This window comes from Microbacterium sp. NPDC008134 (assembly GCF_042957055.1).
Lineage (GTDB): Bacteria > Actinomycetota > Actinomycetes > Actinomycetales > Microbacteriaceae > Microbacterium.
The window spans coordinates 114,793-171,281 of sequence record NZ_JBIBHO010000003.1 but is presented as its reverse complement, the minus strand read 5'-3'; the positions used below and the strand labels follow the sequence as shown (position 1 = coordinate 171,281).

At 68.8% G+C, this 56,489-nt stretch carries 52 protein-coding genes (2 of these 52 only partly in view); 37 read left to right on the top strand and 15 right to left on the bottom strand.

Annotated elements, in window-relative coordinates:
• Together ACFY9N_RS14285 and ACFY9N_RS14280 are read left to right on the top strand one after the other, a co-directional pair.
• Positions 1-1,096: the 3' portion of an Ig-like domain-containing protein gene (locus tag ACFY9N_RS14285; protein WP_391479441.1), read on the top strand. It extends 239 nt beyond the left edge of the window; the window shows 1,096 of its 1,335 coding nt (coding positions 240-1,335); its start codon lies off the left edge, out of view; it ends in the stop codon at positions 1,094-1,096.
• Between the two features lies 1 nt (position 1,097).
• On the top strand, positions 1,098-1,829 hold the full coding sequence (locus ACFY9N_RS14280) for a DNA-3-methyladenine glycosylase (protein WP_391479440.1): 732 nt from the start codon (positions 1,098-1,100) through the stop codon (positions 1,827-1,829).
• A gap of 55 nt (positions 1,830-1,884) precedes the next feature.
• Here the strand turns inward: ACFY9N_RS14280 and ACFY9N_RS14275 are convergent, their stop codons facing one another.
• A complete protein-coding gene (locus tag ACFY9N_RS14275; RefSeq protein ID WP_391479438.1) occupies positions 1,885-2,898 on the bottom strand; it encodes a LacI family DNA-binding transcriptional regulator in 1,014 nt (337 codons plus the stop codon).
• Positions 2,899-3,041: 143 nt separating this feature from the next.
• Between ACFY9N_RS14275 and ACFY9N_RS14270 the strand changes: the two genes are divergently transcribed.
• From ACFY9N_RS14270 to rpsN, 7 genes are all read left to right on the top strand, one after another.
• Positions 3,042-5,060, top strand: a complete 2,019-nt coding sequence (locus tag ACFY9N_RS14270) for a beta-galactosidase (protein WP_391479437.1) — start codon at positions 3,042-3,044, stop codon at positions 5,058-5,060.
• Positions 5,057-5,983 carry a carbohydrate ABC transporter permease gene (locus ACFY9N_RS14265; RefSeq protein WP_391479436.1) on the top strand — a complete coding sequence of 309 codons (927 nt, stop codon included), beginning with the start codon at positions 5,057-5,059 and terminating at the stop codon, positions 5,981-5,983. The genes ACFY9N_RS14270 and ACFY9N_RS14265 overlap by 4 nt, the downstream gene beginning before the upstream one ends.
• Positions 5,980-6,867, top strand: a complete 888-nt coding sequence (locus ACFY9N_RS14260) for a carbohydrate ABC transporter permease (protein WP_391479435.1) — start codon at positions 5,980-5,982, stop codon at positions 6,865-6,867. Before ACFY9N_RS14265 ends, ACFY9N_RS14260 begins: the two co-directional genes overlap by 4 nt.
• 54 nt (positions 6,868-6,921) lie before the next feature.
• Complete coding sequence (locus ACFY9N_RS14255; RefSeq protein ID WP_391479433.1) at positions 6,922-8,250, top strand: ABC transporter substrate-binding protein; 1,329 nt, start codon at positions 6,922-6,924, stop codon at positions 8,248-8,250.
• A gap of 342 nt (positions 8,251-8,592) precedes the next feature.
• Positions 8,593-8,829: a 50S ribosomal protein L28 gene (gene rpmB / locus ACFY9N_RS14250; protein WP_017203559.1), complete on the top strand. Its 237-nt coding sequence runs from the start codon at positions 8,593-8,595 to the stop codon at positions 8,827-8,829.
• Positions 8,829-8,999 (top strand): 50S ribosomal protein L33, encoded by a 171-nt coding sequence (gene rpmG, locus ACFY9N_RS14245; protein ID WP_046014935.1) that lies wholly within the window; start codon positions 8,829-8,831, stop codon positions 8,997-8,999. Before rpmB ends, rpmG begins: the two co-directional genes overlap by 1 nt.
• Positions 9,000-9,002: 3 nt before the next feature.
• The gene (gene rpsN, locus ACFY9N_RS14240) at positions 9,003-9,308 is read left to right on the top strand and encodes a 30S ribosomal protein S14 (RefSeq protein ID WP_017829734.1); all 306 of its coding nucleotides are present in this window, start codon (positions 9,003-9,005) and stop codon (positions 9,306-9,308) included.
• Between the two features lie 538 nt (positions 9,309-9,846).
• Here rpsN and ACFY9N_RS14235 read toward each other — a convergent pair.
• Positions 9,847-10,674, bottom strand: a complete 828-nt coding sequence (locus tag ACFY9N_RS14235; RefSeq protein ID WP_391479429.1) for an alpha/beta hydrolase — start codon at positions 10,672-10,674, stop codon at positions 9,847-9,849.
• Between the two features lie 135 nt (positions 10,675-10,809).
• Between ACFY9N_RS14235 and ACFY9N_RS14230 the strand changes: the two genes are divergently transcribed.
• From ACFY9N_RS14230 to ACFY9N_RS14220, 3 genes are all read left to right on the top strand, one after another.
• Positions 10,810-11,406 carry a TetR/AcrR family transcriptional regulator gene (locus ACFY9N_RS14230; protein ID WP_391479427.1) on the top strand — a complete coding sequence of 199 codons (597 nt, stop codon included), beginning with the start codon at positions 10,810-10,812 and terminating at the stop codon, positions 11,404-11,406.
• A gap of 196 nt (positions 11,407-11,602) precedes the next feature.
• Positions 11,603-11,890, top strand: coding sequence for an HU family DNA-binding protein (locus ACFY9N_RS14225; protein WP_247624225.1), 288 nt, complete (start codon positions 11,603-11,605; stop codon positions 11,888-11,890).
• Between the two features lie 106 nt (positions 11,891-11,996).
• Positions 11,997-14,006, top strand: coding sequence for a cytochrome c oxidase assembly protein (locus ACFY9N_RS14220; protein WP_391479426.1), 2,010 nt, complete (start codon positions 11,997-11,999; stop codon positions 14,004-14,006).
• Between the two features lie 64 nt (positions 14,007-14,070).
• Here the strand turns inward: ACFY9N_RS14220 and ACFY9N_RS14215 are convergent, their stop codons facing one another.
• On the bottom strand, positions 14,071-15,141 hold the full coding sequence (locus ACFY9N_RS14215) for a hypothetical protein (RefSeq protein WP_391479425.1): 1,071 nt from the start codon (positions 15,139-15,141) through the stop codon (positions 14,071-14,073).
• A 116-nt stretch (positions 15,142-15,257) separates the two neighbouring features.
• Between ACFY9N_RS14215 and ACFY9N_RS14210 the strand changes: the two genes are divergently transcribed.
• Entirely contained in the window at positions 15,258-16,658 is a 1,401-nt protein-coding gene (locus tag ACFY9N_RS14210) for an ATP-dependent RecD-like DNA helicase (RefSeq protein WP_391479423.1), read from the top strand.
• A gap of 110 nt (positions 16,659-16,768) precedes the next feature.
• Here the strand turns inward: ACFY9N_RS14210 and ACFY9N_RS14205 are convergent, their stop codons facing one another.
• Together ACFY9N_RS14205 and ACFY9N_RS14200 are read right to left on the bottom strand one after the other, a co-directional pair.
• Complete coding sequence (locus tag ACFY9N_RS14205) at positions 16,769-17,416, bottom strand: heme oxygenase (biliverdin-producing) (protein ID WP_391479422.1); 648 nt, start codon at positions 17,414-17,416, stop codon at positions 16,769-16,771.
• 122 nt (positions 17,417-17,538) lie between these two features.
• Positions 17,539-17,853 (bottom strand): DUF2470 domain-containing protein, encoded by a 315-nt coding sequence (locus tag ACFY9N_RS14200; protein WP_391479421.1) that lies wholly within the window; start codon positions 17,851-17,853, stop codon positions 17,539-17,541.
• Positions 17,854-17,950: 97 nt separating this feature from the next.
• Here ACFY9N_RS14200 and ACFY9N_RS14195 point away from each other — a divergent pair, with 97 nt between their 5' ends.
• On the top strand, positions 17,951-19,231 hold the full coding sequence (locus tag ACFY9N_RS14195) for a serine hydrolase domain-containing protein (RefSeq protein ID WP_391479419.1): 1,281 nt from the start codon (positions 17,951-17,953) through the stop codon (positions 19,229-19,231).
• Positions 19,232-19,238: 7 nt separating this feature from the next.
• Here ACFY9N_RS14195 and ACFY9N_RS14190 read toward each other — a convergent pair whose 3' ends face one another.
• Entirely contained in the window at positions 19,239-19,451 is a 213-nt protein-coding gene (locus ACFY9N_RS14190; protein WP_391479418.1) for a multidrug transporter, read from the bottom strand.
• A gap of 201 nt (positions 19,452-19,652) precedes the next feature.
• Between ACFY9N_RS14190 and ACFY9N_RS14185 the strand changes: the two genes are divergently transcribed.
• Both ACFY9N_RS14185 and ACFY9N_RS14180 read left to right on the top strand, forming a co-directional pair.
• Entirely contained in the window at positions 19,653-20,303 is a 651-nt protein-coding gene (locus ACFY9N_RS14185; RefSeq protein WP_391479416.1) for an MIP/aquaporin family protein, read from the top strand.
• Between the two features lie 138 nt (positions 20,304-20,441).
• Positions 20,442-21,110 (top strand): GPP34 family phosphoprotein, encoded by a 669-nt coding sequence (locus tag ACFY9N_RS14180; protein WP_391479415.1) that lies wholly within the window; start codon positions 20,442-20,444, stop codon positions 21,108-21,110.
• A gap of 89 nt (positions 21,111-21,199) precedes the next feature.
• Here the strand turns inward: ACFY9N_RS14180 and xylB are convergent, their stop codons facing one another.
• Both xylB and xylA read right to left on the bottom strand, forming a co-directional pair.
• Positions 21,200-22,486: a xylulokinase gene (gene xylB / locus ACFY9N_RS14175; RefSeq protein ID WP_391479414.1), complete on the bottom strand. Its 1,287-nt coding sequence runs from the start codon at positions 22,484-22,486 to the stop codon at positions 21,200-21,202.
• Positions 22,487-22,494: 8 nt separating this feature from the next.
• Positions 22,495-23,700 (bottom strand): xylose isomerase, encoded by a 1,206-nt coding sequence (xylA, locus tag ACFY9N_RS14170; RefSeq protein WP_391479412.1) that lies wholly within the window; start codon positions 23,698-23,700, stop codon positions 22,495-22,497.
• A 119-nt stretch (positions 23,701-23,819) separates the two neighbouring features.
• Here xylA and ACFY9N_RS14165 point away from each other — a divergent pair, with 119 nt between their 5' ends.
• The 12 genes from ACFY9N_RS14165 (at position 23,820) to ACFY9N_RS14110 (ending at position 43,421) form a co-directional block, all read left to right on the top strand.
• Positions 23,820-24,992: an ROK family protein gene (locus ACFY9N_RS14165; RefSeq protein WP_391479411.1), complete on the top strand. Its 1,173-nt coding sequence runs from the start codon at positions 23,820-23,822 to the stop codon at positions 24,990-24,992.
• Between the two features lie 277 nt (positions 24,993-25,269).
• A complete protein-coding gene (locus ACFY9N_RS14160) occupies positions 25,270-26,268 on the top strand; it encodes a LacI family DNA-binding transcriptional regulator (protein ID WP_391479409.1) in 999 nt (332 codons plus the stop codon).
• Positions 26,269-26,559: 291 nt separating this feature from the next.
• A complete protein-coding gene (locus tag ACFY9N_RS14155) occupies positions 26,560-27,279 on the top strand; it encodes an L-ribulose-5-phosphate 4-epimerase (RefSeq protein WP_391479408.1) in 720 nt (239 codons plus the stop codon).
• A complete protein-coding gene (locus tag ACFY9N_RS14150) occupies positions 27,276-28,901 on the top strand; it encodes a xylulokinase (protein ID WP_391479406.1) in 1,626 nt (541 codons plus the stop codon). The genes ACFY9N_RS14155 and ACFY9N_RS14150 overlap by 4 nt, the downstream gene beginning before the upstream one ends.
• A complete protein-coding gene (araA, locus tag ACFY9N_RS14145; protein WP_391479405.1) occupies positions 28,898-30,421 on the top strand; it encodes an L-arabinose isomerase in 1,524 nt (507 codons plus the stop codon). Before ACFY9N_RS14150 ends, araA begins: the two co-directional genes overlap by 4 nt.
• Before the next feature lie 47 nt (positions 30,422-30,468).
• Complete coding sequence (locus ACFY9N_RS14140; protein WP_391479404.1) at positions 30,469-31,389, top strand: aldose 1-epimerase family protein; 921 nt, start codon at positions 30,469-30,471, stop codon at positions 31,387-31,389.
• 221 nt (positions 31,390-31,610) lie between these two features.
• The gene (locus ACFY9N_RS14135) at positions 31,611-33,008 is read left to right on the top strand and encodes an RNA polymerase sigma factor (protein WP_391479402.1); all 1,398 of its coding nucleotides are present in this window, start codon (positions 31,611-31,613) and stop codon (positions 33,006-33,008) included.
• A gap of 379 nt (positions 33,009-33,387) precedes the next feature.
• The gene (locus ACFY9N_RS14130) at positions 33,388-33,630 is read left to right on the top strand and encodes a hypothetical protein (RefSeq protein WP_391479401.1); all 243 of its coding nucleotides are present in this window, start codon (positions 33,388-33,390) and stop codon (positions 33,628-33,630) included.
• A gap of 140 nt (positions 33,631-33,770) precedes the next feature.
• Positions 33,771-37,916: an SdrD B-like domain-containing protein gene (locus ACFY9N_RS14125; protein ID WP_391479400.1), complete on the top strand. Its 4,146-nt coding sequence runs from the start codon at positions 33,771-33,773 to the stop codon at positions 37,914-37,916.
• Between the two features lie 873 nt (positions 37,917-38,789).
• On the top strand, positions 38,790-41,246 hold the full coding sequence (locus ACFY9N_RS14120; RefSeq protein ID WP_391479398.1) for a DUF5979 domain-containing protein: 2,457 nt from the start codon (positions 38,790-38,792) through the stop codon (positions 41,244-41,246).
• Positions 41,247-41,346: 100 nt separating this feature from the next.
• Positions 41,347-41,832 (top strand): hypothetical protein, encoded by a 486-nt coding sequence (locus ACFY9N_RS14115; RefSeq protein WP_391479397.1) that lies wholly within the window; start codon positions 41,347-41,349, stop codon positions 41,830-41,832.
• The gene (locus ACFY9N_RS14110; RefSeq protein ID WP_391479396.1) at positions 41,829-43,421 is read left to right on the top strand and encodes a LuxR C-terminal-related transcriptional regulator; all 1,593 of its coding nucleotides are present in this window, start codon (positions 41,829-41,831) and stop codon (positions 43,419-43,421) included. Before ACFY9N_RS14115 ends, ACFY9N_RS14110 begins: the two co-directional genes overlap by 4 nt.
• A gap of 630 nt (positions 43,422-44,051) precedes the next feature.
• Here ACFY9N_RS14110 and ACFY9N_RS14105 read toward each other — a convergent pair.
• From ACFY9N_RS14105 to ACFY9N_RS14090, 4 genes are all read right to left on the bottom strand, one after another.
• Positions 44,052-44,591, bottom strand: coding sequence for a hypothetical protein (locus tag ACFY9N_RS14105; protein WP_391479394.1), 540 nt, complete (start codon positions 44,589-44,591; stop codon positions 44,052-44,054).
• Positions 44,592-44,688: 97 nt separating this feature from the next.
• A complete protein-coding gene (locus ACFY9N_RS14100) occupies positions 44,689-45,441 on the bottom strand; it encodes a GntR family transcriptional regulator (RefSeq protein ID WP_391479393.1) in 753 nt (250 codons plus the stop codon).
• Between the two features lie 182 nt (positions 45,442-45,623).
• Positions 45,624-46,328: a hypothetical protein gene (locus ACFY9N_RS14095; protein WP_391479391.1), complete on the bottom strand. Its 705-nt coding sequence runs from the start codon at positions 46,326-46,328 to the stop codon at positions 45,624-45,626.
• 238 nt (positions 46,329-46,566) lie between these two features.
• Complete coding sequence (locus ACFY9N_RS14090; RefSeq protein ID WP_391479390.1) at positions 46,567-46,932, bottom strand: hypothetical protein; 366 nt, start codon at positions 46,930-46,932, stop codon at positions 46,567-46,569.
• A gap of 200 nt (positions 46,933-47,132) precedes the next feature.
• Here ACFY9N_RS14090 and ACFY9N_RS14085 point away from each other — a divergent pair, with 200 nt between their 5' ends.
• The 3 genes from ACFY9N_RS14085 to ACFY9N_RS14075 are packed head-to-tail and all read left to right on the top strand — an operon-like array spanning position 47,133 to position 47,824.
• The gene (locus tag ACFY9N_RS14085; RefSeq protein ID WP_391479389.1) at positions 47,133-47,342 is read left to right on the top strand and encodes a hypothetical protein; all 210 of its coding nucleotides are present in this window, start codon (positions 47,133-47,135) and stop codon (positions 47,340-47,342) included.
• Entirely contained in the window at positions 47,339-47,599 is a 261-nt protein-coding gene (locus ACFY9N_RS14080; RefSeq protein WP_391479387.1) for a hypothetical protein, read from the top strand. Before ACFY9N_RS14085 ends, ACFY9N_RS14080 begins: the two co-directional genes overlap by 4 nt.
• 3 nt (positions 47,600-47,602) lie before the next feature.
• Positions 47,603-47,824, top strand: coding sequence for a hypothetical protein (locus tag ACFY9N_RS14075; protein ID WP_391479386.1), 222 nt, complete (start codon positions 47,603-47,605; stop codon positions 47,822-47,824).
• 10 nt (positions 47,825-47,834) lie between these two features.
• On the opposite strand, the gene ACFY9N_RS14070 is transcribed toward ACFY9N_RS14075, so the two are convergent.
• The 3 genes from ACFY9N_RS14070 to ACFY9N_RS14060 form a co-directional block, all read right to left on the bottom strand.
• Complete coding sequence (locus ACFY9N_RS14070) at positions 47,835-48,587, bottom strand: hypothetical protein (protein ID WP_391479384.1); 753 nt, start codon at positions 48,585-48,587, stop codon at positions 47,835-47,837.
• Between the two features lie 63 nt (positions 48,588-48,650).
• Positions 48,651-49,169, bottom strand: coding sequence for a DUF805 domain-containing protein (locus tag ACFY9N_RS14065; RefSeq protein WP_391479382.1), 519 nt, complete (start codon positions 49,167-49,169; stop codon positions 48,651-48,653).
• A 256-nt stretch (positions 49,170-49,425) separates the two neighbouring features.
• Positions 49,426-49,575 carry a hypothetical protein gene (locus ACFY9N_RS14060; RefSeq protein ID WP_391479381.1) on the bottom strand — a complete coding sequence of 50 codons (150 nt, stop codon included), beginning with the start codon at positions 49,573-49,575 and terminating at the stop codon, positions 49,426-49,428.
• Between the two features lie 127 nt (positions 49,576-49,702).
• Between ACFY9N_RS14060 and ACFY9N_RS14055 the strand changes: the two genes are divergently transcribed.
• The 6 genes from ACFY9N_RS14055 to ACFY9N_RS14030 form a co-directional block, all read left to right on the top strand.
• Positions 49,703-50,887, top strand: a complete 1,185-nt coding sequence (locus tag ACFY9N_RS14055; protein ID WP_391479380.1) for an ROK family protein — start codon at positions 49,703-49,705, stop codon at positions 50,885-50,887.
• Between the two features lie 184 nt (positions 50,888-51,071).
• Positions 51,072-52,334 carry an ABC transporter substrate-binding protein gene (locus ACFY9N_RS14050; RefSeq protein ID WP_391479378.1) on the top strand — a complete coding sequence of 421 codons (1,263 nt, stop codon included), beginning with the start codon at positions 51,072-51,074 and terminating at the stop codon, positions 52,332-52,334.
• 68 nt (positions 52,335-52,402) lie between these two features.
• Entirely contained in the window at positions 52,403-53,680 is a 1,278-nt protein-coding gene (locus tag ACFY9N_RS14045; RefSeq protein ID WP_391479377.1) for an alpha-L-fucosidase, read from the top strand.
• On the top strand, positions 53,677-54,597 hold the full coding sequence (locus ACFY9N_RS14040; RefSeq protein ID WP_391479375.1) for a carbohydrate ABC transporter permease: 921 nt from the start codon (positions 53,677-53,679) through the stop codon (positions 54,595-54,597). Before ACFY9N_RS14045 ends, ACFY9N_RS14040 begins: the two co-directional genes overlap by 4 nt.
• Complete coding sequence (locus tag ACFY9N_RS14035) at positions 54,587-55,525, top strand: carbohydrate ABC transporter permease (RefSeq protein ID WP_391479374.1); 939 nt, start codon at positions 54,587-54,589, stop codon at positions 55,523-55,525. Before ACFY9N_RS14040 ends, ACFY9N_RS14035 begins: the two co-directional genes overlap by 11 nt.
• Positions 55,522-56,489, top strand: partial view of a M81 family metallopeptidase gene (locus ACFY9N_RS14030; protein WP_391479372.1) — the 5' portion only. Its footprint extends 523 nt past the window's final position; only the first 968 of its 1,491 coding nucleotides appear in the window; its start codon is at positions 55,522-55,524; the stop codon falls past the right edge of the window. Before ACFY9N_RS14035 ends, ACFY9N_RS14030 begins: the two co-directional genes overlap by 4 nt.

Genomic DNA, 56,489 nt, shown 5'->3' with positions numbered 1-56,489 from the left:
CCCGCTCGACGACGAGACGACGTACACCGTCACGGTCGCCGATGCCGTCGGCGCCTCGGGTGGCCCGAAGAACGACCTCACCACGTCGTTCACCACACCGTCGTCGAACATCTTCCTGCTCAACCGCAGTGACAACGAAGACAAGATCTTCCAGACCGATCTCACCGGCGAGAACGGCGTGCCGGTGTTCGCGGCCGACAAGATCAACGACTTCCGCGCGACGTCCTCGCAGCTCGTCGTGACGGTCGAGGAGGACGACGGCTCGCACATCATCGTCATGGACCACGACGGCGGCAACCAGCGCGAACTGCCGCTGCCCGGCGAAGGCTATGTCGGGTCGATCCAGGTGTCGGAGCGCGGCGGACTCGTCGGCTACAGCTACTCCGATCGCGAGCTCAGTGACACCGAGGGGCGCGCGAGCGTGCTCGTCACCCAGTCGCTGAACGACCGCGACTCCGAGCCGCAGGTCATCGAGGTCGGAGGTGCCGAGGCCAGCATCTTCGCGTGGCAGTTCGTACCCGACAGTGCCGCCGTGCTGTTCATCGACTTCGACGGCGCACTGTCGCTCGTCGACCGCTCGAGCGATGCGGGCGTGCAGTCGCTCGGTCTCGCCGCGAACATCCAGGGCATCAGCCGGGGCACGTACACGGCGATCGTCGAGCGCCTCGACGGCTCGGTGGTGGAACTGAACCTCGCCGACGGGTCGGAGCAGCCGCTCGCGGCATCCGACCCCGACTACGGCATCGCCTCGACCATCACCCCGTTCCCCGGCGGCACGCTGCGGCACGTCGTGCAGCGCAACGAGCTCGGCATCCCGACCGGCCAGGCGGTCGTGCGGGTCGATGACGACGGTACCGCGACCCCACTGATCGAGGTCGCTTCGACGGATTCGATCCTGCAGGCCTGCGCCTCGCCCAGCGGTCAGTACGCCGCGGTGGTGGTCGCCCCGAACATGACCGACAACCCCTACGACGAGATGCTGCTCCCGCTGCCGAAGACGATGGAGACGCACCTGATCGACCTGCGCACGGGTGACGCGATGCCCGTTCTCACCGGGTTCGACGCGTCGTGGTGCCAGACGGCCCCGCGTTTCTGAGATGGTCGGCGCTCTGCACCGGGCGACCCGCGACGAGTTGAGCGGGCTACCGGTCGAGGTGGCTCCGCGACTGCTCGGAGCCGAGTTGCGCACGATCCTCGCGGTGCCCGGTGAACCGGCGGCCGAGGTGCGGATGCGGTTGACCGAGGTCGAGGCGTACCACGGGCAGGGCACAGGCGACCTCGCCGACCCCGGCTCGCACGCGCGCATGGGGCGCACCGCGCGCAACGCCACGATGTGGGGCGAGCCCGGGCATCTCTACGTCTACCTGAGCCACGGCATCCACTCGTGCGTCAACGTCGTCTGCGGCCCCGAGGGTGTGGCGGGCGGTGTGCTGCTGAGGGCGGGAGAGGTCGTCGGAGGGGCGGATGCCGCCGCCCACCGCCGCGGTGTTGAGGGGCCGCTCACGCCTCGGGCGCTGCGCGACCTCGCGCGTGGACCCGGGCGCTTCGGGCAGGCGGTGGGGCTGAAGCATCCGATCCACGATGGGATCGACGCGGTCACGGGCGAGGAGTGGAACGGCGCGCGCGCCGAGCTGTGGCTGAGCGACGAGCCGGTCGAGGTCGCGACGGGGCCGCGGGTGGGGGTGGCCGGCGTGGCGGGGACGGATGCCTTCCCCTGGCGCTTCTGGATCGCCGGCCACCCGACGGTCTCGCCGTTCCGCTGGGGCCGCGGGGCCGAGGAGGTCTCGCGGGGTGGGGCCCTTCGACAGGCTCAGGGACCCAGTTTCTGAGGGCCTCGCCACTGGGTCGCTGAGCTTGTCGAAGCGTCCCGCCCCGCAGGCCGCGTCAGGCGGAGTCGCGCCAGACGACGGGGGTGTCGAGCAGGATGCCGGTGCGGGCGGCGGGTTCGTCGTCGCGCAGTTGAGCGAGCACGGATGCCGCGGCCGCCGCGCCGAGTCCTTCGGCCGGTTGGTCGACCGTCGACAGCAGGGGAGTGGTGCGCAGCGCCCACGTGCTGTTGTCGAAGCCGACGATCCCGACGTCCTCGGGCACGCGGCGACCGGCCTCGCGCAGCGCCCAGATGGCGCCGGCGGCGACGGCATCCGATGCGGCGAACACACCGTCGATGTCGGGCGCACGCTCGAGCAGCCGTGACATGGCCGCCGCTCCGTCGGCGTAGGAGTACAGCGGCACGGGCTCGATGAGCGCGGGGTCGAAGTCGTCTCCGAGGGCCTCGGTGAACCCGGCGAGACGGTCGGCGCCCGAGTCGCGGTCGAGTGCCGCGGCGATCATGCCGATGCGCCGGCGCCCGGTCGCGCGCAGGCGCGAGGTGATCGTGCGCGCGGCGCCGTGGTTGTCGACGCCGACCCAGGCGGCATCCACCTCGGGCGGGTGGCCGACGTAGGCGACCGGGAGGTCGAGGCGCATGACGGCCTTGGTGATCGGGTCCTGCGCGCGCGCCGAGACGATCACCGCGCCGTCGACGAACCCCCCGTTGAGGTACCGGGCGACGCGTTCGGTGTCGCGGTCGGAGTCGACCACGAGGCACACCATCTGGTAGTCGGCCTCGGAGAGCGTCTCGTTGGTGCCGAGCATGATCGCCCCGATGTTGGGGTCTTCGAGGAACAGCGCGTGGGGTTCGTGCACGATGAACGCGATGGCCTGGGTGCGCTGGCGCACGAGGTTGCGCGCGGCGGTGTTGGGCACGTAGCCGACTTCGCGGATCGCGTCTTCGATCGCGGTGCGGGAGGAGTCCGAGACGTACCCGCCGTTGAGCACGCGGCTGACGGTTCCGCGCGAGACGCCGGCCACGCGCGCGACGTCGTGCACGGTGCTGCGACGGCGCGGATGGGAGCTCATGTTCCACAGCCTAGCGACTGGACTTGACGTCGAACCGCTCGACATGTGACGATGTGTGCACGTTCACAGAAAATCATCCCGGACTTTTCGTGAACTGAACTGTGCACGTGCACACATCTCTTTCCGCAAAGGAGCGAAACCGAATGCCCGCCGCCGCGCCCACCCTCATCTCCTCTCTGTCCGAGGGGGAGGGTCTCGTCTTCGGATGCGACTACAACCCGGAGCAGTGGGATCGCAGCGTCTGGCCCGAAGACATCCGCCTCATGCGCGAAGCGGGCGTCGGACTCGTCGCGATCAACATCTTCGGCTGGTCGACGATCAACCCGGCCCCGGGGGTGTGGGACTTCAGTGGACTCGACGAGATCATCGCGCAGCTGCACGCCGCCGGTATCCGCGTCGACCTGGGCACCGGCACCGCCTCGCCGCCGCCGTGGCTGACGTCGCAGCATCCGGAGATCCTGCCCGAAGGCATCGACGGCACGGTCTTCCACCAGGGCGGCCGCCAGGCCTACTGCCCGAGCAGCCCCGTCTTCCGCGCCTACGCGGCCGAGGTCACCCGCACCGTCGTCGAGCGCTACGGATCGCACCCCGCTGTCACCCTCTGGCACGTCTCGAACGAGCTCGGCTGCCACAACGCCCTCTGCTACTGCGCGACCAGCACCGCCGCTTTCCGTGCCTGGCTGCGCGAGCGCTACGCCGACGACATCACAGCGCTCAACGCCGCCTGGGGCACCAGCTTCTGGAGCCAGCGCTACGGCTCGTTCGACGAGGTGCAGGTGCCGGCGCAGGTGCTCTCGCTGCGCAACCCGGGGCAGGTGCTCGACTTCCAGCGCTTCAGCTCCGACGAGCAGCTCGCGCTCTACCGCGCCGAGGCCGAGATCATCCGCGCGCACAGCGACATCCCGGTGACGACGAACTTCATGGTCACCGCGCACATCCGTGCCCTCGACTACTGGTCGTGGACCACCGACATGGACCTCGTCGCCAACGACCACTACCTCGACCGGCGCCTCGCGAACCCGCGCCAGGAGCTCTCGTTCGCCGCCGACCTCACCCGCGGCCTCGCGGGCGGCGACCCGTGGCTGCTGATGGAGACCTCGACGAGCGCTGTCAACTGGCAGCCGGTCAACCTCGCCAAGGCCCCGGGAGAGCTCACCCGCAACATCGCCTCGCACGTCGCCCGCGGTGCCGATGGCATCTGCTTCTTCCAGTGGCGCGCGTCGACGCAGGGTGCTGAGAAGTATCACTCGGCCCTGCTGCCGCACGCCGGCACCGACAGCGACCTCTGGCGCGGAACGGTCGAACTGGGCCGCATGCTCGAGACCCTCGGCGAGATCGCCGGCACGCGCGTCGCAGCGGACGCCGCGGTGCTGTTCTCCTGGGAGAACTGGTGGGGCGTCGAGAACGAGGGCCGCCCGAGCGAAGAGGTGCGCTACCTCGACCAGGTGCACGCTGCGCACACCGCCCTCGCGGATGCCGGAATCGTCGCCGATCTCGTGCGCCCCGGTGCCGACCTCGACGACTACCGCCTGATCGTCGTGCCGGCCCTGTACCTCGTCCGCGACGAGGAGGCGGCCGTGATCGCCCGCGCCGTCGAGCGTGGAGCGACCGTGCTCGTCACCTTCTACAGCGGCATCGTCGACGCCGAGGATCGCGTGCGCACGGGCGGCTATCCCGGCGCTTTCCGCGAGCTTCTCGGTATTCGCTCCGAGGAGTTCGCGCCCCTCGTGCCGGGCCAGACCGTCGCGCTGAGCGACGGCTCGACGGCATCCGTCTGGAGCGAACGCCTGCGCGCGACGGATGCCGAGGCGATCGCCTCGTTCATCGACGGGCCCTCCGCCGGTCACCCCGCGATCACCCGCCGCGCGCATGGCGCGGGCGAGGCCTGGTATCTCGCGACCCAGCCGTCGCCCGAGGCGTACCGCGCGCTCGTCTCCCGGCTCGCCGATGCGGCGGGCATCGACGCGGCACCCGGCGCCGGACCCGACGTCGACGTGGTGCGCCGCGTCGGCACCGACGCCGCCTACCGCTTCGTCATCAATCACGGCTCGAGCGCCGTCGAGATCGCCGCCCGGGGCTCCGAGCTCCTCAGCGGTGCCGACGTCACCGGCTCCCTCACCGTCCCCGCCGGGGCGGTCCGCATCATCAAGGAGGATGTATGACCACCACGCTCACGGCGCCGGCGAAGACCGGCGCGGCGCCCGGTCGGCGTCGATCCCGCATCCCGCACAAGGGTGCGATCGCCTTCCTGTTCCTGCCGTTCGGCGTGCTCTTCGCGCTGTTCTACGTCGCCCCCATCGCCTACGCGTTCTGGCAGTCGCTGCTCGTCGTGCGCCGCGAGGGCACGTTCGGCAAGGCCGAGCTCGTCTTCGGCGGCTTCGCCCAGTACGCGCAGGTCTTCCAGGACTCGGCCTTCTGGAACTCGATGGGGCGGATGCTGCTCTTCGGCGTCGTGCAGGTGCCGATCATGCTCGGCCTCGCGCTCCTGTTCGCCCTGCTACTCGACTCGCCGCTGGTCAAGGGCAAGCGCTTCTTCCGCCTCGCCTTCTTCGTGCCCTACGCGGTGCCCGGTGTGATCGCCGCGATCATGTGGGGCTCGCTGTTCTCGCCGAACCTGTCGCCGTTCACCGCGATCACCAAGAACATCGACTTCCTCGGCGCCGACCTGGTTCTCTGGTCGATCGCCAACGTCGTGACCTGGGTCTACGTCGGCTACAACATGCTCATCATCTACTCGTCGCTGCTGTCGATCCCGCAGGAGTTGTACGAAGCGGCCCGCCTCGACGGTGCCGGTCAGTGGCGCATCGCCTGGTCGATCAAGATCCCGCTCGTGCGTCCGGCGATCGTGATGACCGCGATCTTCTCGATCATCGGCACGCTGCAGCTGCTCGCCGAGCCGCAGGTCTTCCGCTCGTTCAGCTCGGCGGTCACCAGCACGTTCACACCGAACATGACCGTGTTCGCGACGGCATCCATCCCGAACACGAACCTCGCGGCGGCCTTCTCGGTCGTGCTCGCGGTGACCACCTTCGTGCTCTCGTTCGGATTCATGAAGTACATGCAGCGCAAGGAGCAGAACGCATGACCACCGCGACGATCATCGGTGCGCGCCGCTCGACCGGACGCGCCGCCCGCGAATCGGGCATCTCCCGCGGTGCCGCGATGCTCATCATGGCCGTGTTCACCGTGTACTTCCTGCTGCCGCTGTGGTGGCTGCTGGTCGCGGCGAGCAAGGACAACAGCGACATCCTCACCACCGCGCCGCTGTGGTTCGCCGACGTGAAGTTCTTCGACAACATCGTCGAGCTGTTCGCGTATCGCGACGGCGTCTACCTCAAGTGGATGCTGAACTCGGTGCTGTACGCCGCGCTCGGCGGAGCCATCGCCACGCTGCTGGCCGCGATGGCCGGGTACGCGCTGGCGAAGTACCGTTTCCCGGGGCGCAATGTGCTCTTCGACGTCGTGCTCGGCGGGGTGCTCGTGCCCGCGACCGCGCTCGCCCTGCCGCTGTTCCTCATCTTCAGCCAGGCGAACCTGACGAACACCTTCTGGTCGGTGTTCCTGCCCTCGATCGTCAGCCCCTTCGGCGTCTACCTCGCGCGCATCTTCGCGGCATCATCGGTGCCGGACGAGCTCCTCGAGGCGAGCCGTCTCGACGGGGCCGGCGAGATCCGCACGTTCTTCACCGTCAGCATCCGCCTGATGACCCCGGCGCTGGTGACGATGTTCCTCTTCCAGTTCGTCGCGATCTGGAACAACTTCTTCCTGCCGATGATCATGCTGCGCAGCGAAGAACTCTTCCCCGTCGTCTACGGCCTCTACAACTGGAACAACCAGCTGAACCAGCTCCCCGAGCTGCGCGGCCTCGTGCTGATCGGCGCCCTGCTGTCGGTCATCCCCCTCATCATCACGTTCCTCCTGCTCCAGCGCTTCTGGCGCAACGGTCTGGGCGCCGGCGCCCTCAAGTAGCAGGCGATCGGGCGGACGGTCCGCCCGGTCATGCACCACCGAGAAAGGTCAGAAATGCAGCATTCGAAGAAGAAGGCAGCCGGCGCGATCGCCATTGCGGCGCTCGTGCTCACGGGATGCTCCGCCGGTGGCGGAGACACCTCGACAGGGGGCGACGCCGCCGCCTGCACCCCGTCGGACGGCGACGTCACGCTCGAGTTCACGTCGTGGATCCCCGGGATCGAAGACGTGGTGAAGATCTGGAACGACGAGAACCCCGAGATCCAGGTGAAGGTGCAGACCGGCCCCAACGGCAACGGTGGCACGTACCAGAACTTCTTCAACCAGCTCCAGGCGGGCGATGCTCCCGACCTCGGCCAGATCGAGTACGACGCCCTGCCGAACTTCCTCGTGCAGGACGGCATCGAAGACCTCAGCGCCTGCGAGGACGTCGTGGCCGCCGAGGGCGACTTCGTCGACTGGGCCTGGGGTCAGGTGACGCTCGGCACCGAGGGCGTCTACGGCATCCCGCAGGACATCGGCCCGATGGCGCTGTTCTACCGCGCCGACCTGTTCGAGCAGAACAACATCCCGATCCCCACCACGTGGGACGAGTACCGCGAGGCCGCGGTGCAGATCCGCGCACTCGGCGGCTACATCACCAACTTCTCGCAGTCCGACATCAACCAGTTCGCCGGCTTCGTGTGGCAGGACGGCGGTCAGTGGTTCTCGAGCGACGACGCCGGCTGGACCGTCTCGCTCGACGGCGAGCAGTCGATCTCGGTCGCCGACTACTGGCAGGGCCTGCTCGACGACGACCTCGTCGCCACCGTCCCCGCGTGGACCGATGAGTGGAACAACGCCTACAACTCGGGCGAGGTCTGGACGTGGAACTCCGCCGTCTGGGGCGCGAACTCGATCTCGAGCGGTGCGCCCGACACGGCCGGCAACTGGGCCGTCGCGCCGCTGCCGCAGTGGAGCGCGGGCGACGCCGTCGCCGGTAACTGGGGCGGTTCGTCGACCGCCGTGCTCAAGGGCAGCGAGCACGTCTACGAGGCGACCAAGTTCGCCCTGTGGTTGAACACCTCCGAGGAGGCGCTCACGGCCCTCGCCGACGCCGCCAACCTCTACCCGGCGACGACCGCGGGCCTGTCGCTGCCGGTCTTCGCCGACGGTGTCGAGTTCTACGGCGGGCAGAAGATCTACGACGTGTTCGCCGAGGCGGCCACGCAGGTCTCGCCCGACTTCGTGTGGGGCCCGACCATGACGCAGACCTACGCCGACGTCTCCGACGGGTTCAAGGGCGCGGTCAGCGGCAGCGGCACCCTCGCCGACGCGCTGACCGACGCGCAGACGTCGACGGTCGACGCCCTGAAGTCGGCGTCGATCCCCGTCACCGAGTAACACTCCCTCTCGGGAAGGCCCGCGGGTGCTCCGGCATCCGCGGGTCTTCGTCGTCCCCCGGCATCCGTCCTCAGGCTTCGAATCGCTCACCTTGCAGTTTCCGGGCCCCAGAATTGACCAAGTGAGCGATTCGAAAGCCGGATGGGGGATGCCGGGTGGGGATGATGCTGGGTGGGGATGATGCTGTGATAGCATTGGCGATTGTCTGTGCACACTCCTGTGCGCAGTTCGCATGCTGTTCCGTTTCTGGGTCCCTGAGCTCGTCGAAGGGTCCAGCGGATGGCGTGCAGACAAGGGATCTTGGGTGAGGCCGTCCGGCCTCACGGTATAGAAGGAGTCATCATGGCAGCAGTGTGCCAGGTGACCGGAGCTGTTCCCGGTTTCGGTCACAACGTCTCGCACTCGCACCGCCGGACGAAGCGCCGCTTCGACCCGAACGTGCAGAAGAAGACCTATTTCGTTCCGTCGCTCGGTCGTAAGATCACGCTCAACGTGTCCGCCAAGGGCATCAAGGTGATCGACGTCCGTGGCATCGAGAACGTCGTCAAGGACCTCCAGGCGAAGGGTGTGAAGCTCTAATGGCCAAGAAGGCTCAGGACGTACGTCCGATCATCAAGCTGCGTTCGACGGCGGGTACGGGTTACACGTACGTGACCAAGAAGAACCGCCGCAACACCCCCGACCGTCTCGTGCTCAAGAAGTACGACCCGGTGGTCCGCAAGCACGTCGAATTCCGAGAGGAGCGTTGATCAATGGCTAAGAAGAGCAAGATCGCTCGCAACGAGCAGCGCAAGGTCATCGTCGAGCGTTACGCCGAGCGTCGCGCCGAGCTGAAGAAGACCCTGGTCGACCCGAACGCCACCGACGAGGCCCGCGAGGCCGCACGCGTCGGCCTGCAGAAGCTGCCGCGCAACGCGTCGCCGGCTCGCGTGCGTTCGCGCGACGTCATCGACGGCCGCCCCCGCGGTGTCCTCACGAAGTTCGGCATCTCGCGTGTCCGCTTCCGTGACATGGCGCACCGTGGCGAGCTGCCCGGCGTGACCAAGTCGAGCTGGTAAGCATTTTCGGTCCCTGAGCTTGTCGAAGGGCCCCAGGGGCGAGGATCTTCGGATCCTCGCCCCTTCTGCGTGTCCGGGGGTCTTGGGAGCGCACGCTCGGGAGGAGATCTCGCACTGTGCAGGATCGATTCGGGCATCCGCTCCTGCGGAACGAGAGTTCTCCTGCGCTGGCGGCAGGCGATGGTCTCGTCGAGAAACTCATTGATTCGGTGTCGGATGCTTCGCGCCGCGCTGAGGTGATGCTCGCCCCCGTAACGGAGGATATCTCGGGCCTGACGCGCCCTGGAGGACGGATTCTTCCTGCGTGGGTACACCGTGCTTCGGTTCGGATACGAGCAGGTGATGGAGCACTGGCCTGAAGGGCGGGCGGTCATCATGGAGGCGGTTGCTCAGGGGAAGCACCGTGGATGATCCGCCTTCATCCGCATCGCCGCACACGCAAGGGAGGAGATCTCGCCTTCCGCAAAACCGGATCCTGATTCTGGTCCTGCGGAAGGCGAGATCTCCTCCGCTCGTGCGGAGCGCGCAGCGCCGTCCCTCACGCGACGGATGCTTCGGCGTGCTGCACCGCCCACGTGAGGGCTTTGTCGGCGATCTCCTCCCAGCCGTCCTGACTGACGAGGCGATGGGTGCGGCCGGGGTACTCGACGTAGTCGACGACGGCGGGGCTGCCGGAGTCGCGGTACTTCTTCTCGATCGCCCGGACGATGGCCGGCGGCACGACGTGGTCGATCTCGCCGGCGATGAGCAGCAGCGGGGCGCGGTCGGCGCGGGCGTAGTCGACGTGCGTGACGCCGCCCTTCTCGTTGAGCACCGAGGTGACGCCCTCGAAGAAGACCCGGTTGTAGGAGTTGACGGCGTACTCCTCCCACAGGGCGTCGGATGCCGCGCGGTCGAGGTCGTTGCCGAAGGTGAAGTGGAAGTGGCGCTTCGAGAGAGGCTTGGCTCCGTTGCGTCCGAAGGGGTTCGAGAGGATCGGGGTTCCGGTCCAGAGGGTCGAGAGTGGGAGCGCGGTGACGCCGGCGGTCTGGCCGGGGGCGACACCCACGTAGGCGACGCCGAGGCCGCGGTCGGCGAGCATCTGGGTGAGCACTCCGCCGAACGAGTGTCCCATGATGATCGGCTTCACGGGGAGCGCCCGGATGATGCGCTCGTAGTTGTCGGCGATCTGCTTCAGGCCGATGCCCTTGAGCGCCGACGGGTCGCGGCGGATGTCGTCGACGGTGCGGTCGTCGATGCCGGGCCATCCGGGAACGATGACCTCGTGGCCCTGGGCGCGGAAGCGGTCGGCCCACGTGTCCCAGCTCTTCGGGGTCATCCAGAGTCCGTGGATGAGGACGATCGGGGTCTTGTCGGTGCTGTTCATGATTTTCTCCTTGCTCGGTCCTGCGGTTCGGAAGTGCGTTACGCTGATAGTAGACCGAACGTTCTATCTACTGCAAGATATTCCCGAGAATCGAGAATTCGACGAACGGATGCCACGATGAGGGGAGGACCCACCATGAGCACCGAGAAGATGAGCACCGACACCCCGAAGCGCCCGAGCCCCGCCCGTGCCCGTCTGATCGACGCCGCCACGCGCCTCTTCTACGAGGAGGGCATCCACGCGGTCGGCGTCGACCGGGTGATCGCCGAGGCCGAGGTCACGCGCGCGACGCTGTACAAGCAGTTCGGCGGCAAGGAGAACCTCGTGCTCGCGTACCTCGAGAACGAGGATCGGATGCTGCGCGACATGTTCGCCGAGGCGGGAGCATCCACCACCGACCCCGCGCGGCTCGTCGACGCCGTCATCGAGGGGATCGTCGCCGACATCCGTCTGCGGCACACCCGTGGCTGCCCGTTCATCAACGCGGCAGCCGAGTACCCCGACGGCGAGGGCCCCGTCCGCACGATGATCGACGAGCACCGCGAATGGTTCCGGAGCACGCTCGAGCACGTCGCCCGGGAGGCCGGCCTCGAGCGCCCGGCCGAGGTCGCGGCATCGCTCGTGCTGCTCCGCGATGCCGCTCTCGTGGGCGGATACCTCGACGGCGACGACCGCGTATCGCCCGCTTTCGAGCGCACGGCGCGGGCCGTGATTTCGGCGCACCGGGCCTGAAACCGGGCGGAACAGGCCCGAAAACCTGTGACTGGAGTGACAAAAGTCGTGCAACACGCCCAATAAATGACCAAAACCCGCGAAATGACGCGGAAATGGGGGTGGTCATTGATACATTCGAGGCGGTCACTCGACCAGGGGCATCCGCTCCGATCCACACAACGATGCGACGAGATCCTCGTCGCTGGAGGATGACATGGCTGACAAGTCCATCACCAAGACCGAGCTCGTCGCGAGCATCGCCAGCGCCACCGGCCAGAGCCAGGCCACCGTCTCGGGTGTCCTCGACGCGCTGTTCTCCACGGTCTCCGACGCCGTTGCCAAGGGCAGCAAGGTCTCGATCCCGGGCTGGATCTCGTTCGAGCAGGTCGACACCGCCGCTCGCACCGGCCGCAACCCGCAGACCGGCGCCGAGATCAAGATCCCGGCCGGCAAGCGCGTCAAGGTGACCGCTGGTTCCAAGCTGAAGGCAGCCGTCAAGTAAGACGCTTCCTGTCGAAGGCCGCCGCCCCTCGGGGTGGCGGCCTTCTGCGTTCCCGACATCCGGCACCCCGTCAGCCGGGGTGGATGCCGCGGCTTAGGCTGGAGGGGTGAACTCCCGCGTCGCGACCACCCCCTCGCGTGCGACGTACCGCCTCGCCGGCATTGCGATCCTCGCTGCCGCCGCGATCGTGGGCGTCGTCGCGGCGCTCGTCGTCGGCGGGGGAGCGGCACCGCTGCTGCTGCAGGACCCGGGCCCCTTCGTGATGTGGGCGACGCCGATCGTCAAGCTCGTGATGAACATCGCGGCCGCGGCCATGCTCGGCTCGCTCGTGCTCGCCCTCTTCGCACTCAAGAGCGGAGAGAAGCCGTTCGACACGGCCCTGAACATCGCCTCCATCGGCGCGGCGGTCTTCACGATCTCGGCGGGGTTCACCGCGTTCCTCACGTTCATGGCCGCGTTCAACCCGCAGCTCAGCATCGAGCGCGAGTTCGGCGCGCAGCTGGGGCGTTACCTGCTCGAGACGGCGCTCGGCCAGTCGTGGTTGATCACGACCATCTTCGGCTCCGTGATCACCGTGCTCGCCTTCGCCTGGCGCACCTGGACCCCCACCCTCCTCACGGCGATCCTGGCCGCGGCATCCTTCCTCCCGCTCGCGACGCAGGGGCACTCGGGTGATCTCGCCGGCCACACCACCGCCGTCAACTCGATCCTGCTGCACACGATCGGCGCGGCCGTCTGGCTCGGCGGACTCCTCCTGATGATCCTTCTGCGCGGACGCGACGGCATTGACGCCGCGCAGCTCGTGCGCCGCTACTCGTCACTCGCGATCGCCGCGTTCTTCGTCGTCGCCATCTCTGGCGTCGCGCGCTCGGTCGTCGCCCTCGGGGACTGGAGCCAGCTCGCCACCCCCTATGGCGCGATCCTGCTCGCCAAGGTCGTGCTCCTCGGCGGCATGGGCCTGCTCGGCGCCTGGTACCGCGCACGCCTGATCCCGAAGCTCGACGGCCCCCGGGCATCCGCCTGGTTCTGGACGCTGGTGCTGTGCGAGGTCGCGCTCATGGGTCTCGCCTCGGGGGCCGCCGCCGCCCTCGCTCGCACGCCCCCGCCGACCGGCGAGGAGGCGGCGTTCGCGCAGACCCCCGCCGAGGTGCTCACCCGTTCGAACGTGCCGCCGGAGTTCACGCTCGACCGCTGGTTCACCGCGTGGGACATCGACATCCTCTGGGTGGTCGCCGCCGGCTTCGGTCTCTTCCTCTACATCGCGGGTGTGATCCGCCTGCACCGTCGCGGCGACCGCTGGCCGATCCACCGCGCCGTCTTCTGGGTGCTCGGGATGCTCATGCTGGTGTGGGTCACCTGCGGCCCGATCAACGCGTACCAGGAGTACCTGTTCAGCGTGCACATGCTCGGGCACATGATGCTGTCGATGGCGATCCCGCTGCTGCTGGTGTCGGGTGCGCCGGTGACGCTCGCGCTGCGCGCGATCCACAAGCGCGACGACGGTACCCGCGGTGGCCGCGAGTGGATCCTGTGGGCGGTGCACTCGCCGTTCTCGAAGGTCGTCACGCATCCGTTCGTGGCGGCGGGCATCTTCATCCTGTCGCTGTGGGCGTTCTACTTCACCGACCTCGTGCGCTGGTCGATGTTCGAGCACCTCGGGCACGAGTGGATGGTCATCCACTTCCTCATCTCGGGGTACCTCTTCGTGCTCAGCCTCATCGGCGCCGACCCCGTTCCCTACCGCCTGCCGTACCCGGGCCGCCTCATCACCCTCATCGCCATCATGGCCATGCACGCGTTCTTCGGCGTCGCCATCATGATGCAGGAGGGACTCATGGTCGCGGACTGGTTCGGCTCGATGGGTCGCACCTGGGGCCCCGACCCGATGGACGATCAGTACATCGGTGGCGGCGTCGCATGGTCGATCGGCGAGATCCCGACCCTCATCCTCGCGATCACCGTCGCGATCCAGTGGAGCCGCAGCGACACCAAGCTGCAGAAGCGTCGTGACCGGCATGCCGACCGCACCGGAGACGCCGAGCTCGAGGAGTACAACGCCAAGCTCGCGCGCATCGCCGAGCGCGACCGTCGGAACGCCGAGGCGGGCCGCAGCTGAGCCGTCGCTACTCTGCCGGCCGCTCGGCCGGCGACGGCCGTCTAGCCGGCCGGCGAATAGTCGTCTAGCCGGCCGGTACGTCCTGGGGAGACCCGACGCGGATCGACGCCGTGCCGTCGGCGAGGATCACGATCGACCCGTTGACCTGGAACGGGATGTCCTCCGACACCGCCTGGATCGACCCGTCGAACAGCGAACGGATCTCGACCTCGACGTGCGCCACGGCATCCGTCGGCGGGATCCGCCACTGCGAGCCGTCCGGCTCCACGGTCACCGTCGGCTGCGTGACGATCGACCATGAGGGCAGGGTGGCGATGCGGTTCTTGACCTCCATGCCGAAGGGGCACGCGGTCGGCTGCAGCACTTCCTGTGACGTGCACCCCGTCAGATACTCCTCGACGCGTTCCTGCACGACCGAGAGGAACTCATCGGTGGGGGTCGTCTGCACGTCGAGCGGGGTGGTCGCGAGGGGCGTGTCGGCGAGCACGCCGGTGCCAGACGACTCCGAGATCGCGGTGTCGACCGTCACGGCGTAGAGGCCCGGGGTGAAGACCAGGAGCGGCAGAGGATCGAGGGGAGCGGCATCCATCCCAGCGGCCGAGACCTGCCGCCGGTCGACCGCGAAGCCGTTGACCGAGAACTGGTCGGCGCCGCGGAGCGTGAGATCGACGACCGCGAGCGGGCTGTCGCGGAACCGCCAGCGCGGTGCGACGCCGTCCCAGCCGTCCTGCGTCACGATGAACGTGGTCGTGCCGGGGTGGCCGGAGGCCGAGTATCCGACGGTGACGGCCGTGCCGCCGTCGACGGCCTTTTCGGACTCGATGCGCACATCGGTCAGCGGAGCGAGCGCCGCGTGGCGCAGCAGGGCCTCGGATGCCGTGGCCGAGAGTCCCGCGTCGTCGAGCGTCTCTCGGTCGACGGCGACGCCCGGAACGCGCAGCGCATCCGCGGCCCGGCCCGACGAGAGCAGGTCGAGGTAGCGGGTGACGAATGCGGAGGGACTGTAGTAGTCCTTATAGAGGAGCGCGCCGCCGGCGCCGAGCGCCGCGATCAGCACGATTCCGACGAGGGCGAGGATCGTGAGATCGACGCCCACGCGCGCGCGCCCGCGCGCTGAAGACTCCACCCCGTCCATGAATTCAGTCTAGGGAAGCGTCCTGGGACGAAGCCGAGCGCCGAGACCCCGCGCTCGGCGGCGGGCCGTAGCATGGTGGAGCGCCAGCATCCGTCCTTCTTCCTCTTGCGAGAACCGTGTCCCTTCCTGCCCTGTCCGAAGAACAGCACGAGCTCTTCCGACTCATCGAGGACACGAGCGAGCACGTCTTCATCACCGGTCGCGCAGGCACCGGCAAGTCGACGCTGCTGCAGTACTTCGCCTGGAACACCAAGAAGCAGATCGCGATCTGCGCGCCGACCGGTGTCGCGGCGCTGAACGTCGAGGGTCAGACGATCCACTCGCTGTTCCGTCTGCCGATCGGACTCATCGCCGACGGTGACATCGACCAGAACGACGCCACCCGGCGCATCCTCAACGCGATCGAGACGCTCGTCATCGACGAGATCTCGATGGTCAACGCCGACCTCATGGATGCCATCGACCGGTCGCTGCGCCAGGCGCGCGGACGTCGTGGAGAGCCGTTCGGCGGGGTGCAGATCGTGATGTTCGGCGACCCGTACCAGCTCGCGCCCGTGCCGCCGCGGGGCGACGAGGCGCGATACGTGAAGGACCACTACCGCTCGTTCTGGTTCTTCGATGCGCACGTCTGGGCCGGTCCTTCCGGCGGTGCGGGCGGTGGGCAGTCCGACCAGGACGGCCTGTTCGCGGTCGACACGCGCGCCGAGCTGCACGTGCGCGAACTCGTGCAGATCCACCGGCAGTCCGACGACGGATTCAAGGCGATGCTGAACGCCGTGCGCTACGGCCGGGTCACCGCCGAGATCGCCGGAGTGCTCAACACCCAGGGTGCCCGCACGCCCCCCGATCCCGAGCCGGGCGAGGTGCCGATGATCACGCTCGCCACGCGCAACGACATCGTCAACGGCATCAACAGCCGCCACCTCGCCGCCCTCCCCGGCAAGGAGCAGACCGCTCGGGCCGAGGTCAGCGGAGACTTCGGTCGCGGCGAGGCCTCTCTGCCGGCGGAGTCGGAGCTCAAGCTCAAGGTCGGAGCGCAGGTCATGTTCCTGCGCAACGACACCGCGATGTCGGGGGAGCCGCCGCGGTGGGTCAACGGCACGATCGGCACGGTGCTCCGCATCCTCGGCGGTGCCGTGCGCGTCGACATCGACGGCGAGGAGGTCGACGTCGAACCCGCGGTCTGGGAGCGGTTCCGCTACGCCTACGACCAGAACACGAAGAAGCTCAGCCGCGACGTGGTGGCCGAGTTCACGCAGTTCCCGTTGCGGCTGGCGTGGGCGGTCACGATCCACAAGTCGCAGGGCAAGACGTACGACCGCGCCGTGATCGACCTCGGGTCCGGGGCGTTCGCGCCCGGCCAGACCTACGTCGCGCTGAGTCGCCTGACCTCGCTCGACGGGTTGTATCTGTCGCGGGCGCTGCGGCCGAGCGACATCCGCGTCGACGAGGACGTGCGGCGGTTCATGCGCGATGCGTGGATCGCCCGGTCGACTCCGGAGATCCCGAAGGCCTGAGGAGCTGCGGGGTCGGGCCCTTCGACAGGCTCAGGGACCCAGTAAGTATCGGGTCGCTGAGCCGGCAATTGGGTCGCTGAGCCTGTCGAAGCGTCCCGCCACGAAGGAACCTACGCCGCGGCGCGGGCCCGGTCGAGGTCTTCGAAGAGCTCGGTGTTGAAGCGGTAGGCGAGCAGCACCTCGTCGATGACGCGCTCCCGCTCGGCTTCGTCCCACGGGGCGGCGTCGAGCTGCTCGCGGTAGACGTCCTTGAACGCCGACGGGTCGGCGATGTCGTCGAAGAGGTAGAACCCGATGCCGTTGGTCTCGAAGCCGAAGCGGCGGGCCATCACGCGGCCGATGAAGATGCCGCCCGAGAGGTCGCCGAGGTAGCGCGTGTAGTGGTGGGCGACGAATCCGCCCGCCCAGGTCGCGCCGACCTGGTTGATGCGCTCGACGTAGCGCTGCGTGGTCGGCAGCGGCACGATCTGCTCGCGCCAATCGGCGCCCAGCAGGAACTCGAGGTCGGCCTCGAGCGCGGGCAGACGCGTGAGCTTGTCGCTGATGAAGACGGCGGCGACCGGGTCCTGGCGCATGCGGTCGCCTGCTCCCTCGAGCGCCTCGTAGATGAAGTAGTGCTGGGCGACGAGCGAGATGTAGTCCTCGCGGGAGCCCTCGCCCTTCAGGAGGTCGGACATGAAGCCGGCGGTCTCGCTGCGGGAGTGCGATCCGGACGAGCGCTCGCGCAGGGCGGCGGAGAAGGAGAGGATCTCGGGCATGAGCTAAGTGTAAGGGGAGCCTTACCTTTGGCGAAACCCGATTTCGAGCACTCCTCGGGCTTTCGAATCGCTCAGATAGTCGTCTTCGTCGTCGCCGAACGACGAAGTGAGCGATTCGAAACTCAGGCGTGCGGGCGCGGCTCGATGCCGAGGCGCTCGCAGGCCGCGTCGTAGAGCGCGACGATCTCGCGGCGCACCTCGGGTCGCTCGGAGATCGATCCGCCCGGCCACGGCACGACGAGCTCGGAGGTCTCGCCGCCGCGAGTGACCTGCCAGGTGCCGCCGTCGCCGTCGAACCCGGTCATGACGGCATCCGTCACCTCGGCATCCGACGCCGTCGAGAACGCGCGGGCGATGAGCAGATTGTCGTCGGTGTGGTCGTCGTTCATGTGGTGCAGAACGGCGGCGGTCACGGCGTCATCGAAGGTGTGGGGCACCCACTCACCATAGAACGTCGGCGGATGCTGGGGCGCGATGCCGTCTTTCAGGATCCTCGCTCTAGAATCGGGGGACACATCTTCGGGGGTTTCCTTCATGCAGCTTCTCTCGTCGCGCCGCTGGCGCGCCGCCGCGGCCAGTGCGGTCGTGCTCGGACTCGCTCTCACCGGGTGCACCTCCGAAGACACCTTCACCTACGAGCCTCCGGCGCAGGTCGACGGCGCTCTGCCCGACGACATGACCGCGCAGATGCAGGAGGCCGTCGAGAACGCGATCCGCGCATCGGGCTCGTCGGCTGCGATCGTCGGCGTCTGGGCACCGTGGAGCGGCCAGTGGGTGACGGGCGTCGGATCCCAGGAGCCCGGCGGCGAGACACCGGTCGATGTCGACATGTCGTTCCGCATCGCCGATGTGACCCGGCTCATGACGTGCGACGTGCTCTATGCGCTCGCTGATGAGGGCACCGTCGACCTCGACGGCGCCGTGCCCGACTACGTCTCGGGTGTGCCCGACCTCGACGACGTGACGCTCCTCGACCTCTGCAACGGCACCGCCGGTCTCGGCTCCTCGGAAGAGAAGGTCAAGGCGGAGTGGCTGAACACCCCCGGTCGCGTGTGGGCACCGCTCGAGCTGGCCGGCTTCGGGCTCGCCCAGTCGCGCACGCCCGTGGCCACCACGTACCGCGACTCCGACGCCGGATACCTGCTGCTCGGCCTCGCGCTCGAGCGTGCGTCGGGCATGTCGGCCTCGCAGCTGATCGCCGAGTACGTGACCGCACCGCTCGGCCTCGCAAACACCTCGCTCCCGCCGTCGACCCCTGCACCGCCGTCGGATGACGCGCTCACGGGCCACTACCTGAACCCGATCGAGGGCGGCTTCGCGTGCAGCGCCCCCGTCGACATCACCACGCTGTCATCGAGCTCCGGATACACCGACTCGGGTGCGGTCTCGACCATCTCCGACCTCGGCCGCTACGCGCAGGCCGAGGCCCGCCAGGTGCTGCGCACGAAAGAGGAGCCCGCCCGCTTCGCCGCGCCGCTGCCCGCCTTCGACGGTGCCGAGTCCTGGTACCAGGCCACGGGCGGTGCGTTCCTGGTGGGATCGATGGTCGGCCAGCACGGATGGACGCCCGGGTACGCGACCGCCGCCTACTCCGACCCGACGAGCGGGTTCACCGTCGCCGTGGTGCTCAACAACTCGACCGCGGGCGCCGGCATCGCGCAGTCGCTGGCCTGGGAGCTCGCCGCGATCGGTTCGAAGGCCCCGGCCGCCGATGGCCAGACCGCCCCCGAGTTCGGTCTGCCGTTCACGGCGGAGCAGTACCGCGAGGCCGTCAACGCGGCAGCCCTGCCCTGCGTCGAGCCCCCCGTCGAGTGATCTGAGGCTACTCGCCGGCCGCCTCCGGCATCCCCGGTCCGGGTCCCGGGCGAACTTCGGCGTCGTCGCGCACGTCGATGCGCGTCGTGCCGTCGTGCTCGCTCACGTCGATGCGGGGAGCGGCGTCGGCTTCGGTCGACTCAGGGGCCGTCGTGAGCTGATCGCGGCGGTTCTGCTCGAACGTCGCGTCGTCGGGGGAATCGGTCGGGGTGCTGCTCATGGGAGCCTCCTTGGTGGTGATGCGTGCGACATTAGGCGCCGGCATCCGATGTTCCCGAAGGGGTTGACAGGGTGAGGTTCGTTCAGCGATTTCCCAGGAATGCCGCGCGTCGCGCGACACGCCCGGGCGAGGTCCCGATAGCTTTCAGCCGGCGGTCCGGGGGGATCGCTGATCCTCCATCTCAGAAATCGGGGTACATCCATGGCCGGAACGGCTCGCAAGGCGGTCGCAGAAGCGCTCGCCACGTTCCTCTTCGTTCTCAGTATCATCGGCGCGGTGAACAGCGGCAGCCCGCTGACACCGCTCGCGATCGGCTTCGCGCTCGCCGTGTTGATCTTCGCCACCGGTCACATCTCGGGCGCGCACCTCAACCCGGCCGTCACCGTGGGCGTCTTCGTGCGCGGCGGCCTCAGCGTCGTCGACCTGATCGCCTACATCGTGGCGCAGGCGATCGGTGGCGTGCTGGCTGCACTCGTCAGTGCCGTCTGGTGGGCCCCCGAGAAGGAGGCCATGGTCGTGCAGGTCGGCCCGGCGTTCCTCGTCGAGGCGATCTTCACGTTCTTCCTCGTCTACGTCGTGCTCAATGTGGCGACGGCCAAGGGCACCGCGGGCAACTCGTTCTACGGCCTCGCGATCGGTGGAGTCGTGTTCGTCGGTGCGACCACGGTCGGTTCGATCTCCGGCGGCGGATTCAACCCGGCCGTCGCGCTCGGCCTCTCGGTCAGCGGACACTTCGCGTGGAGCTCGCTCTGGCTCTACATCGTCGCCCCGATCGTCGGCGGTGCGCTCGCGGCGCTCGCGTTCCGTCTGCTCAACACCGACGACGTGAAGAAGATCGCGGCTACTGAGTAACTCCTGCTTTCGAATCGCTCACTTTGCACTTTCTCCACCTTCCAAACGGCAAAGTGAGCGATTCGAAAGCCGCCCGGCGCCGAAGCATCCGCCTCACGGGGGATGCGGCGAACGGATGCCGCGGCATACCGTGAGGGCATGCTGATCGTCGAGGAACTCCACCTGCTGATGCTCCGGCCGGATGGCCGGGTCGAGTCGAGCGTGAGCACCAACCGGCTGTTCGGCGAGATCGCGGCCGTGATCGTTGATCTCGTGCTGCATCACCGGGTCACGGTCGGGGAGGGCAAGAACCCGGCGATCACCATCGTCTCCGCCGAGCCGACCGGCCACCCGGTGCTGGATGCCGCGCTCTCCCGCCTCGCGCCCGTGAACGGCAAGAAGCTGCAGTCGCTCGTGATGCGGTCGAAGCTCGACCCCCTGAACGAGGTCGTCGAGTCCCTCGTCGTGCAGGGTGTCCTGGCCCGGGGTGAGCGAGGCTTCTTCGGGTGGGGCGCCGAGCGCACCCCCGAGTCCGACCCGGGGCCAGAAACGCTGCTGCGCTCGCGACTCGCCGCCGTGATCGCGGGCACGCTCGCGCCGACCCAGGCCGATCTCGCGCTGCTCGCGATCCTGCAGGGCATGAACGCGGCGCATCCGTTGCTGCGCGACGAGGTAGGCCCGGTCTCGTCAGGTCAGTTGAAGAGGCGCATCGAGCAGCTCACCGCGGGCAGCCCGACGGGCGATGCGGTGTCACGCGCCGTCACGATGGTGATCTCGGCGGCGATGATGGCCGCGATGACCCCGGTCTTCGTCGCGACGACGATGTGAGCCGGCATCCGCCCGGCTTTCGAATCGCTCACTTTGCGCTTTTCTCGCCTCTGAGACGACGAAGTGAGCGATTCGAAAGCGGCTGGGGGTCAGTCGAGGACGGATGCCGCCTGGCGGGCCATACCCACCGCGACGTACTCCGCCGACTCCGGCACCTCGACCGGGAGGCCGAACACGAGCGGCGCGATCTCACGCACGGCACGCGACTGAGCCCCGCCGCCGACGAGCAGAACGCGGCCCTGCGGGACACCGAGCTCGCGTAGCGCGTCGAGACCGAAGCGCAGCCCGCCCAGCATCCCCTCGACCGCGGCGCGCGCCAGGTTCTCGCGCGTCGTCGAGGCGAGCGTCATGGCGTTCAGGCTCGCCGTCGCATCGGGCAGGTTGGGGGAGCGCTCGCCCTCGAAGTACGGCACGAGTTCGAGTCCGCCCGCTCCGGGTGCCGCCTCCAGTGCAAGCTCGCTCAGCCCGTCGTGGTCGACGCCGAGCAGACGCGCGATCACGTCGAGCACGCGCGCGGCGTTGAGGGTGCAGACGAGGGGCAGGTAGCCGTCCGCGGCATCCGCGAAGCCCGCGACGATCCCGGTCGGGTCGGTGACGCTCCGGTCGGTGACCGCGAAGATCGTTCCGGAGGTGCCGATCGACACCACCACATCGCCCGTCCGCGCACCGACCCCGAGGGCGACCGCGGCGTTGTCACCGGCTCCGGGCGCGACGCGTCGGCCCCCGGCATCCGTCACCGATTCCCGAGCTCCCAGCACCCTCGGGAGCACCACGTCGTGGCCGAGCGCGGCGATGAGCAGCGTGCGGTCGTACTCGCCGGTTCGGGGGTTCCAGTAGCCGGTTCCCGAAGCATCCGATCGGTCGGTCACCAGCCCGCCGAGGTCGGGCCGCTCGGGCCCGAACCCGCGCAGCCGCCAGGTGAGCCAGTCGTGCGGCAGCGCGACGGCGGCGATCCGGGCGGCGTTGTGGGGTTCGTGATCGCGCAGCCAGCGCAGCTTCGTGATCGTGAACGACGCGACCGGCACCAGGCCGGTGCGCTCCGCGAGAACGGATGCTCCGAACTCGCCGATCAGGTCATCCGCCGCCTGCGCGGAGCGGGTGTCGTTCCACAGCAGGGCATCGCGGATGACCCGGCCGTCGGCGTCGAGCGCGACCATGCCGTGTTGCTGGCCGCCGATCGCCCAGGCGTCGACGTCGTCGAGACCGCCGGCCTCCGCGATCGCCCGCTGCAGCGCGACCCACCACGCCTCGGGATCGACGGACGTGCCGTCGGGGTGCGCGGCGCGACCGGAGCGCACGATGGTACCCGTCGCGGAGTCGACGACGACGACCTTGCAGGTTTGGGTCGAGGAGTCGACCCCGAGGACGAGTGCCATCGCCGGACTCAGCGGGCGCCGAGCAGGTGCTCGGTGGCGAGCTGCTGCAGGCGGACGAAACCGAATCCCTTGCCGCCGAGGTACGCGTTCGCGTCGAAGTCCTCATAAGCGGCGCGGTCGGCGAGCAGGTCATCGTAGCTCTCGCCGTCGTTCAGCGTGGGGGTCGAGAGCTCCGCGACCTTCGCGGCCGCGAGCGCCTCCTGCACCTCGGGGTCGGCGCGGAAGGCCGCCGCGCGCTCCTTGAGCAGCAGGTAGGTGCGCATGTTGGCGGCGGCGCTGTCCCACACGCCGGTCTCGTCTTCGGTGCGGCTGGGCTTGTAGTCGAAGTGGCGGGGGCCGTCGTAGGCCGGAATCGTCTGGGTCCCTGAGCCTGTCGAAGGGCCGCCGTTCTCGAGCAGGTCGACGAGGGAGAACGCGTTGTGCAGGTCGCCGTGACCGAACACGAGGTCCTGGTCGTACTTGATGCCGCGCTGGCCGTTGAGATCGATGTGGAAGAGCTTGCCGTGGTACAGCGCCTGGGCGATGCCGGCGGTGAAGTTGAGGCCGGCCATCTGCTCGTGCCCGACCTCGGGGTTCACGCCCACGAGCTCGGGGCGCTCGAGCGAGTCGATGAACGCGATCGCGTGGCCGAGGGTCGGCAGCAGGATGTCGCCGCGGGGCTCGTTGGGCTTCGGCTCGATGGCGAAACGGATGTCGTAGCCCTTGTCTGTGACGTAGTCGCCGAGCAGGTTGACGGCCTCACGGTAGCGCTCCAGGGCCGCCCGCACGTCCTTCGCGGAGTCGTACTCGGCTCCTTCGCGGCCGCCCCACATGACGAAGGTCTTGGCGCCGAGCTCGGCGGCGAGGTCGAGATTCCGCAGCACCTTGCGCAGGGCGAAGCGACGCACCTGGCGGTCGTTCGAGGTGAAGCCGCCGTCCTTGAAGACGGGGGCGCTGAAGAGGTTGGTGGTCACCATCGGCACCACGATGCCGGTGTCGGCGAGCGCACCCTTCAGGCGGTCGATCTGGGTCTGGCGCTCGGCATCCGTGGATCCGAAGGCGAACAGGTCGTCGTCGTGGAAGGTGAGACCGTAAGCGCCGAGCTCCGACAGCTTCTCGACGGCGTGCACGACGTCGAGCGCGGGGCGGGTGGGGCCGCCGAACGGGTCGGTGCCGTTGTAGCCGATCGTCCAGAGTCCGAACGAGAACTTGTCGGCGCGGGTGGGGGTGGGCATGGTCGCTCCTCTGCGAGTGCTGCGGTGGTCTGCGGGGCCGAGCGGATGCTGCGGCGCAATAAGTTGTGATTCACAACATAACCGATGACAGGCGGCATCCGCACCCCTAAGGTGGGAACGTGCCCCGTGACGTGACCACCCCGCGTTCCCGCGAAGCGAACCTCGCGCGGATCCTGTCGATCGTCCACCACGACGGCGCCCAGTCGCGGTCGGCGCTCACCGAGGCCACCGGCCTCAATCGCTCGACGATCGCCGCCCTCGTGTACGAACTCGCGGCCGTGGGTCTCGTCGACGAGCGCCCACCGGAATCCTCGTCGCGTGCGGGGCGCCCCTCGCCGGTCGTCGCGCCCGCGGCGTCCGTCGTCGCGATCAGCGTGCACCCCGAGGTCGACGCGGTCGAGATCGCCGCCGTCGCCCTCGACCGCCGCATCGTCGTGCGCGAACGCATCGTCAACACCGCGCCCCCGACCGTCGCCGAGGTCGCCGCGCTCGTCGCCGCGCGTCTTGCGCAGTGGCAGACGGATGCCCTCCTGCACAGCACCGTGATCGGCATCGGCGTCGCCGTGCCCGGGCTGGTGCGCACGGCCGATGGCGTCGTGCGCAACGCCCCGCACCTCGCGTGGATCGACGAGCCGCTCGCCGCGCGGATCGAGGAGCTCACCGGCATCCGCACTGCCGTCGACAACGACGCGACCCTCGGCGCGCTGGCCGAGCACCTGTTCGGGGCCGGCCGCGACATCGACGAACTCGTCTACCTCAACGGCGGTGCGTCGGGCATCGGCGGCGGGCTCGTGATCCACGGGCGGGCCGCGACCGGGGCGAACGGCTACGCGGGCGAGTTCGGCCACAACCGTCCCCGCATCGACGACGACGCCGACCGTCGCACCCCCGACGGCGTGCTCGAAGAAGAGGTGAACCGGCGGCATCTGCTCGCGCTGTTGGGGCTCGACGATGCCGACGACGCCGCGCTCGCCGCCGCGCTCGAAGTAGCGGCTCTGCCCGCGGCCGAGGCCGAGGTCGCCCGGCAGGCCCGGGTGCTCGGCAGCGCCCTTGCCAACGCGGTGAACGTTCTGAACCCCGCGGTGGTCGTGCTGGGCGGGTTCCTCGCGCTGCTCGACGACGCGGAACATGACACGCTCGCGGCCGAGGTCTCGCGGCTCGCGATGAGCGAGAGCGCGGAGGTCGTCGAACTGCGGACAGCGGCCCTCGGGTCGGACCGGTTGCTCGTCGGGGCGGCCGAACTCGCGTTCCGCCCGCTGTGGACCGACCCCCTCGCCGTCGTCGCCGACTAGTGCGGCGCGAACCGGGTCCCTGGCCCGACACTGGGTCCCTGAGCCTGTCGAAGGGTCCCGCCCCGCGCCGCATAACTCCTCAAAATCACCCGATTCCGCCCCGAATCCGCCCCGATCTGAGCCGAATCCCTCCGATTCTCCGGAGATATGCCCGGCCGTCCCGTACCCAACTCAGGACAAACCGCAGCTTCGGCCTCCGAAACGATGGTTTCAGCCCTGTTTCCGCCCGATCTTCCTGAGTTAGGGACAGGATGCCGCGCCGCCTAGACTCCTCGACGTGGTGGACAACAGCGGGCGAGCGGTCGGAGTGCGTGATGTCGCCGCGCTCGCCGGGGTCTCGCGGCAGACCGTCTCGAGGGTGCTGAACGAGCATCCCGACGTCGCCGACGCCACGCGCGAGCGGGTCGAGAAGGCGATGGGCGAGCTCGGCTATCGCATGAACAACGCCGCCCGGGCCCTGGGGACTCGCCGCTCGCGCACCCTCGGGATCCTCGCCTCCGACGCTCTGCAGTTCGGCCCGTCGCGCAGCATCGCGGCGATCGAGGCATCCGCCCGTGCCGCCGGTTACTGGGTGAGTGCGGCGTTTGCGGATGCCGATGACGGGACCTCCGTCGCCGCCGCCGTCGATCATCTCGTCGCTCAGGGGGTCGAGGGCATTCTGGTCGTCGCCCCGCACGCCCGCACGCTGCGGATGCTCGACACCATGACGGTCGGCGTTCCGATCGTGACGCTGCACTCGGCGGGCCACGATGCGCGGGGTGTCGGCGTCGATCAGGCCGCCGGTGCCCGGTTGGCTGTCGGGGCACTGGCGGATGCCGGCCACACGCGCATCGCGCACCTCGCCGGGCCCGCCGACTGGCTCGAGGCGGAGTCTCGCGCCGAAGGTTTCGCGGCGGAACTCGCGGCCCGCGGGTTGAACCCGCTGATCACCGTGGTCGGCGACTGGACCGCGCGTGCCGGGTTCGAGGCGGCGCACGCGCTGCGCGACGCGGGGGCGACGGCGGTGTTCGCCGCGAACGACCAGATGGCGCTCGGGCTCATCGGCGCGCTGCACGCGGCGGGCGTCGAGGTGCCGGGGGAGATCAGTGTCGTCGGGTTCGACGACCTGCCCGAGGCGGCGTACGCGTGGCCGCGGTTGACGACGGTGCGGCAGGACTTCGACGAGCTCGCGCGACGGGCGGTCGCGGCGGTGATCGCGGGGGGTGCTGCGGCATCCGCGGAGTCGATCATGCCCGAGCTCGTCGTGCGCGACTCGATCGCGGTGCCGCGCGCCTGAGGCTCTCCTGGGTGCGGCCAAGAACTCTGGGCCGCTGAGCCTGTTGAGCGGAGGGGGCCCTTCGGCAGGCTCAGGGACCCAGTATCTCGGGGTGGGGCCCTTCGACGGGCTTAGGGACCCAGCAGGCTCAGGGACCCAGCTGGGTCAGGGGACCGGTGAAAGTACGGGGTTGCTGAGCCTGTCGAAGCATCCCGCCCCGATACGCCCCCGCTTGACCCCGCCTCCCACCCGCCGTAGGCTTCCCGTGACACGAACTGTGACCGGTCACAGTCCCCACCACGACGAGGTGCCATGAGTGACGACGCCCCCCGATACGCCCCCGACATCCAGGCGGCGATCGACCGCACCCGCGCCGATGTCGCCCGCCTGCACGGCGAACTCGTGCGCAACGGCCTGATCGTCTGGACCGGAGGCAACGTCTCCGGCCGCGTGCCCGGCGCCGACCTCTTCGTGATCAAGCCGTCGGGCGTGAGCTACGACGACCTCACCCCCGAGAACATGATCCTCTGCGACCTCGACGGCGCGGCGATCCCCGGCGCCCCGGGCAGCGAGCGCAGTCCGTCGAGCGACACCGCAGCGCACGCCTACGTCTACCGCCACATGCCCGAGGTCGGCGGGGTCGTGCACACGCACTCCACCTTCGCGGTGGCCTGGGCGGCGCGCGGCGAGGAGATCCCCTGCGTCATCACGGCGATGGCCGATGAGTTCGGCGGTCCCATCCCGGTCGGCCCGTTCGCGATCATCGGCGACGACTCGATCGGTCGTGGCATCGTCGAGACGCTGAGCGGCCACCGCAGCCGCGCGGTGCTCATGCAGAACCACGGCCCGTTCACGATCGGCGTCGACGCGAGGGATGCCGTGAAGGCCGCGGTCATGGTCGAAGACGTGGCGCGAACGGTGCACCACGCCCGCGAGGCAGGCCCGGTGATCCCGATCCCGCAGGAGGCGATCGACCGGCTTTTCGACCGGTACCAGAACGTGTACGGCCAGAGCGCGGACGCCCGCCGATGACCGGGGCACGCGACGCCATCGAGCGCACCCGCACCGCCCTCGGCATCGAGCTCGGCTCCACCCGCATCAAGGCGTGCCTGATCGACGCCGACACCGCCGAGGTGCTGGCGACCGGATCGCACACCTGGGAGAACAGCTTCGTCGACGGTCGCTGGACCTACCCGCTCGACGAGGTGTGGTCGGGACTCCAGGCGGCGTACGCCGCACTGGTCGACGACGCGCAGGAGCGCCACGGCATCCGCCCCTCCTCGTTCGGGGCGATCGGCATATCGGCGATGATGCACGGCTACCTCGCCTTCGACGCCGACGGCGAGCTGCTCGTGCCGTTCCGCACGTGGCGCAACACCACTACGGGCGAGGCCGCGGCCGAGCTCACCGAGGTGCTGGGCGTGAACATCCCGCAGCGCTGGTCGATCGCGCACCTGCATCAGGCGGCGCTCGACGGCGAAGCGCACGTCGCCGAGGTCACCCGCATCACCACCCTCGCGGGCTACGTGCACCAGCGCCTGGCCGGCGAGAACGTGCTCGGCGTCGGGGATGCCTCGGGCATGTTCCCGATCGACTCGGCGACGATCGACTACGACGAGCGCATGCTCCGGAAGTACCGCGACCACACCGGCCGCAGTCTGCGAGAGCTGCTCCCGGCCGTGCTCCCGGCGGGGGCGGATGCCGGTGCGCTCACCCCCGAGGGCGCCGCCCTCCTCGACCCGAGCGGCGCGCTGCAACCCGGTATTCCGCTCTGCCCGCCGGAGGGCGACGCGGGCACGGGCATGGTGGCGACGAACTCGGTCGCCCCGCTCACCGGTAACGTCAGCGCGGGTACGAGCATCTTCGCGATGGTGGTGCTCGACAAGCCGCTGCCCACCGTGCACGAAGAGCTCGACATCGTCACCACCCCGGCCGGAGCCACCGTCGCGATGGTGCACTGCAACAACGGCGCGAGCGAGCTCGGCGCCTGGGCCGCGTTGTTCCACCGCTTCACGGTCGCGAACGGTCAGTTCGTCGACGAGGACCAGGTCTTCGCCACCCTCTTCGCCGAGGCGCTGCAGGGAGACGCGGATGCCGGGGGGCTCCTCGCCTACAACCACCTCGCCGGTGAGCCCGTGGTCGGGCTCGATCAGGGCCGCCCGCTCTTCGTACGCACCCCGGATGCCGCTTTCACTCTCGCGAACGTGATGCGCGCGCAGATCTACGGCGTCTTCGGCACGCTCGCCCTGGGCATGCGCATACTCGCCGACGACGGCGTGCGGATCGAGCGGATGTTCGCGCACGGTGGCCTGTTCCGCACCGCGGGCGTCGCGCAGCGCTTCCTCGCCGTGGCCCTCGACACCCCGGTCGACGTCGGCGATCTCGCCGCCGAGGGCGGGGCGTGGGGCATCGCGGTGCTCGCCGCGTACCTCGACCGCGCCGATCGACCGCTCGCCGCGTATCTCGACGAGAGCGTGTTCGCCGCGGCATCCGTCGTCACCGCCGACCCCGACCCGGTCGACGTCGCCGGCTTCGCCGCCTACCTCGACCGTTACCGCGCCGGTCTCACCATCGAGGCCGCCGCGATCACCGCACTGCCCACGAACGACGCCACGCTCGACAGCCCGAACGACCCCGCGAAGGACCCCTCATGACCCGCACCCCGCTGACCACCTCGCTCGACGGCTACGAGGTCTGGTTCCTCACGGGCAGCCAGCACCTCTACGGCCCCGAGACCCTGGCGCAGGTCGCCGCGCAGTCGCAGGAGATCGCCGGCATCCTCGATGCGGCGGACGACGTCCCCGTGCGCATCGTCTGGAAGCCCGTGCTCACCGATTCCGACGCGATCCGCCGTATCGTCCTCGAGACCAACGCCGACGATCGCGTCATCGGCGTTGTCGCCTGGATGCACACGTTCAGCCCCGCGAAGATGTGGATCACGGGCCTCGACAGCCTGCGCAAGCCGCTCGCGCACCTGCACACGCAGCACAACGTGGCGCTGCCGTGGAGCGAGATCGACTTCGACTTCATGAACCTCAATCAGGCCGCGCACGGCGACCGCGAGTTCGGGTACATCCAGACCCGCCTCGGCGTCGCGCGCAAGACGATCGTCGGTCACGCGAGCGATCCGCGCGTGCGCGCGGAGCTCGCCACGTGGCAGCGCGCGGCGGCCGGCCTCGCGGCCGCGCGCTCGCTGAAGCTCGCCCGGTTCGGCGACAACATGCGCTTCGTCGCGGTGACCGAGGGCGACAAGACCGAGGCCGAGCTGCGGTTCGGTGTGCAGGTGAACACCTGGGGCGTGAACGACCTGGCGGATGCCGTCGCCGCGGCCTCGGATGCTGAGATCGACGCACTCGTCGCCGAGTACGAGGAGCTCTACGCGGTGGCACCCGAGTTGCGTCGCGGAGGTGAGCGGCATCAGTCGCTGCGCGATGGTGCGGCGATCGAGATCGGGCTGCGCTCGTTCCTCGAGGAGGGCGGTTTCGGTGCGTTCACGACCTCGTTCGAAGACCTCGGTGCGCTGACGCAGCTGCCGGGTCTCGCGGTGCAGCGCCTGATGGCCGAGGGCTACGGCTTCGGCGCCGAGGGTGACTGGAAGACCGCTCTGCTCGTGCGCGTCGCGAACGTGATGGGTGCGGGGCTGCCCGGCGGCGCCAGCCTGATGGAGGACTACACGTACGACATGACCCCGGGCGAAGAGGTGATCCTCGGGGCGCACATGCTCGAGGTCTCGCCGTCGCTGTCGTCGCAGCAGCCGAGTCTCGAGGTGCATCCGCTGGGGATCGGAGGCAAGGACGACCCGGTGCGTCTGGTGTTCACGGCCGATCCGGGACCGGCGGTCGTGGTGGCGCTGTCGGACATGCGCGACCGGTTCCGGCTCACCGCCAACGTCGTCGAGAACGTCGAGCCGACCGCGGCGCTGCCGAAGCTGCCCGTGGGTCGCGCCGTGTGGAAGCCCCAGCCCGACTTCCCGACCAGCGCCGCCGCGTGGCTCACCGCCGGGGCCGCGCACCACACGGTGATGTCGACGGCTGTGGGGATCGAGGCGTTCCGCGACTTCGCCGAGATGGCCGAGGTCGAACTGCTCGTGATCGACGAGACGACCCGTCTGCCCGAGTTCCAGCAGCAGGTGCGCTGGAACCAGGCCTACCACCGCCTCGCGCAGGGCCTGTGACGGTAGCGCGGGGAAGGGCCCCGCACCGCACAAGTAACGTGGATCCAATGACCCCCACCCCCCGCTCCGGCCGCCAGTTCACGATCTTCTCCGACGGTTACGAGGCGACGATCGCGAGCGTCGGCGCGTCCCTGCGCGCGTTGACCTTCCAGGGGCGCGACCTGGTGGTGCCCTTCGAGGCGGATGCCGTGCGCCCCGCCTACCGCGGAGCGACCCTCGCGCCGTGGCCGAACCGCGTCGTCGACGGCGCCTACTCCTTCGGTGGAGTCGATCACCAGCTCGCGCTCACCGAGCCGGCCCGCGGGCACGCCCTGCACGGACTCCTCGCCTGGGCCGACTGGGACCCGGTGGCGACGGCATCCGATCGTGTGACGTTCGAGGCTACGATCCCCGCCCAGGACGGCTACCCGTTCCGCGTGCGGGTGCAGACCGAGTACGCCGTCGGGATCGACGGCCTGACCCAGTCGGTGACCGCGACGAACGTCTACGACGTGCCCGCGCCCTGGGGCACGGGACCGCACCCGTACCTCTGGGCGGGCGACGGAGGAGTGGATGCCTGGACGTTGAGTCTGCCGGCATCCGAGGTGCTGCTCGTGACCGAGGATCGTCTGAGTCCGGTGCGCGTCGAGGCCGTGGAGCTGGTGCCGGAGTTCGACTTCCGTGAGCCGCGGGTGATCGGCGAGACGTTCATCGACCATGCGTTCACGTCGCTCGAGCGGCATCCGTCGGGCATCGCGGCGGTGACGGTGCTCGCGGCCGACGGCCACGGTGTCGCGATCACATTCGACGAGGGGTGCCCCTGGGTGCAGGTTCACACGGCCGACACCCCGTTGCCCGAGACGAACCGTATCGGTCTCGCGGTCGAGCCGATGACCTGCCCACCGGATGCCTTCAATTCGGGCGTCGATCTGATCGTGCTCGAGCCGGGGGCGTCGCATGCGGCGGCCTGGCGCATCTCCGCCGTCTGACATCGCCCTCCGACCGCGACAGATTCGCGGGTCGATCTCGTCTTGAGAGTGCGGGCACGCCCGACATGAGCCCGCAACATTCGCCCTCACTTATCCACATTTCGCCCCCGAACCGACGCTCGGTGTCTCCGTGCGTCGGTTCGGCGGTGTATCGTTTCCGCTCGTCAGCGGCATGAACAGCATCCGCTGAGGCCGCCCCCTGCGAATCGATGAGGAGAGTGATGACGGACGCGTTTCCCCCGGATGCGTCGGATGCCGATCCGGCGCGCGACGACGACTCCGTCGACGCACCCTCTCCCGATTCCGAGACGACGGCGGAACTCGTGCGCCTGGCCGCGACGGGCGACCGTGATGCGGCGGGCGAGTACTTCGCGCTGATGATGCCGTCGCTGACCCTAACAGCCAAGCGCGTCGCGGGCATCACGCACGACGCCGACGACCTGCTCGGCGATGCGCTGCTGATGGTGCTCTCGAAATGGTCGCAGGGCACGGGGCCCACCGAGAACGTACCGGCGTACATCGCGCAGACGATGCGCAACCGCATCCGCGACGATTTCCGCTCGCCGCGGTCGAAGGTCGCTCCTCTCGACAACGTCGAGGAGCCGGCATCGACCGCCGACCCTCGCATCCGCGAACTCGAGATCGAGTCCGAAATGGCGATCGTGCGGCGCGCGCTCGCCGAGTTGCCGTCCGATCAGCAGCGCGTGCTCGTCGCGACCGTGCTCGAGGGGCGCAAGCCGCGCGACCTCGAGGAGCACATGGCGCGGCCCGCGGCCGCGATCTATTCGCTGACGCGGCGTGCGAAGGGCAATCTGCGCCGCACGACGTTGCGGCTGCTGCTCGAGGAGAACGCCCGACCGGAGTGCGTGGCGGCGGCGCAGCTGTTGCCGGAGACGGTGGGCGACACCCCCGAGGGCACGAAGGGCGGTCGCTCGGCCGAGCATTACCGCACGTGCCCGTACTGTCGGCGGTCGTGGAAGCGGTTCGCCGGTCTGGCAACGCTGGGTGCGCTGCCGCTCGCGGGCGCGGTGGCGCTGGCGGGGCCGGCGGGCACGGCCGAGGCGAGCGAGTTGCCGGCCGAGGGGGCGGATGCCTCCGTGCCGGAGGCGCATGCTCCCGTCGACGGTCCCGCGGACACTCCCGTCGACGCGGGTTCCGGGCCGGCGAGCTGGCACGAGTGGGCGCGCACGACGGCGATGCTGGCGGCGGCCGCGACGGCGCTCGTACTCATGACGGTGGTCGTGGTGACGTTCGTCACGAAGACGTGGTTCTTCGCCGAGACCCCGCTGGGGTCCCTCGCGATGACCTCCGAGGCGGTCGACGCCGAGCACAGCGACTTCGACATGACGATCACCGTGCAGGACGAGTCGTTCACGCTGGGCACTCTCCGGATGGATCTCTCGGTCGACGTCGAGTCCATCACCGCTCCGAGCGGCTGGAACTGCCTGATCGAGGGTGGCGACGTCTCGTGCACCACCGATCGGGAGTCGCCCAGCGGGGGGCGCTTCGAAGTGGCCCACGCTCCGGCCACCGAGGTCGTCTTCGACATCCGCTTCGACGGCCGCACCGAGGGCGGCGCGATGCTCAACGGGACCGCGCGCGGCACCGTCGGCGACTGACTTTCGTCTTTCACCGACAGATTCCCGCGCCCGATTCGTCAACTCAGTGCGGGGATAAATCCTCGCTCGACCCTCCCCAGTGTCGAGACCCGTTCATTCGGGCGGCTGGGTGGAGCCGCCTCCCCAAGTCGGCCTGCTCCACCCAGCTTTTCTGCACGGGGGTTCGCGGGAGGTGGGTCGATGGGATGGGGAGCGAGAGATCGATGGCAGCACAGGTTTCGCCGCGCGCAGCGGTGCACGACCGCACGCCCGAACGGGGTGTGCTCACGCGCGAAGGCGGGCACGACCTGCATCGCGTGCGCGGATGGTCAGGGGTCGGAGGGTGGAGGCTCTCTGCTCTCTCGGATGACACCGCTTCGCGGACCCACGCGGTGGCGGAATGATCCGCGGGCGATTCGAGCGGGTGGGGTCGCCGACCCCACCCGCCGCCCTGGGCGCGCAACCGGCTGGGGCCCTGAGCCTGTCGAAGGGCCTCGGCCCCGACGAGGTGCGGGTCTCCATCGTCATCGAAGACGCCCTCGGGTTCGTTCACCACTACGACGACATCGTGACCACATCGGAGGCGGCGACCGCTGCACTGAAGACACTCGCGCACATACGCGTGAAAACCGTAGTCACTTAGGTGCAAATTATTTAACACAAAGTTCTCAGTTCGGCGTAATAATAGGCGCAACCCGAAGTCTCACCTGAGAGAGAACATCCGAAGTTCTCCGCTCACGGGGAGCGTATTTGCGCATCACCTTGGCTAGGGGAAGGGCCATCATGACTCGCACGACCACGCGCACGCGCGCATTGACCAGGACGATGGGGGTGGCGGCCGCGCTGAGCGCGTTGTGCGCCGGTCTCCTCGTCGCCACGCCGGCGGCTGCGGCGGCGACGCTGTCGCTCACGATCGGTCAGCAGACAGGTACGGCGCCGTTCCAGGCCGACGACTCGGCGGGCAACGATTCCGGGGCCGACAACGACGTCATCCGCACGAACGACACCATCTCGTACAACCTCGGCATCCGCTTCGAGGGCGAGGATCAGAGCACGCCGACGGTGCGATTCACCGTGCCACGCGGGCAGGGTCTGGTGAGCCTGCCGCCGTTCTGTCTCGCCGGATCGAGCGTGACCCCGGCGAGTCTGCCGACGCTGCCGGCTCCGCTCACCGCCACCTCGTGGCAGGCGCTGCCCGAGCAGCAGGTCACCTGCATCCTCGACAATGAGACCGCTGGAACGGCACTCAACTACCCGTTCGTGACGCGCGTGCGCAACGAGGTGCCGAATGGCACCGTCATGGACGACATCGTCTTCGACGTGACGACCGACCAGGTGCCCGACGCCGTGAGCACCGCGCCGCTCTCGCAGACCGTCTCCTCCGCCCCGCGGTTCGACGTGTCGAAGCGCATGACGGCGACCGACCCCGCGCAGGGGCCGCTGTCGCAGGCGACCACGCCGTGCGTCGACAATCCGGCTCGCGCGTGCCGCGAGCTGGCCTACCCGCTCACGATCAGTGTGCCGGCGTCGGGTAAGGGCACGATGCCCCTCGGCGCGCCGATCGTGATCGAGGACAACCTCGACCCCGCGTCGTTCTACGGTGCGACCATGTGGGCGCAGATGGTCTCGGCGGCAGGATCGGAAGCGGCGGCGACCGCGGCCTACGCGCCGATGTTCCGCAACTGCGGTCTCGTCACGTCGGCGACCGGCTTCCGCACGACGCTGCCGTACTCGTCGTCGACGGCCGGCGGGGGCAACAACACGACGAACTCCGTCCGCAACTCGGGCACGGCCGCGTGCCCGTCGGCAGGTCCGGGCGAGAACGGCGTGATCACGATCTCGGGCGCCGACACGAGCGCCGTGACTGTGCCGACCACCACCGGCTCGGGCGCAGGCCTTCCTGCGAACGTCGGGTTCGTCGTCTCGATCTTCATCCGAGTGCACGTGCCGCAGGCGGCGATCACCGACTTCGGCGGTAACGGCACGAGCAGTTTCCTGCTGAACACGCACAACGAGTTCACGAACATCCAGATGACGGGTCTCGACGGCACGCCGGGAATAGACGACCCGATCAACAACACTCGTGACGTGCCGATCCTGCTGCAGGCGACCGGTTCGCTCGACAAGTTCTTCAGCGGTATCTTCGGGCAGCCGGGAAACACGCCGGCACCACAGTTCTCGGGCTCGCCGACCTTCCAGGGCCCTCCCGGATCGGGATTCCGTCGTGACGGCAATACGGTCGTGATGCCCGGTCAGGCCGTGCAGAGTGTGCTGGGCGTGAGCGAGAGCGGGCCGGCCGGAACCGGCACGGCCGTCTCGCGCACCGTGCTCGCCTGCGACGTCTGGGACGCCGACCGTCTGGCGCTCGCGGCCCACCCGAGCTGGACCGGATCGAACGCCGCGTTCTACTCGAGCAACGGTGCGCCAGTGTTCGTCGCGAACTACACGCAGACCAACGTCCCTCTCGCCACGAGCGTGATCGGCACCCCGGCTTCGGGTGTGCGCAATCTCACGATCGAGTACAGCTCGGGCCCGGCCGGTGCCGGATCCGACGCCGACTGCGCGAGCGGCGAGTGGGTCTCCGACCCCTCGGAGATCGTCGCGGGCATCGTCGACGGCCAGGGCCGGACCACGTGGCCCGGTGTGAACCGCGTGCGAGTCACGTTCAACACCGAGTGGCCGGCCGGCACGACCTTCGGCGACGTCGGGCTCAGCTTCGCGATCGGTCAGGTCGTGCTCGACTCCGACGAGACCGCGCCGATCGGCAACTGGGCCTCGCGCATCATCTCGCAGGGTGTCAAGACCGCCGAGCAGGCGATCGCCGACACCGCGCGGCAGAACACTCTGCCGACCTACGACCCCGAGACGCATGCCGGAAGCCTCGGCGACCGTCTGATCCAGGGCGAGGCCGTGGTGCGCGTCGAGAAGTACGTCGAGAACCCGACGACGGGGGAGTTCGACAACACCTCGGTTCCGCAGTACACCTCGGGAGCGGACATCCGCTACCGCCTCGACCCGACGCTCTCGACGGCGATCCCGGCCGACGACGCGGCTCCCGCGCTCGTCGTGATCGAGGACTGCCTGCCGGAGTACCAGGTATACGGATCGACGATGCAGGGCGCGACGACGATCACGCCCGAGGTCGTGCAGATGGGTGCGCCGGAGGACGCGGAGATCGCGTGCGCGGCGGATCGCCAGTACGTGCGCTTCAACCTCGGCGAACTTCCGATCGGCGACCCGATCGAGCCGCTCGTCGTGACGGCGGAGATCATCGAGACCGCGCGCAACGGCGTGTACACCAACCAGGTGCTCATCTCGTCTCCGGTCGATGGCAGCCCGGCCAACCTGCGCGATGATGACGTACAGGTGCAGCTGATCGTGCCGACCGGTATCAAGGTCGCCAAGACGGTCGCTCGACCGATCCTCGAGGTCAACCCCGACGGGGTGACCACCCCGCGCACGATCCTGTGGAGCGTGTTCTTCGCGAACGTCGACTCGCCGCAGAACGTCAGCAATGTCGACGTGATCGACGTGTTGCCGGCCGACGGCCTCGGCGGCAGCGACTTCACCGGTGAGCTGGTCTTCGAGTCCGCGACGCCGGTCGCGGGTGACAACGTCCGCATCCTCTACACGGCGACACCGTCGGCTTCTCTGGTCGCCGCTCCGGGAGATGCCTCGAACGGGGCAGCCGGATCGACCGTGTGGTGCGACGCGATCTCGGGTGCGGTGGTCTCGGGTTCGGGAACCGCGGCCGATTGCCCTGCGGCGAACGAGGAGGTGACGGGTCTGCGCTTCCAGCGACCGGGCGCGTTCACCCCGGCGACGCCGTTCCAGGTCGACATCGCGATGACCCCGGTCGGCAACGCCGGAGGTGACGTCTACAGCAACGTCACCGCGGGTCGCGCCGACGGCGTCACGCAGGGCGTCGGTCCGGCCATCCGGAACGTCCGCATCATCTCGTCGTCGGTCGGCGACCGCGTCTGGGAAGACGTGAACGCCGACGGGCTGCAGTCCGAGGGCGAGCCGGGTGTGGCCGGGTTCCCCGTGCGCCTGGTCGGCACCGATCTCGACGGCAACGCGGTCTCGCTCGAGACCGTCACCGACGAGAACGGCGCGTACCTGTTCGAGAACCTCGCATCGGGGGAGTACCAGGTGATCTTCGATCCCAACGGGCTCAGCTCGAACACGACGTTCACGACGCAGCACGCCGGTGACGACGCGACGATCGATTCGGATGCCGACACGACGACGGGTGCGACGCAGACGTTCACGCTGGCGCCGGACTCGGCCGACCCGACGCTCGACGCCGGACTCATCATCGACCGGAACTTCGACATGGTGCTCGACAAGCGCTACGTCGGGGCCACCGAGCTCACCGACGACAACACGTCGGTCGTGACCTACGAGCTCGACGTGATCAACAACGGCACCGCCGAGGGCGTGTACGACCTGGTCGACGCGCTCGACTTCGGTGGGGACGTCGAGATCGGTGATGTCGCGGTGGAGAACATCACGCCTGGTGAGGTCGACACGAACCCGGCGTACGACGGTGTCGAGGACACGACGATCGCGTCGGACGTGACGCTCGCCGGTGGCGCGACGCACACCTACCGTGTGGTCGTCGAGACCACGGTCGCGACGACGATCACGGTCGTCGAGGCGGAGTGCACGACGACGACCACCGAGACCGGTGGCGGGTTCGTGAACGAGGCCGAGCTCACCGTCGATGGAGTGACCGTCACGGACAAGGCGTGCGGGGAGATCCCGGTGCCGCCGACGTCGGGTGGGGGCGTCACGCCTCCGACCGAGGGTCTCGCGATCACCGGTGGCACCATGGTCGGCATCGGTGTCTCGATCGCCGCCCTCGCCGCCCTGGCCCTCGGCCTGGTGCTGACGCTGCGTCGCCGCCGCCTGGACGAGACCGCCTGATCCTCCCGGAACGCCCGGGCCGGCTCCGCCGGCCCGGGCGTCCCTCGTCCCCGCCTCGCAACTGGGTCCCTGAGCCCGTCGAAGGGCCCGCCCTCGAAACCCGGTCCCTGAGCCCGTCGAAGGGCCCGCCCTCGAAACTGGGTCCCTGAGCCCGTCGAAGGGCCCCGCCCCGCACGACTCCCCGACGCCGAAAGAGATCCGCCCCACCGCCGACAGATTCCGGCGTCGAGACCGTCTTGCTAGTAGCGCCTTCGGACTCCTGCTTCCGGGGTGTCGCTCCGACGTCCTCCCATCCCGTCGGAGCAATCGGGGGGATCCGCATCTTTCTGGATGCGCATCACTCGACGACGGCCGGCCCTCCTGCTGCGGGGCCGGCCGTCGCTTTCGTGTGCCCCGGTGCGGGCGCGGCGACGACGCTTATGGAATATCGCGGCTCGACCGACATATTCTGCTGTCCACCTCGTCTAGGTAAATGACGCATGGAGTGCCGGGCCCCCACGGCGCCGGCGTCAGGCGGTCGCCCTTCCTCCGAGGGGCGGCCGCCGATTCTCGAATCGACGGCCGCGAAAAACTCCCGCGAAATCTTTTTGTGGCGCCCGACCGATTCCCGCATCGACCACGTCTTGCTTTGTGGGCCTGGATTTCTGACTTGGGATGCTCGGCATCGATGTGCCGCGGGCGAACACAGTTTCGTCGCATACGTGGACACTCTGCTCGGTGCGTGTCGTCAATGACGGAGACTCTACGGCTTTCAAGAAAAACGAGTGAAGCGCGTAATGAACGCGCGAGCACGGCGTCTTTAACGTCGGGGGATCCGTCGATCGCCGTGCTTCGAAACGGGAAAAGGGAACTGGGATGAATGGGAATTCCGCAGTGCTCCGAAAGCGCTCGCGCGCGACCGGTGCACTTCTTGTGCTGGTGGGGATGATCCTCGCCATATTCTCGGGGGTGCTCGCGGCGCAGCCCGCGAGCGCTGCCGAGGTGAACGGTGTCACCAGCGTCGACATCGTCAATGCTCCGCCGTACGTGAAGGATGCTCAGTACCAGGTCAGCGCGACGTGGGCCGTGCCGGACTCCGCGCAGCCCGGAGATACCTTCACCCTCAACTTCCCCGACGCGCTCGTCGGGTTCGGCGCGACGATCAACCTGCCCGATGCCGACGGCAACATCGTGGGCACCTGCCAGGTGACCGAATCGCAGTTCGTCTGCACGCTCAGCGACTTCGTCGCCACCCACAACAACGTGCACGGCACGCTGAACTTCAACGCCAAGTTCGTCGAGGAGATGGACGAGGAGCAGATCGAGTTCACGACCGGCAACAACGTCACGATCGTGACCGACGTCGAGGGCGGTGTCGGCACCGCCGGCCCCGATGACCTTCCCGCGTCGCCGACCAAGTTCGGGTACATGAACAACGACGGCACGTCGATGACCTGGGTCATCCGCGTGCCCAGTGACGACCTCGGGGCGGGTCCGAACCCGATCATCACGGATGACTACGACGCGCCGCTGGTCTTCGACCCTGCGCAGCTCACCGTTCGTTCGATCGCCGCGGCCGACTGGGCGCAGAAGGACGACACCTCGGTCTGGACCTACCTCGGCCAGGGAACGGGAACCGGTTCTTACACGCTGACCGACCGTCCCGCCGACACCGCGTTCGACGTGCAGCTCAACGGTGCCAACACTGACGGCTCGCGCGTCTACGAGGTCATCGTCGTGATGGACCTGCCCGTCGACGTCGAGGACGGCGACATCTTCAACAACCGCGCGATCGTAAACGGCAACACCTACACCGCGACTCCCGTCCCGTACGTGGAAGCGGGTGGCGGAGGCGAGGGTGACAACCTCGGTGACTTCGAGATCACCAAGACCGTCGTCGGGACCGGCGCTCCGGTCGTCGCCGGCGTCGAGTACACGGTCGACTACTCCTTCGAGGAGAACGGGCAGACGGTCACCGGTTCGGTGACGATCGCGGACGGTGAGACCGACGGGCTGACCGATATCGCCGAGGGCACGGTCGTCACGCTCTCGGAGGTCACGCCGCTGACCGAGGGAATCCTCTACGGCACGCCGGTCTTCTCCGGCGAAGGCGTCACCGATAACGGAGACGGAACTGCGACGTTCACCGTGATCGACGGACTGATCGAGGTCGGCCTGGAGAACTCTGCCGTTCAGATCACGGGCGGCTTCCTCGTCACCAAGACGGTCACCGGATCAGCGGCCGGCAACGTCGGTGATGCCGAGTACACGGTCGACTACTCCTACACGCTCGACGGCGAGGAGATGACGGGTTCGCTCGTCATCGCCGATGGTGCCACCGACGGACTGGCGGATGTGCCGTACGGCACGGTCGTCACGCTCTCGGAGGTGGCTCCCGAGACCGCGGGGGTCGTCTACGGCACCCCGATCTTCGAGGGTGACGGCGTCACCGACAACGGCGACGGCACGGCCAGCTTCACGGTCGGCGACAGCACAGTCGAGATCGCACTCGAGAACCCGGCCGAGATCGTCACCAGCGGTTTCGAGCTGACGAAGGTCGTCACCGGTGACGCCGCGCACACGGTGCAGGGCGCGGAGTACACGGTGAACTACTCGATCGTCTGGGGTGACGAGAACCAGTCGGACACCGTCACGATCTCCGACGGGGAGACCATCGCGTTCGAAGACGTTCCCTTCGGAGCGGTGATCACGCTCTCGGAGGTCGCTCCGACCGCGCCGCACGTGATCTACGGCACTCCGATCTTCTCGGGCCCGGGGATCACTCAGAACGCTGACGGTTCCGTGACGTTCACGGCTGGCGACGAGCTGATCTCGATCGGCCTCGAGAACCCGGTGAACTTCGACTATCAGTCCTTCCAGGTCACCAAGACCGTGACCGGTGACGGCGCGGCCAAGGTCATCGACATGTCGTACACGGTCGACTACAGCGCGATGGTTCCGGGCGAGACCGAGCCGCGGGTCGGTTCGTTCGAGGTTTCCAACGGCACGATCTACGAGATCTACGACGTTCCCGAGGGCACCGTCGTCACCCTGACCGAGGTTACGGCCACGGCTCCGGGCGTCACGTTCGGCACCCCGAAGTTCACGGGTGCCGGTGTCACCGACAACGGTGACGGTTCGGCCACGTTCACGCAGGGTGCGGGGCTGGTCGAGATCGGCCTCGAGAACCCGGTGACCGCGGTGCCGCCCACCGCGCCGCCGAAGGGTGGATCGACCACGTCGCTCGCCATCACGGGCGCGGACTCCACGCCCCTGATCGTCATCGCCGGACTCCTGCTGCTGTCCGGTGCGATCGCCCTGGTGGCTCGTCGCCGCCGCAGCCAGGCGTAATCCGCTGACAGCCGGGGGCCGCGCATCGCAAGGTGCGCGGCCCCCGGTGCATCCACACACCGACCCTTACGAACGCTTCACCTCTCGACCGAGGAACACCATGAACGTCACCACCGCGAGCACCGCCCGCACCCAGGCCGCTCGTCGCCGTCACGAGCAGGTCCGCCGCGTCGTCTCGACCGCGTCGATCGTCGCGCTCGGTCTCTCGACGATCATCGCCATCATGCTCGTCGCCGACATCCGCGGCACTGCTGCCACAGGTCTCGCCGTCGCCACCATCGTCGCGCTGAGCATCGGATGCTTCGCCGCAGCGCTCTTCGGAAACCTCGCGCTCCTCGGGCACCGGATGCAGGCGATCGGCCTGCTCGGCTCGGCCGTCACCGTCGCCTCCGCCGCGCACACGCTCTGGATGGCATGGGCCTTCTTCAACGCCCCCGCGGCCTTCGTCGAGCAGGGCGCGCTGCAGGGTGGCGCCCTCGTCGCGACGTTCACCCTCGCCATCACGGCGATGTTGATCCGTTACGCGGCTCCGGTAGCCTCATTGCCCCCGACCGCCCGCGCCACCGCAGAATCCCGCGTCGCATGACCGCTGATGCCACAGATCCCGTCTCCGACGCAGCTTCCGAGCCCTCCGTCATCTGGGCGGTGGGCTCCCGCGAACGGGTCCTCGCCGAGATCCGCGCCGCTCTCGACGAGGAGCGGTGGGACGACTTCGGCGACATCATCGACGACTACTTCTTCGCTCTCACCACGGCCGAACCGCACGTACTGATCGACGCCTGGCCGCGGGTTCCGAGCGAGTGGGTGGCGCAGCATCCACGCCAGATGGTCGCTTCCGCTTGGACACACGCCATCTGGCGATCCGCCGACCGGCTCGAAGAGCGGGTCGAGCGCACCTTCACCCGCTGGGTACTCGACCAGCCGCGGCCCGCCGCGCGTGACACGATCACCGTGCACGCGATGGAGATCCGGCACAACCTCGTCTCCGGGCGCTTCACCCGTGCGAACGACGCCGCCGACGACGCTGAACGGGCGATCCGACAGGCACGCGAGCAGGACGGCTTCGGCGACGTGCTCGGCATGGTGCTGCTGCACGTCGGGCTCGCGCGACTCGTCGTCGCGGACCTCGCCCGAGCAGCAGAAGCGTTCGCCGAAGCCTGGCGGTGGAGCGCCACCGGGATGCCGCACCCCCTCGCCCCCTATCTCGCCGGTTATTGCGCCCTCGCGCACGCCCTCGCCGGAGACAACGCGCGAGCGCAGGAGTGGGCCGAGCGCAGCATCGTGCCCGTCGAAGAAGACCCGCACGTGATGACGTACCGCCTGCAGTACGCGGGGCTGCTCGCACGCATCCTCATCGCGATCGGCGAGCTCGACCGCGCGCAGACCGAAAGTCTGCTGGCCAAGGTCGGGCGCGGGATCGAGTCGGGTGACCTGTGGTGGGTCGAGAACCACGCCCGCGCACGCCACGCACTACTCTGGGGCGACCGGGCGCGTACGATCCGCGAGATCCAGCATGCGCTCGACTCGTTCCCGTCGCTCACTCCACCGACCTCTCTCGCGGGGGCGCTGCTGCGGGCCGATACCTGTGACATGCACCAGTCGCTCGGCGACATCGACGCGGCGTTGCACACCGTCGGGCCGCTCGACCGACCCGGCCTCGACCCCTACCTCGCCGTCAGTGCGGCCCGTGCGCTCATGATCCGGGGCCGCGCGCGCGAGGCATCCGACCTGCTCGACCGAGTGGAAGCACAGCACATGCCCGACTTCGTCGAGACCTCGCGCTGGCGCGTGCTCCGCGCCAACCTCGCCCACCTGGCGCGCCCGACTCCTACGTCGAAGACTCTCCTCGCCGGCATCCGGCGAGCCATCGACGCGACCCGCTCCGCCGACGCCGCACAGGAAGCCATCCCCGGGGTGCGCGACATCCTCGTCGCCGAGCAACCATTGCCCGGCGACGGGTCGGCGCGCATCGTGCCGCCGCCCATGGTCTCGCTCACCCCGCGCGAAGAGCAGGTGCTCGGCCTTCTCGCCGCCCACGCGTCAGTGCAGGAGATCGCCGAGGCGCTGTACGTCTCGCGCAACACCGCCAAGACCCACCTGCGCATGCTCTATCGCAAGCTCGGTGTCTCGAGTCGGGAGGCCGCCCTCCAGGCATCGGCATACCTCCGCCGCTGAGCGCAAACTCGTTACCCGGGCGTTACCTCCGGGCCCTCGGGTGAAACCGGGGGTGAATTTCGCCCCCGGTGACGGTGATACTCGGCTGCTGAGCTCTTGCTGAACGCATGTTCATCGGAATGCTGACTCCGTTCTGCCTCGACGTACCCGTCGTCGAGCACGGGGGACCAGTTATGCGTATGCGCAACCTGTTCATGGGCAAGAAACGGCGCTCGTCGAACGCTCGAGGCGACGGGCTCAGCAGGAAGCGGCCGGCCACCGCCACGATCACGCAGCCCTCCCCGCCGCTGTGGCGATCACGGGTATGAACCCACGGATCGTGGGCGGAGGTCTCGGAGTCGCAACGCCGGCGATCCTCGCCGGCCTCGCACTGCTCCTGGTGCGCCGCCGCTAGAACGTCGCCGAGTAATCGAGAAGTAAGGCACAGGTGAATGAGCAGGGCCATGCGGCCTCGCCCATTCACCGCATCCACGGCATGTCACGCATTCATCTCTTAACCGTCACCCGTTGAATCTCGTGGTGGGGCCATTCGACAGGCTCAGGGACCCAGTTTCGGCTCAGGGTTCCGCGTTGGAGGGGGCGCGAGAAACTGGGCTGCTGAGCCTGTCGAAGCATCCCGCCCCGCGGCCATCAAAGCGCGGCGACCCACACGGGGTCGCCGGCATCCGTCTCATCGGTCCGCACGAGCGCCGAGACCGCACTCTGCACGTCTACACCCTTCGCCGTGGCGAGCTCCTGGATCTTCGTGAGCGTCTTCTTCCACGTGTGCGTCGCGATCAGCGAACCGAGGGTCTCGGTGGCGCGCGCCGCGTAGAACACGCCCTCGCCGTTCTCACCGACGGCCCACGCGGCGGTGACCGCCCGGGGTGAGCCGTGGGCGAAGTGCCACGTCTTGTCGTCGACGCGAGTGGCAACCTTAACCCCGGCAAGAGCGGAATCGACCGTCTGACGACCCTGCTCCGCGTCGAAGAAGACCAAGCGTGCGCCCATCGCGACTGCGTCGCTGTGGAGCCCGGACGCGGAGGACTCCCGCAGGCGCTTCTCGACGTTGACGCCTACCCTCGTGCCGGCCTCCGCGGCCCGTGCCCGAACCCGTCGACCGACCACCGCCCACACGATGGGCACGATGACGACGAAGGCGAGTAGGGCGTACAACCCGATGGCTTCCATCGTGGGCTCATCCAGTTTCTGAGAAAGGCGTCGCTGAAGAAGACAAGTCATCGCCCGGATTCTCACGGACTTTGCGCCACAGATTCCGATACTGACGTCAACGGATGCCGAAGATGCTGCGCATCGCGGACTCGGCACCGTCGCCATCCCGACGCGCGATCGCGGTGGCGAGATCACGGCTGGCCTCGCGAGCGGCGTCGACCTCGTGCGAGGAGTAGGACAGCCGCCGCAGTGCGCGCAGCAGCGAGAACTGGCGTTCGGTGATCTCGGCGTGGAGGATCGGGCTGCCGGCGCGAGCGGACAGGAAGAGCAGGAGCTCGAGTGCGGCCGTCGCTGCCTCCGCGGGCGATCCGATGGCCTTGAGCAGCGCATCGATGCGGGAGACGGCGGTCTCGGCATCCGTCGTCGACAGCGACGCGACCGCCTGGCGGGCCGCGATACCGCCGCAATAGCCCGCCCAGCGGCGGCAGTCCGCTGCGATCTGGCGGGTCAACGGAGTGACGCGCGTGCGGCGCGACGGCAGGATCTCGACGAGTCCGATCTGCTGGAGCTGCAGGATGGCCTCTCGCACCGGAGTGCGGGAGATTCCCATCTGCTCGGCCAGCTCGCGGTCGCGCAGCAGCTCGCCGTCTTCGAGGGCGCCGGAGGCGATTGCCGATCCGATCTCGGAGAACGCGTCGTCACCCAGGAAGCGGCGCTCACGACGCAGCTCGGAACCGTCGTAGATCTCCTGTCGCGGAGCAGCGGGGACTTCGGGGTTCGGATCGGCAGGTGCCAGATCTTCGACCGGGTGGGGAACCTTCAGGGCACTACGGGGCCGTACGCGGACTTCGTCCAGGATGACGCTCATCAATCACCAATCGACTCACTGTGGAAGGTGAAGGGGGCGGCGCACCACACTCCGCCCCCTTCACGCGACACTCCCCTGGAGCCGCCGCGTAGATGAGGGAACCGACTACCCCTCAAGAGATTGACGAGCGAGCATCAGGAATCTGACGCTCGCTCGTCGAATCAGCGACTGAGTGCAGGAATTCAGCTCTTGATGGGCAGGACCTTGAACTTGGCGGTGGTGCCCGGAGCGGGCGGGACGACGACGGCGAACTCGCTCTTGCCCTGTGTCGGGGCGATGACGACCTCGGCGGGGATGCCCGGTGCGATCACCGCGGCGGGGATGCCGGTGAGCACGCCCGCCTTGGTCGCGCTTGTGGTGAAGGCCTTGAGCGCCTTCTTGTCGAGGCTCGTGACGTACGTCTGGAACTGCAGCGCGATCGCATCGAACTGCTCGTCGGGGATGCTCGGGTGCGAGACCAGCACCGTGTCGACCGTCTGGTTGCCGTTCTTGACCTGCAGCCCGGTGTAGCGCTGCTTGCCGACCCAGCCGCGCGACTGGAAGTCGGCGAAGAGGGTGGAGCCGGCGTTCTTGCGCGTCGAGAAGTGCACGATCAGGAGGATGATGCCGAGCGGGATCAGGATGAACGGGGCGAACGTGTAGACGTAGGACCACACCTGGCTGCGCCCGTTCGAGTACTCGAAGAGATCGGGGCGGAACAGTGTCATGCCGACGAGGTTCCAGTTCCAGTCGACGGCCTGGCCGGTCGAGAAGAGGTTGATCCCGAATGCGGCGGCGCCGAGCACGAGGCTCGTCCAGCCGAGGGTCCCGACGGTGCGTTTGGCGTCGACCGCCTTCGCGAAACCTTCGGGCGTGGACAGTTGGTGTTGAACGGTAGCCAGGGTCATGCGCCCGAGCATAGCGAAACCTGTGCGGCGGCTATGGCTCGGGACATGGGGAGTAATCCCCACCGGGGTGACCGGCATCCGCATGCGAGGGATGCCGGCCACCAGCGGTGGGCGACACCCCCATGCCGCCCACCTGTGGCCTCGATATTCCCGGATCGAGGGCGGAAGCGAAGACCGAGACTCCGCTCCCACATCTACTGACGGATCGCGGTCCGGAATCTGTCGCCGATTCCTGAAGTCACACGATCGCCGCTTCGATCTGCCGACGGATCTGCTCGAGTGCGGCGGAGTTCTTCTCGGCGTCGTAGGGGCTGAACGGGCGGTCGGGGGCGACGTCGAGGGAGAGCTGAACCTCGCACCCGCGGCGCATCGGGCTCGCCGTCACGCCTACCTCCATCTCCCAGTTCCAGACCGTCCGCTTCGTGCGGAATCGCAGATGCTGCCGCGAATCGTCGACCTGCAGGTCGGTGTGCTCTCCGCCGATCACGATCTGCTCGACGGCGGTTGCCACGGCATCCGTGCCGGCAAGCACGTGGAAGCGTGCGTGCGCGGCGGAGCCGGGTGCCGTCATGCTCGGCGACCAGAGGGAGATTCCCTCGCTCATCTCGTCGTTCCTTCCCCCGATTCGAACGATGCGGGGCCGGTGCCCCCCTTAGGAGACGAGCGAGCGACCGCTTTCTTACGCAGTGGCCCAAGATCGAGCCGCCTGGCGACAGGAGCGACCGATCCCGCGCGCGATCTCGTCATGTGGGTGAGGGGGCGTGCGTGCGAGCGCACCGGCACGATGCGACGGGGGAAGCAGTCATGGACGAGTGGAAGTGGAATCTCGGGCAGTCGGTGATCCTGTTCCTCGGCGCGGTCGTGTTCTCTCTGGTCGCCGCGGCGGTCGGTGCGAGCTGGTGGGTCGTGCTCGTCCTCCCGGCGGCATTCCTCCCGTCCGGGATCATGCTTTCGCGGGCACTGCGTGAGCGCGCACGCGAGCGTCGGTCGGCAGACGCGAGTCCGCGGCCATGACGACGAAAGCGGCCTACGTCCTGCAAGGCGTCGTCTTCCTCCTCGTCGGGGGCATCGTCCTGTTCACGCGCGACGAGCGGCACGTCGGTGAAGCGGTCTTCACACTCATCGTGGTCTTCGCGGTCTCGGGCACCGGCTTCGCGCTCGCACTGCATCAGCGGGCGCGCGAGCGCACGGCGCCCCGGCGTCCGACCGCCCGCCGCTACTCGGCGACCGGCGCAGCATCCGATGCCTCTTCGGGCGAGATCGGGAGCTGACGGATGCCGCTCTGGCGAATGCTGCTCGTGCAGGGCGTCCTGTTCCTGACGGCAGGTGTTCTCTTCGCTCTGTCCTGGGTGCTCACGGACCCCGGTGACGCGATCGGGATCGCCGGAGCGGCCTGCTTCGCCTTCGCGTCGGTCGACTTCTTCGCCGCGCGGCGGAGTCGTCGCCGGATGCGCGAGGACGAGGAGCGCAACCGACCGCGGCGCGGGCGAGCCTGAGGTAGGGCGTTCAGCCGTGGGCGGCGACGCATCGCGACCAGATGACGAAGGTCGGTACGTCGGCGTCGAGGTAGACGGATGCCGAGAACAATGCTCCGCGACCGTATATGTCTCCGTCGACGGGGCGGCCGTCGTCGTCGCCCCAGATCTCCGAGGCGGCGCGCTTCAGCTCAGCCTCCCCACGGTCGGCCGGGGCGGCGGTCGCGACGATGCGCAACTCTTCGCCCTCGTGCTCGCCCCCGGGCGGCTCGAGCGAGAGTTCGCAGGGCGACACGTCCACGTCGATCGAGGTGATGGACAGGTCCAGCTCCTCCGCGGTATCTCGGAGCACCCTGAGGAGTTCATCCTCGGCCTCCTGCGAGTTCTGTGCCTCCTGCGTGGCGCGAAGCTGCCATGCCTCCACGAACGCGTCGAGTTGCCCGCCGCCGGACCACGCCGCGATGACGGATCCGATCATGAGTGCGACGATCGCTATCACGCGAGGCGCAACCCTGATCCGTCTTCCGATGCGACGCGCCGCGCGGCGGTGCACCTGCCAGCGGACGAGGGCGACAAGAGGGGCTCCGACCGCCAGTAGCACACTGGAGGCCGCGCCCGTGATCGCCTCGCCCCCCAGATCGTCGCCGAAGGCGCGGGAGAGCATCGCGTAGACCCCCAGGAGGTAACTGGCGCCCAGCGCGAGGGACAGCAGGCCGGTGAGGTGGCCCCAGCCGACGCCCGAAGCGAGGGGAGCGCCGTCCTCGGGGCGAGTCGTCGATCGCATCGTGACCTTCCGTTCGTCGACCCTCCCCAGGATGGACGGAACGAAGAGAGCTTAGCCGCGCGCTCAGCCGGCGTCGAAGCGGTGCCCCTCGCTCTTCGCGGGCTGTGCGACGAGGGCGAGGAGGAAGAGCCAGCCGATGCCCGGGATGAGGCCGAGGAAGAACCAGGGGCCGGCGAGGTTCGCATCGTGGAGGCGGCGCCACACTAGGGCGAGCGTCGGGACGATCAGGAGCACGGTGAGGACGGCGCTGAGCGTGAGCGCGAGCGGGATGAGCGACGCGGCCGTGGGGTCGTCCAGGATCGTCGGGCCCGTGGAGCCGACGAGTGCTGCGCCGTCGGGGTCCGTGCCGACGGTCACCGGGACCTGGTTCGCGATCGAATTGTTCAAGCCCGAGGCGAGCCCGGCGGCAAGCAGGATGTTCGGCACCAGGTGCACGAGGAAGAGCGCGAGAGCGACCCACCAGAACTCGCTCTGCGACGCCCGTCCCGTGAACGTCGCGAACTTGCGCACGAAGCGCACGACGGCCTGCGCGGGGTTCGCACGGTAGAGCGGCAGGGACAGGGGAGCGGATGCTGCGGACATGGGTCTCCTCGCGGGTGGGCCGTGAACATCCTCTCGCGGAACGGTGTGCCACGTTGCAGACACTGGGTGGCCGAGCCGCACTCACTGGGTCGCTGGGCCGCACTCATTGGGTCGCTGAGCCTGTCGAAGCGTCCCCCTCGAGACACTGCTTCGCGGGGTGGGGCCCTTCGACAAGCTCAGGGACCCAGTCGTAGCTCAGGGGTCCCGTTGCAGGTCTGGGGCCCCGTTGCAGGTCAGGGACCCCGTTGCCGTGGGGTCAGTGGTTCAGCGCCGGGGGCACGTCGAAGCGGGCGCCCTCCGGCTTGCTGGCGCGTGCCAGGAGTTCGAGAAGGATGAGCGTGCCGATGAGCGGGATCAACGCGACGAAGAATGCCGCGGCCCATCTCCGCGTGGGTGCACCGTCCACTCCCTGACGTCGCTGACGAAGGTAGCGGGATGTCGCCGTTCGGCGCAATGTGTCGGGAGTATCGACCTTCGGCCGGGGTGGGTGCTAACTTCGACTGACCATCGAACGAACGGCTCCGGGTGCTGAAATGACCGAATTCCCCCATCTCACGACGGCCGGCGGCATCCTCACGCTCGTTCGCGACGGCTATGCGTCGTCGCGCGCCGAGATCTCGCGCCTCACCGGCCTCGCACCGTCGACCGTCACGCTCCGCGTCGACGAGCTGCTGACCCATGGGTACCTCACCGAGTCCGGGGAGGGGCGCTCGCGCGGCGGGCGCCGCCCGCGCACGCTCACCGTCGCCGACGCGCAACGCTACGTCGCGGGGGTCGACCTGGGGGCGCGCCACGCGACCATCGTGCTGTGCGACACGGCGGGGGAGCCGCTGGCGCGCACGCGCATCGCGACCGACATCACGCGCGCCCCCGAGGCGGTGCTCCGCGACATGCACGAGCAGATCCTCGCGATGGCGGCCGAGTTCCCCGACCGCGAGCTCGCGGGTATCGGCATCTCCCTCCCCGGTCCGGTGGGCTCGGACGGGCGGGTCGTCTCGCCCTCGCGCATGCCGGGATGGAACGGCATCGACGCGGCATCCATCCTGCGCGGCATCGCGGGGGTTCCCGTGATCGCCGAGAACGATGCGAACGCCATGGCCTGGGGCGAGTACGTGGTGGGCGGCCGGCGCTCGCCGTACATGATCGTGGTGAAGGCCGGGTCGAGCATCGGCGTCGGCATCATCGCCAACGGTCGGTTGCATCGAGGTGCGCGCGGGCTCGCCGGCGACGTCAGCCACACGGCGGTCGCCGACGGCCCGAAGACCCTGTGCTCGTGCGGGCGATTCGGATGCCTGGATGCCGTCGCCGGCGGTCGCGCGATCGTCGCGGCGCTCGCCGAGGACGGACTCCCGGTCGACGACGTGTCGGACGTCGCGGCCTACGCACGCGACGCGCACCCGCTGGCGGCCCGGCTGCTGCGCGAGGCGGGGTTGCGCACCGGCGCCGTCATCGCGACGCTGGTCGGCTTCTTCAACCCCGACCGCGTGGTCATCGGCGGTGCACTCTCGTCGGCCGAGGCCTTCGTCGCCGGGGTGCGCTCGAGCGTCTACGACCTGTGCCTGCCGATGTCGACGAGCGGTCTCGAGCTCATCGAGTCGACGGCGGGGTGGGAGGCCAGTGCGCGGGGTGCCGCGGTGCTGATGCTCGCCGATCTGCTCGACCCGGCGGCCATCGATCGACGCATCCGCGAGGAGCGCGGCGAGGTCGAAACCCGCTAAATCTTCGACGCTTGAATATAAAGCCGAACCTAACTCCGATCTATGTAACAAACGCGTTACAGCATCGCTCTTTCTCGTACTCCTGGCGCTAGTGTCGGCCTCAGGCGGAACATCCGATGTTTCCTCCGCCGAGCTCTACCCGACACCCACCGAGCCGCACTGGCGCGGTCGAACAGGAGAAGACATGAAGAAGAGGACTCTCGCCCTCGGCGCGATGGTCGCGATCGGCGCAGTGAGCCTGACGGCGTGCGGCACCGGCGGCGGCTCCGAATCGGCCGACGGCACCACCACGATCACGTGGAACATGTGGTCGGGCGACACCGAGTCGACCGCCAAGCTCGAGGCCCAGATGGCCGTCGCGCAGGAGGTCGTCGGCGACGACATCACGATCGAGCTGCAGACCGCTCCGTGGGCCGACTTCTTCACGAAGCTCAACGCCAACATGGCCTCCGGCAACATCGCCTGCGTCACGGCGATCAACGGCCAGCGCCTCACCGGCTACACCGACGCCTTCGCCCCGCTGACCGACGAGGACCTCGAGACCGCCGGTATCGCGCGCGACGACTACAACCCGGGCGCGCTCAGCGTCATGGAGGCCGACGGCAACCTCTACGGCCTGCCGTACGACACCGCCACGATGTTCCTCTTCTACAACGCCGACCTCTTCGAGCAGGCCGGCGTCGAGCTGCCCACCAACGAGTGGACCGTCGACGACTTCGAGGCCGCGGCCAAGACCATCACCGAGAAGACCGGCGTCAAGGGCTTCGCGGTCTCGATCGATGAGTTCCAGTGGCTCTCGCTGCCGATGGCCGTCTCGGGCCTGCAGGCGGTCGACGAGGACGGCGCGCTCGACCTCACCAACCCCGACTTCGTCGAAGCCGCCACCTGGTACGGCGACCTCGTGACCGAGCTCGGTGTCTCGAACGCCGTGCCCTCGGCATCCGAGACGACCTGGGACCCGACCCAGTTCGAGAACGGCCAGGCCGCGATGATCATCGACGGCACCTGGAACGCCACCCGCTACACCGACCCGGAGAACGCGTTCACCGGCGGGGCGATCCGCATCCCCTCGGGTGACGAGGGCCCCTATGGCGTCGCGCTCGGCTCGGGCTACGGCATCTCGGCCAGCTGCGAGGACAAGGAAGCGGCCCTCAAGGTTCTCGGCGCCCTCACCGGCCCCGAGGCCCAGGCGGTCATCGCCGAGCAGGGCGGCTACCCCGCGCAGCTCGGCAGCCAGAGCCTCTACTTCGACGCTCTGCCCGACGAGACGCGTGAGAATCTCACCGCCGCCTTCGAGGCCGGCTTCGACGGCTCGACGGCCCAGCGCGTGACCGAGGAATGGACCCAGGTCGCCACGGCCATGCCGAACGAGCTGGTCAGCGTCTACACCGGCCAGACGAGCATGGAAGACGCGCTCACCAGCCTGCAGTCGCGCTTCGCGAAGTAATCCCTCGAGCGGGTGGACGGGCCGGGTCTCCGGTCCGTCCACCCGCTGATCGAGTCTGAGAGAGAGTCATGACAGTCGACCGCCTGGCCTGGTTCACGGATGCCCGCTTCGGGATGTTCGTGCACTACGGGCTCTACAGCATCCCTGCTCGGCACGAGTGGGTGCAGAACTACGAGGAGATCGCGCCCGAGGTGTACGAGAAGTACGCCGAGCGCTTCGATCCCGACCTGTTCGACGCCCGCGCGATCGCCCGCACGGCCCGCGAGTCGGGAGCGGGCTACGCGGTGCTCACCTCGAAGCACCACGAGGGCTTCTGTCTCTGGGAGACGGCGACCACCGAGTTCAATTCGGTCGCGACCGCGGGCCGCGACCTCGTGCGCGAATGGGTCGACGCCCTGCGCGCCGAGGGGCTGAAGGTCGGCATCTACTTCTCGCTGCTCGACTGGCACCACCCCGACTACACCGTCGACCGGCACCACCCGCAGCGCGGCCACGCCGACGTGGCCGGACTCAACGAGGGCCGCGACATGGCGCGGTACCGCGAGTACCTGCACGCCCAGGTGCGCGAGCTGCTCACCGGGTACGGCCCGATCGACTACCTCTTCTTCGACTTCACCGAGCCGGCCGTCGAGAACGGCCTGCCGGGCAAGGCCCCGGAGGACTGGGACGCCGAGCTCGTGCTCGCGATGTGCCGCGAGCTGCAGCCCGACATGATCGTCAACGACCGCCTCGGCATCCCCGCCGACCTCGTCACCCCCGAGCAGTACCAGCCGGTGCGTCCGCTCGAGCGCGACGGCGAGCTCGTCGCCTGGGAGGCCTGCCAGACCGTCAACGGCAGCTGGGGCTACCACCGCGACAACCTCGACTTCAAGAGCGGCGACATGGTGGTGCGGATGCTGGCCGGCTCGGTCGCCCTCGGCGGCAACCTGCTGCTCAACGTCGGCCCGACCGCCCGCGGCGAGATCGCGCGCCGCGACCGGGAGATCTTCGGCGCGGTGGGCGAGTGGATGCACCACCACGAGGGAGCCATCCGCGGTGCCGCCCCGTCGGCGTTCCCCGCCCCCTCCGGCACCGTCTACACGCAGCGCGGCAACCGCTTGTACGTGCACGTCTTCGACTGGCCCTTCGGGCTGCTGCACCTACCCGACCTCGGCGGCCGCGTGGAGTTCGCGCGCCTGCTGAACGACGGCTCGGAGATCTTCTTCCGCGAGGTCGCGCCCGACCAGAAGGCCTTCAATCTCGTTCCCGCCGGGCCCGCCCCCGGCACCGTCACGCTCACCCTCCCGGTGCAACGGCCCGAGGTGGCCGTGCCCGTGATCGAGCTCACCCTCACCGAGGCGCCATGATCACCACCGAATCCTCGATCGCCCCGCGCCGGCGCAACCGCCTGCGCAACATGGAGCGCTGGCACGCGCTCGGGTTCATCACCCCCGCGGTCATCGGCCTCAGCGTCTTCACGATGCTGCCCGTCGGCCTCGCGATCGTGATGAGCCTCTTCGACTGGCCGATCTTCGGCGACCGCGAGTTCGTCGGCTTCGGTAACTACATCGAGCTGCTCACCTCCTCGCCCGACTTCTGGCCGGCGCTGCGCAACTCGGTCGTGTTCACGCTGCTGTACGTGCCGATCAACCTCATCCTCGCGCTGGGCCTGGCGCTGCTGCTCGGCCCGCGCATCAAGGGCCGCGCCGTCTTCCGGGTGCTCTTCTTCATCCCGGTCGTCACCCCGATCGTCGCCAACGCCCTGGTCTGGAAGCTCATCCTCCAGCCCGACGGCCTGCTCAACGGGTTGTCGACGACGTGGTTCGGCATCACCCTGCCGAACTTCCTCGTCGACCAGAACTGGGCGATGATCGCCGTCGTCACGATGAGCGTCTGGTCGGGCCTCGGCTACAACATGCTCGTGCTCACCGCCGCTCTCGAGCAGCTCCCGGCATCCGTGCTCGAGGCCGCGCAGATCGACGGCGCCCGCGGCATCCGTCTGATGACCAAGGTCGTGATCCCGCTCATCTCGCCGTCGATCTTCTTCGCGGCGGTGATGACGATCATCTCGTCGCTGCAGGTGTTCGCCCAGCCGCAACTGCTCACCGGCGGCGGACCCGGCACGAGCACCATCCCGCTGGTGATGTTCATCTACAACACCGGCTTCAAGTTCCAGGACCTGGGCCTCGCCGCCGCGGGCGCCTGGCTGCTGTTCATCATCATCATCGGGATCACGGCACTGCAGTTCCGTGCCCAGAAGAAGTGGGTGCACTATGAGCACTGAGACCCTGCGAGCCGACCCCCGCTCCGCCCTGTCGCCGGCCACCGCCGCGAAGGGCCCGAAGGAGGGTCGCCGCGGCCGCCCGCGCCGCCCCTCCGCCGGCGCGCGTGATCGCGTCGGCCTGACCGTCGCGTACATCACGGCGATCATCGCGGCGATCCTCTTCGCCGCGCCCCTCGTCTACGCGTTCTTCTCGGCGCTCAAGCCCTCCAACGAGGTGCTGCTCGCCCCGCCGCGCCTGATCGGCAGCGAGGTGAACTGGGGCAACTTCCTCGACGTGTTCAGCTACGCCCCGTTCACGACCTACATCATGAACTCGTTCCTGGTGTCGATCGCCGGCGTGCTGGTGGTGCTGTTCGTCTCGGCGACCGCCGGCTACGCGTTCGGACGCCTGCGCTGGCCCGGCCGCGACGTCGTGTTCGTGCTGTTCCTCGGCACGCTCATGGTGCCGCAGGAAGTGCTCGTGATCCCGATGTTCGTGGTCATGCAGTGGTTCGGGTGGGTGGACACCTACCAGTCGCTCATCTTCCCCTGGGCGTTCACGGCCTTCGGCACGTTCCTCATGCGGCAGTTCTTCCGCGGCATCCCGTTCGAGCTCGAAGAGGCCGCCCGCGTCGACGGCGCCGGCCCCATCCGCACCTTCGTGCAGGTCGTGCTGCCGCTGGCCGGCTCAGCGCTCGCCGTGCTCGCCGTCTTCACCTTCATGAACTACTGGAACAGCTACCTGTGGCCCCTCATCACCGTGAACGACTACAGCCAGCTCGGCACGCTGCCGATCGGTCTCGCGAGCTTCGCGACCCAGACCGGCACGAGATGGGACCTGCAGATGGCGGCCTCGATCATCTCGATGATCCCGACGGTGATCCTGGTGATCGTGCTGCAGAAGCACCTCGTCAAGGGAATCGCGACCTCGGGGATGGGCGGACGATGAGCGCGCAGAAGCCCCGCATCGCGATCCTCGGGATGGCGATCGAATCGAGCGCGTACTCCGCGCATCGCGCGGACTACCGCGATTTCGGCCCGCTGGTCGGCGACGAGGTCGTGGACCGCTACCCGTTCCTCGCCGCCGGCACGCCGCTCGGCGACGCCGCTGACTGGATCGGCGTGTTCTACGCCCGCTCGATCCCCGGCGGACGCGTGCGCACCGAGGTCTACGCCGACTTCAAGGAACGGATGCTCTCCGGCCTGCGCGACCTCGTCGCCGACGCGCCCCTCGACGCGATCTACTTCGACATCCACGGCGCGATGAGCGTGGTGGGCATGGATGACGCCGAGGGCGACCTGATCACCGGCATCCGTGCGATCGTCGGAGACGGCCCCGTCATCACCTCACCGATGGACCTGCACGGCAACGTGTCGGAGAAGCTCGCGCTCGGTGTCGAGCTGCTCACCTGCTACCGGATGGCACCGCACGAGGATGCCTGGGACACGCGCGAGCGCGCGGCCCGCAACCTCGTCGAGTGGGTCGCGCGCGACGACAAGCCGCTGCGCGCCTGGGTGCGGGTGCCGATCCTGCTGCCGGGGGAGAAGACCTCGACCCGCGTCGAGCCCGCACGCCGCCTGTACGGCGCCATCCCCGCGATCGAAGCGCTGCTCGGTGTGACGGATGCCTCGATCTGGATCGGGTACGCCTGGGCCGACGAGCCGCGCTGCCACGCGACCGTTCTCGTGAGCGGTGAGGACAGGGAGCAGATCGTGCGCGCGGCCGAGACCCTGGCCTCGGACCTGTGGGACGCCCGCGAGGAGTTCGGTTTCGTGGGCCCTCCGGGGTCGTTGGAGGAGGGCGTCGAACGCGCTCTGGCGCATCGGGATGCTGGGGGCGCGAAGCCGTATCTGATCAGCGACTCGGGCGACAACCCGGGTGCCGGCGGCACCGGCGACGTCACCTGGACGCT

What these genes read in the sequence shown, in the direction of transcription:
- ACFY9N_RS14115 (WP_391479397.1), top strand. Translation starts at nt 41,347, where the DNA reads ATGAACGTCACCACCGCGAGCACCGCCCGCACCCAGGCCGCTCGTCGC.
- ACFY9N_RS14040 (WP_391479375.1), top strand. Translation starts at nt 53,677, where the DNA reads ATGATCACCACCGAATCCTCGATCGCCCCGCGCCGGCGCAACCGCCTG.
- ACFY9N_RS14050 (WP_391479378.1), top strand. Translation starts at nt 51,072, where the DNA reads ATGAAGAAGAGGACTCTCGCCCTCGGCGCGATGGTCGCGATCGGCGCA.
- ACFY9N_RS14265 (WP_391479436.1), top strand. Translation starts at nt 5,057, where the DNA reads ATGACCACCACGCTCACGGCGCCGGCGAAGACCGGCGCGGCGCCCGGT.
- ACFY9N_RS14185 (WP_391479416.1), top strand. Translation starts at nt 19,653, where the DNA reads ATGGCCGGAACGGCTCGCAAGGCGGTCGCAGAAGCGCTCGCCACGTTC.
- ACFY9N_RS14260 (WP_391479435.1), top strand. Translation starts at nt 5,980, where the DNA reads ATGACCACCGCGACGATCATCGGTGCGCGCCGCTCGACCGGACGCGCC.
- ACFY9N_RS14180 (WP_391479415.1), top strand. Translation starts at nt 20,442, where the DNA reads ATGCTGATCGTCGAGGAACTCCACCTGCTGATGCTCCGGCCGGATGGC.
- ACFY9N_RS14270 (WP_391479437.1), top strand. Translation starts at nt 3,042, where the DNA reads ATGCCCGCCGCCGCGCCCACCCTCATCTCCTCTCTGTCCGAGGGGGAG.
- xylB (WP_391479414.1), bottom strand. Translation starts at nt 22,486, where the DNA reads ATGGCACTCGTCCTCGGGGTCGACTCCTCGACCCAAACCTGCAAGGTC.
- ACFY9N_RS14140 (WP_391479404.1), top strand. Translation starts at nt 30,469, where the DNA reads ATGACCCCCACCCCCCGCTCCGGCCGCCAGTTCACGATCTTCTCCGAC.
- ACFY9N_RS14095 (WP_391479391.1), bottom strand. Translation starts at nt 46,328, where the DNA reads ATGACCCTGGCTACCGTTCAACACCAACTGTCCACGCCCGAAGGTTTC.
- ACFY9N_RS14085 (WP_391479389.1), top strand. Translation starts at nt 47,133, where the DNA reads ATGGACGAGTGGAAGTGGAATCTCGGGCAGTCGGTGATCCTGTTCCTC.
- ACFY9N_RS14080 (WP_391479387.1), top strand. Translation starts at nt 47,339, where the DNA reads ATGACGACGAAAGCGGCCTACGTCCTGCAAGGCGTCGTCTTCCTCCTC.
- rpmB (WP_017203559.1), top strand. Translation starts at nt 8,593, where the DNA reads ATGGCAGCAGTGTGCCAGGTGACCGGAGCTGTTCCCGGTTTCGGTCAC.
- ACFY9N_RS14190 (WP_391479418.1), bottom strand. Translation starts at nt 19,451, where the DNA reads ATGAGCAGCACCCCGACCGATTCCCCCGACGACGCGACGTTCGAGCAG.
- ACFY9N_RS14035 (WP_391479374.1), top strand. Translation starts at nt 54,587, where the DNA reads ATGAGCACTGAGACCCTGCGAGCCGACCCCCGCTCCGCCCTGTCGCCG.
- ACFY9N_RS14155 (WP_391479408.1), top strand. Translation starts at nt 26,560, where the DNA reads ATGAGTGACGACGCCCCCCGATACGCCCCCGACATCCAGGCGGCGATC.
- ACFY9N_RS14275 (WP_391479438.1), bottom strand. Translation starts at nt 2,898, where the DNA reads ATGAGCTCCCATCCGCGCCGTCGCAGCACCGTGCACGACGTCGCGCGC.
- ACFY9N_RS14055 (WP_391479380.1), top strand. Translation starts at nt 49,703, where the DNA reads ATGACCGAATTCCCCCATCTCACGACGGCCGGCGGCATCCTCACGCTC.
- xylA (WP_391479412.1), bottom strand. Translation starts at nt 23,700, where the DNA reads ATGCCCACCCCCACCCGCGCCGACAAGTTCTCGTTCGGACTCTGGACG.
- ACFY9N_RS14100 (WP_391479393.1), bottom strand. Translation starts at nt 45,441, where the DNA reads ATGAGCGTCATCCTGGACGAAGTCCGCGTACGGCCCCGTAGTGCCCTG.
- rpmG (WP_046014935.1), top strand. Translation starts at nt 8,829, where the DNA reads ATGGCCAAGAAGGCTCAGGACGTACGTCCGATCATCAAGCTGCGTTCG.
- ACFY9N_RS14230 (WP_391479427.1), top strand. Translation starts at nt 10,810, where the DNA reads ATGAGCACCGAGAAGATGAGCACCGACACCCCGAAGCGCCCGAGCCCC.
- ACFY9N_RS14225 (WP_247624225.1), top strand. Translation starts at nt 11,603, where the DNA reads ATGGCTGACAAGTCCATCACCAAGACCGAGCTCGTCGCGAGCATCGCC.
- ACFY9N_RS14105 (WP_391479394.1), bottom strand. Translation starts at nt 44,591, where the DNA reads ATGGAAGCCATCGGGTTGTACGCCCTACTCGCCTTCGTCGTCATCGTG.
- ACFY9N_RS14150 (WP_391479406.1), top strand. Translation starts at nt 27,276, where the DNA reads ATGACCGGGGCACGCGACGCCATCGAGCGCACCCGCACCGCCCTCGGC.
- ACFY9N_RS14045 (WP_391479377.1), top strand. Translation starts at nt 52,403, where the DNA reads ATGACAGTCGACCGCCTGGCCTGGTTCACGGATGCCCGCTTCGGGATG.
- rpsN (WP_017829734.1), top strand. Translation starts at nt 9,003, where the DNA reads ATGGCTAAGAAGAGCAAGATCGCTCGCAACGAGCAGCGCAAGGTCATC.
- ACFY9N_RS14255 (WP_391479433.1), top strand. Translation starts at nt 6,922, where the DNA reads ATGCAGCATTCGAAGAAGAAGGCAGCCGGCGCGATCGCCATTGCGGCG.
- ACFY9N_RS14135 (WP_391479402.1), top strand. Translation starts at nt 31,611, where the DNA reads ATGACGGACGCGTTTCCCCCGGATGCGTCGGATGCCGATCCGGCGCGC.
- ACFY9N_RS14195 (WP_391479419.1), top strand. Translation starts at nt 17,951, where the DNA reads ATGCAGCTTCTCTCGTCGCGCCGCTGGCGCGCCGCCGCGGCCAGTGCG.
- ACFY9N_RS14125 (WP_391479400.1), top strand. Translation starts at nt 33,771, where the DNA reads ATGACTCGCACGACCACGCGCACGCGCGCATTGACCAGGACGATGGGG.
- ACFY9N_RS14215 (WP_391479425.1), bottom strand. Translation starts at nt 15,141, where the DNA reads ATGGACGGGGTGGAGTCTTCAGCGCGCGGGCGCGCGCGCGTGGGCGTC.
- ACFY9N_RS14205 (WP_391479422.1), bottom strand. Translation starts at nt 17,416, where the DNA reads ATGCCCGAGATCCTCTCCTTCTCCGCCGCCCTGCGCGAGCGCTCGTCC.
- ACFY9N_RS14070 (WP_391479384.1), bottom strand. Translation starts at nt 48,587, where the DNA reads ATGCGATCGACGACTCGCCCCGAGGACGGCGCTCCCCTCGCTTCGGGC.
- ACFY9N_RS14130 (WP_391479401.1), top strand. Translation starts at nt 33,388, where the DNA reads ATGATCCGCGGGCGATTCGAGCGGGTGGGGTCGCCGACCCCACCCGCC.
- ACFY9N_RS14280 (WP_391479440.1), top strand. Translation starts at nt 1,098, where the DNA reads ATGGTCGGCGCTCTGCACCGGGCGACCCGCGACGAGTTGAGCGGGCTA.
- araA (WP_391479405.1), top strand. Translation starts at nt 28,898, where the DNA reads ATGACCCGCACCCCGCTGACCACCTCGCTCGACGGCTACGAGGTCTGG.
- ACFY9N_RS14235 (WP_391479429.1), bottom strand. Translation starts at nt 10,674, where the DNA reads ATGAACAGCACCGACAAGACCCCGATCGTCCTCATCCACGGACTCTGG.
- ACFY9N_RS14110 (WP_391479396.1), top strand. Translation starts at nt 41,829, where the DNA reads ATGACCGCTGATGCCACAGATCCCGTCTCCGACGCAGCTTCCGAGCCC.
- ACFY9N_RS14090 (WP_391479390.1), bottom strand. Translation starts at nt 46,932, where the DNA reads ATGAGCGAGGGAATCTCCCTCTGGTCGCCGAGCATGACGGCACCCGGC.
- ACFY9N_RS14075 (WP_391479386.1), top strand. Translation starts at nt 47,603, where the DNA reads ATGCCGCTCTGGCGAATGCTGCTCGTGCAGGGCGTCCTGTTCCTGACG.
- ACFY9N_RS14065 (WP_391479382.1), bottom strand. Translation starts at nt 49,169, where the DNA reads ATGTCCGCAGCATCCGCTCCCCTGTCCCTGCCGCTCTACCGTGCGAAC.